This is a genomic window from Microbacterium sp. (assembly GCF_051953575.1).
Taxonomy (GTDB): domain Bacteria; phylum Actinomycetota; class Actinomycetes; order Actinomycetales; family Microbacteriaceae; genus Microbacterium.
On the sequence record NZ_JBQCIP010000154.1, the window covers coordinates 1 to 41,602 of the forward strand.

A 41,602-nucleotide genomic window follows, 5' to 3' on the forward strand; every position below is an offset into this window, starting at 1 on the left:
CATCATGGCCTGGAACATCTGGTAGCCCTCGCGCTGGTACTCGATGAGCGGGTCGCGCTGGGCCATCGCACGCAGGCCGATGCCGTCCTTGAGGTAGTCCATCTCGTAGAGGTGGTCGCGCCAGCGGCGGTCGAGCACCTGCAGCACGACGCGACGCTCCAGCTCGCGCGTCGCGGCCTCGCCGAGGGTCGCCTCACGCTTCTCGTAGGCGATGCGGGCATCCGAGAGGATCTCGCGCTTGAGGCCGTCCGCGGTGATGCCGCCCTTGCGTCCGGCCGCCTCGGCCACGACCTCATCGATGGTCACGCCCACCGGGTACAGGGTCTTCAGCTCCGTCCACAGCGCGTCGAAGTCCCAGCTCTCGTTGTGACCCGACCCGGTGTGGTCGTCGATCACGGCGCCGATCGCATCCTCGATGAAGTGCTGCACGCGGTCGGCGATGTCGTCGCCCTGCAGGATGTGGCGGCGGTCGGAGTAGATCGCCTCACGCTGGCGGTTCAGGACGTCGTCGTACTTGAGGACGTTCTTGCGGATCTCGGCGTTGCGCGCCTCGACCTGGCTCTGCGCGGACTTGATCGCGCGCGTGACCATGCCGGACTCGATCGCGACGTCGTCGGGGAAGTTGGTGCGGGCGATGATCGCCTCTGCCGCACCCGACTGGAACAGGCGCATGAGGTCGTCGGTGAGCGACAGGTAGAACCGGCTCTCACCGGGGTCGCCCTGACGGCCCGAGCGACCGCGCAGCTGGTTGTCGATGCGGCGCGACTCGTGACGCTCGGTGCCGAGCACGTAGAGGCCGCCGGCCTCGACGACCTGCGTGGCCTCACCCGCGACGCGGTTGCGCACGTCTTCGTAGACGGCGTCCCACTCGGCCTCGTACTCGTCGGGCGTCTCGACCGGGTCGAGGCCCTTGGCCTTCATCTCCTGCACGGCGAGGAACTCGGCGTTGCCGCCGAGCATGATGTCGGTGCCGCGGCCGGCCATGTTCGTGGCGACCGTGACGGCGCCGAGGCGACCGGCGCGGGCGACGATCTCGGCCTCGCGCGCGTGGTTCTTGGCGTTGAGGACCTCGTGCTTGATGCCCTTCTTGGCCAGCAGGCGCGAGAGGTACTCGCTCTTCTCGACGCTCACGGTGCCGACGAGGACGGGCTGGCCGCTCTCGTGCCGCTTCGCGATGTCTTCGACGACCTGCGCGAACTTCGCCGTCTCGTTCTTGTAGACGAGGTCGGCCTGGTCCTTGCGGATCATCGGCTTGTTCGTGGGGATGGGCACGACGCCCAGCTGGTACGTCGACATGAACTCGGCCGCCTCGGTCTCGGCGGTACCGGTCATGCCGGCGAGCTTGTCGTACAGGCGGAAGTAGTTCTGCAGCGTGACGGTGGCGAGGGTCTGGTTCTCGGCCTTGACCGGCACGGCCTCCTTGGCCTCGATGGCCTGGTGGATGCCCTCGTTGTAGCGACGGCCGACCAGGATGCGGCCGGTGTGCTCGTCGACGATCATCACCTCGTCGTTCATCACGACGTAGTCGGTGTCGCGCTTGAACAGCGCGAGCGCCTTGATCGAGTTGTTGAGGAACGAGATGAGGGGCGTGTTGGCCGACTCGTAGAGGTTGTCGATGCCGAGGTAGTCCTCGACCTTCTCGATGCCGGGCTCGAGCACGCCGATGGTGCGCTTCTTCTCGTCGACCTCGTAGTCGACGCCCGCTTCGAGCGTCTTGGCGATCTTGGCGAACTCGACGAACCAGCGGTTGGCCTCGCCCGACGACGGACCCGAGATGATGAGCGGCGTACGGGCCTCGTCGATGAGGATCGAGTCGACCTCGTCGACGATGGCGTAGAAGTGACCGCGCTGGACGAGGTCCTCCTTGCGCCAGGCCATGTTGTCGCGCAGGTAGTCGAAGCCGAACTCGTTGTTCGTGCCGTACGTGATGTCGGCGTTGTACTGCTCGCGGCGCACCTCGGGCGTCTGGCCGGCGACGATCGTGCCGGTCGTCATGCCGAGCGCGCGGTAGATGCGGCCCATGAGCTCGGACTGGTACGACGCCAGGAAGTCGTTGACGGTGACCACGTGCACGCCCTCGCCGGCGATGGCGTTGAGGTACACCGGGAAGGCGCCGGTCAGCGTCTTGCCCTCACCGGTCTTCATCTCGGCGATGTTGCCGAGGTGCAGCGCCGCTCCGCCCATGATCTGCACGTCGTAGGCGCGCTGACCGAGCGTGCGCTTGGCGGCCTCGCGCACCGCGGCGAACGCCTCGGGCATGAGCTGGTCGAGAGTCTCGCCCGCCTGGTAGCGGGCGCGCAGCTCGGCGGTCTCGCCGCGGAGCTCCTCGTCGGTGAGGTGCTCGTAGTCCTCTTCGAGGGCGCCGACGGCCTTGACGACCTGCTGGAGCCGGCGCAGGACGCGACCCTCACCGGCGCGAAGCAGTTTCTCGAGGGGGTTGGCCACGGAGTGTCTCCATCTTCAGGGAAGTCGGGTGCGGCGCTGGCGCCGCTGCCACCCGGACCCCCAGGGTCCAGGCATACCTGCCTATGTTATCCACCCGTGACCTTGGTGTGCGCTGGATGCGGGTGCAGGGGCCGGACGGGGTGAGACGATGCTCTTCCCGTGGATTCCCCCCGGATCCACCGACACGATGGAGTGTTCATGCGCGGGCTTCACCGTCCGATCGTCGCCGTGCTGGCGGCATCCGTTCTCGTGCTTCTGCAGGCGATCGCCGATCCGACAGGACTGCTCGCGCTGGTGGGCTGGCCCGGCGGCGCGCTGCAGGCAGGGCTGGTCTGGCCGCTGGCGCCGTTCGCGGTGTTCCTCCCTGTGCTGCTCGGGGTGGTGTGGTGGGCGGCGGTGCGTGCCGGCGAGCGGTTCTGGACGATGTTCGCGGGCGTCGTGCTGGCGGTGCTGCTCGCTCAGGCGGCTGCGGCCTTCGTGATGGTGTGGGATGCGGCCACCGCCGCGTGGGCGGCCGGCTATGTGACCGCGAAGGCGCTGCCGGCCGCCGCGGTCGTCGCGGCCGCGACCCGGTGGCTCGGCGGTCGGTCGACGCGGCCGGTGTTCGAGCGCGGCGGGCTGTGGCCCGCGGCGATCGCGTTCGGCGCCCTGGCCCCGATCGCCGCCGGGTCGTGGTGGACGGGCGCGGCCTACGCGCCCCTCGTGCCGGCGACCCGCCCTGAGCGCGGCGTCGTCTCGGTGGCCGCCGCGGTCATCCTCATGATCGCCGCGGCGTGGTTGTGCCTGCGCTGGATGCGCCGCCGTGCGCCCGGCGTCCTCGGCGCGTGGCTCGGGGTCCTCGCCGGCGGAGCACTGTTCGGTCTCGTGCAGGCGCTCGTCGCGTTCGTCGTCGACGACGGTCTGGCAGGAGACATGTGGCCGCTCATGGTGGCGTACGTGCACGTGGCCGACGGCTTGTCGTTCGGCGCGTGCCTCGGCTGGATCCCCGCGGTGCTGGCCGTGGTCGTCGACCGTGCGACGCGCACGCGCACGGCCTCCGGCGAGGGCGGTGAGGATGCCGCACCCCGGTCTTCCCGGCGGGTGCCGACGATCGCCGCGGCCGCGATCGTGGTCGCCGCGCTGGTCGTCGTGCCGGTCGTGCTCGCCGGCGGCGGCGTTGCCGAGGACCGCGCGCAGGAGCAGGGGGCGGCATCCGTCCCCGACGGGTTCCTGCGGGCCGACGGCGACCGCATCACCGACGGCGAGGGGCACGATGTGCTGCTGCGCGGTGTCAACGTCAACCAGCTCGTGGACTTCTACCAGCCACGTCCCGAGGTGCCGGCGACGCGCCCGCTCACCGAGGACGACTTCGCCGGGATGGCCGCGTACGGCTTCGACGTCGTGCGACTGGGCATCTCTTGGTCGACGCTCGAACCCGTGCGGGGCGAGCTCGATGCCGGCTACCTCGTGCAGATCGACCGAGCGGTGCGGTGGGCGAAGGAGCACGGCATCCGCACCGTGATCGACCTGCACCAGGACGGCTGGTCGAACGCCGCGACCGCCGAAGGGACCGTGTGCCGGCCGGGCACCGACCCGATGTGGGGATACGACGGCGCGCCGAGGTGGGCGACCATCACCGACGGTGCGCCGCGGTGCGCCTTCACGGGCCGCGACATCTCCCCTGCGGGCGACCGGGCGTTCCAGCACTTCTGGTTCGACACCGACGGCATCCAGTCGGCGCTCGTGCGCACCTGGGGCGAGCTCGCCGCGCGCTACGCGGACGAGCCGGCGGTGGCGGGCTTCGATCTCATGAACGAGCCGGGGTTCGGCGAGACCGCGCCGGTGACCACGTCGCTGCTGCTCGGCCGTTACTACGACCGCGCGATCCAGGCTATCCGCGATGCCGGCGCCCCGCAGATCGTCTTCATCGAGCCGAGCATCCTGTGGTCGGGGCTCGGGTTCGACAGCGGGCCGTCCCTCGCCTTCACCGACGACCCGAACATCGTGTTCTCGCCGCACCTGTACGCCGAATCGATCACGATGGACCACTCGCTGGGCCTTCCCACCATCGTCGGCATCGCACGGCAGCTCGACCTCGCTGCGCGCGTCGCCGACGAATACGGCGTGCCGCTGTGGTCGGGCGAGTACGGGTACTGGGGCGACGAGGAGTCCATCGCGAACCGCATCGGCCGCTACGCCGACGCGGAGGACGCCCACCTGCTCGGCAGCGCCTACTGGGTGTGGAAGCAGTCGTGCGGCGATCCGCAGAACGGCATCGGCGAGGTGGGCCTCGGCCTGGTTCCGGAGGACTGCGCGACCGGCGAGGACGGCCCGCGCAATGCGGAGCTGCTCGCGGTGCTGAGCCGGGCGTACCCGCAGGCCTCCCCCGGACGGCTCACCGGACTGGACGCCGATGGAGCGGCGATCGCCATGACGGGCACCGTGGATGAACAGACGTGCGGACTCGCTGTCTGGATTCCGGGCGAGCCCGAGCCCGCCCCCGTCACCGAGGGGCTCACGCGGGTCCGGGTCGACGCCATCGAGGGCGGATGGCGCGTCACGGCGTGCGCCGAGGGCGACTACTCGCTCAAGAACGGGTGAGCCTGCTCGGGGCCTCGTGAAACGCCGAGTGGCGGCATCCCTCGCATGCATTCCGGGTATGTATATACTCGGTCACTACATACTGGGTATGCCCCGACGGAGAGGTACGACATGGTGGTCTGGCGTCGATGGATCTTCCCGATCCTGATGGTGATCGTGGTGGGGGCAGTCGCCGTCGCCCTCGTGAAGATCGCATTCTTCCCCGACCAGGCGCCCGCCGCCGCGGTCGAGCCGAATGCGCAGATCGCCGATCCCGTCGTCGCCGTCCAGAAGGGCGAGGTCGTCAACGCGCTGAGTCTGGACGGGACGATCGCACGGGATGCCGCCTACCCGGTCCGCTCCGGCGTCGACGGCGTCGTCACCTCCGTCGATGTGGGCGATGGCCAGTCGGTGGCCGCCGGGCAGAAGCTCTTCACCATCAAGCAGACCGATCCGGTCAAGAACATCGACGTCGTCGCGCCGGAGGCCGGCGACGTCTCCGAGCTCGCGGTGGTCAAAGGCCAGCCGGCGAGCATCGGCGGCGAGCTCGTCACCCTCACGCCCGCCAGGTACCACGTGCAGGCGACGGTCGACCCCGTGCAGCTGTACCGGCTGCAGGGCGCGCCGACCGAGGCGTCCGTGACGATCCAGGGCGGTCCGGCGCCCTTCACCTGCACGGGCCTGAAGGTCGCGGTCGCCGAGGACGGCACCACGACGGTCACCTGCGCGGTGCCCGCGGGTCAGACCGTGTTCGCGGGCCTGCAGGCGCAGCTCGACATCGACCTGGGCACGGTGACGGACGTGCTCGTCGTGCCCACCACCGCGGTCAAGGGCGGCGCGGGCACCGGTGTGGTCTGGGTGGACCCCGGCACCGGCGACCTCGAGGAGCGCGACGTCACGCTCGGCGTCAGCGACGGCAAGACCGTCGAGGTCACCGCGGGCCTCGAAGAGGGCGACCAGGTGCGCCAGTACGTGCCGGGCGTGGCGGCAGGCGATGAGGAGACCTGCTACGACGACGGCATGGGCGGCCAGTACTGCGAGCCGGCGGGATGGAACTGGTGAGCCTCGTCCGCCTCGAAGGGGTCGCGAAACACGTGACCCTGCCCGACGACTCGCGCCTCGACATCCTGCGCGACATCGAGCTCGCCATCGCCGCCGGGGACCACGTCGCCATCGTCGGCCGCAGCGGCTCGGGCAAGTCGACGCTGCTGAACCTGATGGGCATGCTCGACCGGCCTTCCGAAGGCGCGGTGTGGTTCCGCGGCGAGCCCGTCCGCAAGATGCGCAAGGGCAGGCTCGACCGGCTGCGCGGACGCAACGTCGGCTTCGTGTTCCAGCAGTTCAACCTGCTGGCCGGGCGCACCGCGCTGGAGAATGTCGCCATGCCGCTCGGGTACGCGTCCGGCCGTGCGTTCTGGAACCGCCGCCGCACGGCCACCGCGATGCTGGAGCGCGTCGGCCTCGGTCATCGCATCGAGTCCACGCCCGAGCAGCTGTCGGGCGGCGAGCAGCAGCGCGTCGCGATCGCCCGGGCGCTGGTGCGTCGCCCCGCGCTGATCCTCGCCGACGAGCCCACTGGCGCCCTCGACGTCGAGACCGGCGGCAGCGTCATGCAGCTGCTCGACGAGATCGCCTCCGAAGCCGATGCGGCGCTCGTGACGATCACCCATGACCTCCACGTCGCCGCCCGCGCGCGGCGCCACTACCGGCTCGAGGCCGGGGTCCTCACCCCGTTCGAGCTGTCGGCCCCTGCCGCGGGCGCCGCGGCGGCAGCCGCGTACGAGCGCATCGAGCTTGCGCCCGAGCTCGCCGAGAGCGTCGCGGCAGGACCCGTGGATGCCGCCGCCCCTGTCGACGGAGCGTCGGAGGATGCGGCATCCACTTCGTCACGCGAGGACGCCGCGGACCAGGGCGAGATTCAGGCCGAGGGCGAGACCGTGGAGGTGGCCCGGTGACCGCGGTGATCGGTGCGCTCGGCGAGGCGTGGTCGGAGCTGCGACACCACAAGCTGCGCGTGCTGCTGAGCCTGATCGGCATCGCCGTGTCGGTCGGTGCCCTCACCGCCGTCGTCGCGCTCAGCGAGTACCAGCAGCAGCAGATGGCCGAGCAGTCCGATGTCAACGGCGGACGCCCGGCGACGGTGTCGATCTCGGCCGGCCGCACCGACGGCGCCCCCATGGACTGGCAGTCGTTCGACCAGCATGTGACGCAGGTGTCGGAGCGCTACTCGTTCACCTACCGGACCCGACTCGTGAACAACGCGTCCGTCGACATCCAGACGCCCGAGCAGGTGCGAGCGGTCGGTGCCTGGCTCGTCGACCCCGCGTACCCCGTCATCCACCGCACTCCCCTGCTCGAAGGGAGGTGGTTCCAGGATTCCGACGCCGAGCTGCTGGCGCCGCCCATCGTCATCACCGAAGCACTGTGGGACGTGTATGGCCGCCCCGCCCTCGGCCGCGGGTTCGCCGTGCAGCTGCAGGGAGACGTAGCCGGCTCGTACACCGTCGTCGGGGTGACGCCCAAGCAGTACGACGGCGACACCGAGAAGCGTGTGGTGATGCTGTTCGACTCGTATCAGTCGCGGGTCGATCAGCTCTCGCCTGACCAGCCGGTGATGTGGGAGGTGTGGATGCCGGAGGCCCAGGTCGCCGACATCGGCCCGGTGCTCGCCGCCGACCTGCGTGCGGGACTCGACAAGACCGTCGACGTGACCGTGACCCGCACCGACTGGGCGTCGCGCCCCGAGGCGAAGAGCTCGGCCGCGATGTTCGAGCTCATCACCGGTGCGATCGCCGGGCTCGTGCTGCTGCTCGGCGGCCTCGGCCTCGTCAACATCCAGCTCGTCGCGATGCGCCAGCGCATCCGTGAGATCGGGGTGCGGCGCAGCTTCGGAGCGACGGGCGGCCGCATCTTCACGTCGGTGCTGCTGGAGAGCGTCGTGGCGACCGCGGTGGCGGGGGTCATCGGCATCGCATTGGCCGTCGCCATCCTGAAGGCGCCGTTCGTGCTCGACATGTTCCAGGGGATGCAGGACATCCCCCCGTTCCCGATGCGCGCTGCCGTCGTCGGGCTCATCGCCGCCGTCGCGATCGGCGCGCTGGCCGGCTTCATCCCCGCACTCATGGCTGTGAGGTCCAACGTCATCGACGCACTGCGGTTCTAGCCCGACCGCGCTGTGCACCACCCTCCGTCCCGAAGGAGAATCCCATGTCCGTCCGCCAGAGCCTGCTGGCCATCCTCGATCAGGGCCCGTGCTACGGGTATCAGCTGCGCGCCGAGTTCGACCGGCGCACCGGCTCCACCTGGCCGCTCAATGTCGGCCAGATCTACAACACGCTCGATCGCCTGGAACGCGACGGCCTCGTCGAGAAGGGGGACGTCGATGAGCAGGGACACGTGTACTGGCAGATCACCGACGCCGGAGCGGCCGAGGTGCGGTCGTGGCTCGACTCCCCCGTCGAGCGCGGCCACGGCACGCGCGACGAGCTCGCGATCAAGCTGGCGGTCGCCGCGACCCTGCCCGGGGTCGAGGTGGCCGACATCATCCACGCGCAGCGGCGGTCGTCGCTCGCCCAGCTGGAGGCGCTCAACCGCGCCAGGTACGCCGGCGAGAACCCCGACGGCCCCGAGGAGCTGGCGTGGTCGCTGGTCGTGGACTCGATGATCTTCGCCGCCGAGGCCGAGGTGCGCTGGCTCGACCATTCCGAGCAGCGCCTGGCGGCGCATCCCGATCACGCGATGGCCCTCGCCCTGTCGACCGAGAAGCCCAAGCGCGGGCGGCCCGCCAAGGCCGGCGCGTCGTCTTTCACGGAGTCGATGCGGTGATCGAGACGGGCTGAGGGACGGATGCCGCGACCCCCGCACGGGCGGGCATGCGGCATCCTGTCGTCTCCCAGGCGCACCCCGCTACGCTTAACTGTGCACACGAACGCCGACCAGATCGAAGACGAGGCTCAGACCGAGCCCGCAGCGATGACCTTCTCCGACCTCGGGCTCAGCGCGCCCGTCCTCAAGGCGCTGAAGGACATCGGCTACGAGACGCCTTCGGCGATCCAGGCGGCGACCATCCCCACGCTCCTCGCAGGCCGCGATGTCGTCGGCATGGCGCAGACCGGAACCGGCAAGACCGCCGCGTTCGCGCTGCCCATCATCGACCGCCTCGATCTGTCGCAGAAGACCCCGCAGGCGCTCGTTCTCGCCCCCACGCGCGAGCTCGCGCTGCAGGTCTGCGAGGCGTTCGAGAAGTACGCGGCCCACCTGAAGGACGTGCACATCCTTCCCGTCTACGGCGGGCAGGGCTACGGCGTGCAGCTGTCGGCGCTGCGTCGCGGCGTGCACATCGTCGTCGGCACGCCCGGTCGCATCATCGACCACCTCGAGAAGGGCACGCTCGACCTGTCGGAGCTGCAGTACCTCGTGCTCGACGAGGCCGACGAGATGCTCAAGATGGGCTTCGCCGAGGACGTCGAGACGATCCTCGCCGACACCCCCGACACCAAGCAGGTCGCCCTGTTCTCGGCGACCATGCCGGCGACGATCCGCCGCATGTCGAAGCAGTACCTCAACGACCCCGAAGAGATCACCGTCAAGGCCAAGACGCAGACGTCGGCCAACATCTCGCAGCGCTACCTCATCAGCGCCTGGCAGCAGAAGATGGACGCCCTCACGCGCATCCTCGAGGTCGAGAACTTCGACGGCATGATCGTGTTCGGCCGCACCCGCAGCGTCACCGAAGAGATCGCCGAGAAGCTGCGCGCCCGCGGGTACTCCGCCGCCGCCATCAACGGCGACATCGCCCAGCCGCAGCGTGAGAAGACGGTCAACCAGCTGAAGTCGGGAAAGCTCGACATCCTGGTCGCGACCGACGTCGCCGCCCGCGGACTCGACGTCGAGCGCGTCTCGCACGTCGTCAACTACGACATCCCGACCGACGCCGAGTCGTACGTCCACCGCATCGGCCGCACCGGTCGCGCCGGCCGCTCGGGCGACGCCATCAGCTTCGTGACGCCCCGAGAGCGCGGCCTCGTCAAGATGATCGAGCGCGCCACCCGCCAGGAGCTGACCGAGATGTCGCTGCCGAGCGTCGACGAGGTCAATGTGACCCGTCTGTCGCGCTTCGACGACCGCATCACCGCGGCACTCGACGAGACGGCGCGCATCGACGCGTTCCGCGACATCGTCGCCCACTACGTGCGCAACCACGATGTGCCCGAGGCCGATGTCGCCGCCGCGCTGGCGGTCGTCGCGCAGGGCGACACCCCGCTGCTCCTCGAGCCCGACCCCGAGCCGGCGCCGCGTCGCGAGCGCACCGAGCGGCCCGATCGCGGCGACCGCTTCGACCGCGGCGACCGGGGCGACCGCCCTGAGCGGCGCACGCCGCGCGAAGGCTTCGCGACGTACCGCATCAACGTCGGCAAGCGTCAGCGCGTCGAGCCCCGTCAGATCGTCGGCGCGCTCGCCAACGAGGGCGGTCTGCGCCGCGACGACTTCGGCGCGATCAAGATCATGCCGGACTTCTCGCTCGTCGAGCTTCCCGCCGACCTGCCCCACGGCACACTCGACCGGCTCGCCGACACGCGCATCTCGGGTCAGCTCATCGAGCTGCGCCCCGACAGCGGACGCCCGCAGCGCCGCACGGACGCGACGTCCCGCGGCCGCCGCGACGACCGCGGCTCGGGCGACCGCGGCGGATACGGCGACCGCGGCTCGCGCGGCTCGTACCGCGACTCCGGCGACCGCAAGCCGCGTCACAAGCGCGACGCCGACTGAGGCATCCTTCCCGACGTCGCCCGCCGATTCTGGCGATTCGCCACGATCGGCGGCGACGCCCGGCTGTTCTGGCGAGTCCCGAGGAATCGGCGCTCCTGGCGCATCGCGCGACCCGCCAGAATCGGCGGCCACCGACGACTCGTGGCGACTGGCCAAGAACGGACCGACGACGCCGGGTGACGGCATCCGCTCCTCCCAGAGCCGGATCCCGACGCTCTGGGCGAACATTCCCCCGGCGGCGGGATCCGCTTCAGCCCCCTCCCAGGCGCGCCCGTAGGATCGATCCATGGCCGGATTCTGGGGCAGACGCAAGCGCGAGCAAGAAGAGCTGACCGCACAGGACGCCGATCTGGCGCGCCGTGCGCAGCAGGCGCTGGTGGCTGCGGACGAGCGGATCCGCCTGACGACCGACGAGCTCGCGTTCGCCGACGCGGAGCTCGGCCCCGGCGCCACCAAGGACCTCCGCGAGGCGCTCGACGCCGTGCGCACGCACCTGCAGGAGGCCTTCCAGCTCCACCAGCTGAACCACGACGAGATCCCTGACACGCCCGAAGAGCTGCGCACGCGCAACGCGCGCATCGTGCAGCTGTGCGAATGGGCCGAGGACCTCCTCGACGACCGCACCGAGGCGCTCGCGGCGCCGATCGAGCGGGCGCGTCGCGCTCCCGAGATCATCGCGAAGATCCGGGCGGATGCCGCACGCCTGCGCCTCGCGCTGCCCGATGCCCGTGCGACCGTCGACCGCCTCTCGGCACGGTATGCGACGGGCGCGCTCGCGCAGATCGCCGCGAACCCCGCCGAGGCGGAGCAGCTGCTGGGCTTCGCCGAGCACAGCGCCGGGGTCGCCGAGCGCCGACGCGAGGCCGGTCAGCGGGAGCAGGCGAGCATGGCGCTGGAGGCGTCGATCGAGTCGGTGCGCCGCGCCGAGAAGCTCATCGAGGCCGTCGAGACGTTCGAGGTCGAGGCGCTGCGGGCCGAGTCGACCCTCGCGGCGATCGTCGAGGACTCGCGCGGCGACCTCGTGGCCGCTCTCAAGGAGCCCGCGTCGCCCGCCGTGAGCGCGGCGATCGACGAACTGCAGACCGCTCTGGCGGCGCTGCCGGCCGCCGGTGTCAACACCGATCCGTTCGAGCAGCTGACCCGCCTGCGTGAGGCCAATGCCGGGCTCGACGCCGCGATCGCCGCCGCCCGCGAGCGCGCGGCCCGCCCGATCCCTCCGCTGGAGCACGTCCGGCACGCGATCGACGACGCCGACCGGCAGCTCGCCGTCACCCGCGACGTCATCGCGGGTCACCGCGGGTGGATCGGCGCCGACGCGCGCACACGCCTCGCCGAGGCCGAGCGCGTGCGCGCCGACCTCGACCGCTACCTCGGCACGTCGGCGTCCGCCGCCACCTCCATCGACGACGATCACCGTGAAGAGGCGTTCGCCATGGCGCGCCGCGCGGCATTCCTCGCGAGCGAGGCGCTGCAGCTCGCTCAGCGCGACATCGACAACGCCCGGCCGCAGCCCGACCAGTGGGGCGGCCCCGGCTACGGCCAGCGCGGCGGCTACGGCGGCCGAGGCAACGGCGGCTCGGACGTCATGGGCGGCATCCTCGGCGGCCTCGTCATCGGCAGCCTGCTCGACGGCTTCTTCGACTGACGCACGACTCGGCCGCCGGCATCCTTCGCCCGGCGCTGGGCAATCCCGGTGGCGCCGGACGCGGCCGGAGCGCGCAAGAGCGGATGCCCCGGCCCGCACGGGGCCGAGGCATCCCCTCTTCGCGTCGCGGTCAGCCGAGAAGGATCGTCGCGCACAGCAGCAGGATCGAGAGGCCGAGCAGCACCGCACGCAGCGGGATGATGGACTCCCAGCGTGCCTGAAGGGCGCGGGCGTCCGCGGGCACCTGGTCCGACAGCGCCGCGGCCGTGAGCTTCTTGTTGATGGGCGCCGATATGCGGGCGAACAGCGTCAGCCACACGAGGAGCAGCAGCAGGGCGAGTCCGCCGGCCACGGCGGTGACGGGCGTCCCCCACACGAACGAGAGCACAGCGGTGGCTGCCGTGAGGACGGTGCCGAGGATGCCGACGATCGGAAGCCGCCGGTCGCCGTAGTAGTGTCCGCGACCGGTGACCTGCACGAGGCTGCGGTCGTCGATCTCGGCGTAGACGGGCCGGAACACGACGGCGCTGACGACGTCGGTGCCGAAGATGACGGCGAGGGCGAGGATCGCGAGGGTGGCGGTGGCGCCGATGATGAGGTCCATGTCTGTCTCCATGTGTTATCACTGCTAACAGTTAGCGGTGCTAACATAGCGACATGGTACGCACCGCGCAAGAGGCAGAGCGATTCCGGGATCGCGAGGTCCGCATCGTCGCGACAGCTCGCGAGATCGCCGAACAGGACGGCTGGCCCGCGGTCACCGTCCGGCGCCTGTCGGACGCCATCGGGGTCAGCCAGCCGATCCTGTACCGCCACTTCCCGGGCGGCCGCGACGAGATCGTGGCGTCCGTCGTGGTGCAGGGCTATGCGGACCTCGCCGACGTCATGCGCTCCCCCGCGCCCGACGACGATCCGGCGTCCGCGCTCCCCCGGCTGATCACCGGCTACCTGCGCTTCGCGCGCGAGCACCCCGCGGTGTACGAGGCGATGTCGACCGCACGCACCAGCATCGTGTTCGCATCGGACGAGACCCCCGCGACCCTGCGCGAAGGCTTCGCGATGCTCGAGCGCGCCGTCGGCGGCCGCGACGACCGCGATCGCGCGGTGAGGGCCGAGCTGCTGTGGAGCCTGTTGCACGGTGCGAGCCAGTTCGCGGCGCATGACCGGCTCGACCCCGCGCTCGACGACGTACGCGAAGAGGCGATCGCGCGACTGTTCGCCGCACGCTGAGGCGGGGAGGCATCCCGCTCATCCCGGCGACGCCCGAGAGACGGATGCCGCAGCCCGGCGTCAGCGCGCGGTCACCGCATACTCAGAGCCCGAGCACCTGCAGACCGTCGGCCACGACCCGGCCGTCGTGGAGCACCGTGCGGTCGTCGCTGCGGTCCATGACGGCGCTCGTCGGCGTCTCGCCCGCGACGAGCACGAGGTCGGCGCGGTCGCCGACGGAGACACCGGGCCGGTCCCCGACGCCGGCGACCCGCGGCGAGGAGTGGCTCATGATCGATGCCCCGCCCATCGTGCCGACAGCCAGAGCGAGCTCGATGTGATCGTCGCGGCGGAAGCCGTTGACGAACGCCAGCTGCCACGTGCGGTCCAGCATGTCGCAGTTGCCGTAGGGGCTCCAGTAGTCGCGCTGTCCGTCCTCGCCGAGTCCGACACGGACGCCGGCTTCGACGAGGTCGACGAGTCGCAGGTGGTTCGAGGTCGACGGGGCGATCGTCGCCATCGCGATGTCGAGCTCGGCGAACTCGTCGATGAGGCGGCGGCTGACCGCCTCGGACACGGAGCCGAGGTCATATGCGTGCGACATCGTCACCTTGCCCTGCATGCCGAGGGCACGGGTGCGCTCGATCACGAGCTCGGTGCTGAAGACACCGAGCGCGCCGGGCTCGTGGAGGTGGATGTCGACCTCGACCTGGTACTTCTCGGCGAGCGCGAAGACGATGTCGAGGTGCTTGACCGGGTCGCGGTCGAGCTGACTGGGATCGATGCCGCCCATGACGTCGGCGCCCTGCTTGAGCGACTCCTCGAGGTACTCGACCGTGCCCTCCTCGCGCAGGATGCCGGCCTGCGGGAAAGTCATGACCTGCACGTCGGCGTGGCGGGCGAACTTCTCCTTCGCCGCCATGACCGAGTCGAACTTCTCGAGCTTGCAGTCGACGTCGACCTGCGCGTACGTCCGCACGCGCGTCGTGCCCTTGGCGATCATCTGCTCCAGCGTGCCGGCGACGATGTCGGCGTGGGGCACGTCGGTGTTGCGCCAGTTGTTGCGGTCGTTCAGCATCATGCCCCACACCCCGGGCGCTCCCGTGTGCGGACGGAACGGCAGGCCGATGCGTGACGAGTCGAGGTGCACGTGCACGTCGCTGAACGACGGCAGTGCGAGACGCCCACGCCCGTCGACATCGCCCGCACCGACAGCGTCCGCGGCATCGTGCGGACGGATCGCGGCGATGCGGTCGCCTTCGATCACGATGTCAGAGGCCTCTGCGCCCCACGGTCGCACGTTCCGGATGATCACGTCTGGTGCCTCTCGGTGATGAATGGATGCCGCAACCCGGCGCTGCTGGTCGCGTCGATGGTATACCAGAATGACAAGCGGAGCATTAGGCTGTGCCTGTTCAGCAACATTCTCCCATTCTGGGATACCAATGGAGCCACGTCATGCGCACCCTTCTCACCGCCGAGCCCGCGGAGGGCGCCGAGGCGCTGGCCGACAGCGTGTACGGCGCGCTGCTGCGGGACATCATCGCCGATGAGCTGAGTCCCGGGACGTGGCTCAAGGAGCGCGACCTGTCGGAGCGGTACGGCGTGTCCCGCGTGCCGGTGCGGCAGGCGCTGCACCGGCTCGAATCCGAGGGATTCGTCCAGGCGTCGCCCCGACGCGGCGCCGTCGTGACGCCGGTGACGACGGCCGACATCGAGGAGCTGTTCGACGCGCGACTGTGCATCGAGCCGTTCGCCGCCCGGCAGGCGGCCCTGCGCGTCGCCGCGGGCGCGTCCGCCGCGAGCCTCACCGCGGTGGTCGCGGCATCCGAGGCGAGCTTCGCCGAAGGGGCCGACCTCGACGGCATCGCCCTCAACCTGCGCTTCCACGCCGAGGTGGTGCAGCTGTCGGGCAACTCGCTGCTCGCACGCAGCCTGCAGCCCATGCTCGGACGCATGGAGTGGATCTTCCGGCGCACCACCCGCACCGGCGAACCCGACCAGCTCCGCGAGCACCGCGCGCTGCATGACGCGATCGTGTCGGGTGGCGGCGACCTGGCGGCAGCGATCGCGTACGCACACATCGAACGCGGCCGGGTGCCGGCCCTCGAGGCGCTGGGGCCGCTGCTCGCGTCGTGAGCGGCGCGTATGCCGGCGGCATCCCACCTCCCGGCATACGCGTCGGGCGCGACCCGAAGGCCGCGCCCGACGCCACGGTTGTCAGGAAGCCAGCTCTTCGGGCTGCGCCTGCGTGGTCAGCGAGATGACGCCGTAGTCCCACCCCTTGCGGCGATAGACGACGCTCGGGTGGTCGGTGCGCGCATCGATGAACAGGAAGAAGTCGTGGCCGACCAGCTCCATCCGGTCGACGGCCTCTTCGACGGCCATCCACTCGGGCTGGAACTCCTTCGTGCGGATGACGACGGGCGAGTAGCCCTCTTCCTCCTCGTTCCCGGTGATGATCGGGATCTCGCCGGTCGCGACGGCACGGAGCACCTCGACGGAAGCCGGCTGCAGATCGATCCCCTGGATCGCTCCGCTGCCCTTCTCGTACTTGGCGCCGCGCGGGTGGTTGCGCGCATCGACCCGCTTGTCCTTGGCGCGCCGCAGCTGCTCGCACAGCTTGTCGACCGCGAGGTCCAACGCGGTGAACTTGTCGCCGTCGGTGGCCTCGGCCCGGACGACGGGACCCTTGCCGTCGACCGTGAGTTCGACGGTCTCGTCCTCCACACGACCGTTGTGATAGGCGCGGTGGGTGACCTTCACGTCCACGCGTTGCGCACGCGGGGCGAGGGTACCGATACGGGTGGCCTTCTCTTCGACGACCGAGCGGAAGCGATCCGAAATGCCCACTCCCACGCCGACGATGCTGGTTTCCATCCCCTGACCTCCTTGTTCCGGTCCACCCGGTCAAGGGCGGACCTTCAGTCGCCTTGTGCCCCCCACCGTAGTCGGGCGTTCCGGGTCTGTCACCTGTGAGTTTCGAACGTGTCCGGTCGACGTTCACCCTGTGTCGGGAAGTTCCTCGGCGTGGCTGCGACGGTCACCGCCCCGAGCACGTCAGCGCCTGCGGCGCGCAGCGCGCGGGCCGCCTCGGCGAGGGTCGCACCCGTCGTGACGACGTCGTCGACGAGCACCACGCGCGCGCCCCGCGCCACCCCCGGACGCGCCACGAGGCTCCCGTCGACGTTGCTGCGGCGGGCCTCGCGACCGAGTCCGCGCTGGTCGCCGGTGCGACGTGCGTGGCGCAGCAGGCGCGTCGGCGGCCGGCCGGCGCGGCGCACCAGCAGGTCCGGCACGCGGAACCCGCGCCGGCGGAAGGCGGCGCGGGATGTGGGCAAGGGCACGAGCACGACGTCCCCGCCGATCCCTGCGTGCGCCAGCGCCGCCTCGAGCGCCGGCGTCAGAGCGCGCGCGAGTCCGGTGCGTCCCTCCTCCTTGATCGCCCGCAGCACCCGTGCGGCGACGCCTTCGAACGTCAGGCCGCTCCACACGGTGAGAGCACCGCCGGCCGCTCGAACGACCTGCTGCCGTGGAACGGGCACGAGGGCGAGCACGCAGCGCTCGCAGAGCGAGATATCCGGTTCGTCGCATCCCGCGCACGACACCGGCAGCAGCAGTGCGAGCGCCTCGGCGCACGCCGCTCGCACGGCGTGGACGAGGCTGGTCGGCATGTGCCCAGCCTGCGCGGCGGGGAGGCGGCATCCGCCCGTCCTGTCCGGATCTGTAGACGGATGCCGCCCGCACCGCGCTGGGGAGGAGCGGCTACTGCGGGGCGCCCTGCTGCGTCGCGAGCACGAGCACGCCGGTGGCAGTCGGCTGCCAGGCCGTGCCGCGCTTGACGAACAGCGTCCCGTCGTCGGCGCGCAGCCGGAGGCTTGAGACCCCGGTGCCGCCCGCGATGGACGCCATGCCGCTCGTCGCCGTCGATGTGACCGTGGGCCCACCCACCGGCTGCTCGAGGACGATGGACGCGTCTTCACCCGCGGCCAGCACGCCGATCGTGGCGTCGTCGATCCAGGTCACGCCGGCGGCGGGCCCCCCGACGATCGCCAGCTGCAGCGCGGGCTGCGCCAGCCGCACCGGCACGCCGTCGCCGTCGCGCACGACCCCAGCCACCGTCAGGACGGTGCGACCGCCCAGCGTCACGGTCGCCGCGATGCGCGTGCCGTCGCGCGACAGCGCGATGGCGCTGATCGCCGTCGCATCGCCCCACGCATCGGCGATGTCGACCGCGTCCGTGCTCTGCGGCGCATAGGCGTGCAGTGCTCCCGGCTGGTCCTTCGGCACGCTCCACACGAAGCCGGAGCCGTCGACCGTGGGGTCGACGAGGCCCGCGCGCGTGTCGAGCACCTCCGCCCCCGTCGACGTGGAGGTGAGCCGGGCCACCTCCCCGCCGGGCAGCCTCGCGGCGGCGATGTCGCGCTCGGGACCGACCTGCACCGCCGTCGGCGCGGCGGCGACGACCGCGGCCGAGAGCCCAGGTATCTGATCGATCTCGTCGCCCGACAGGAACCCGAAGCCGTCGGCGGTGAGCACGAGGGGCGCGGCGGGAACGCGCGTCGAGCGCACCGCGACCGGGGATGCCTCGACCGGTGTCGAGCCGACCCGCATCACGACGTCCGAGACGCCCGCCGCGCGCAGGCTCTCGGTGAGCTGCGTCGCCATGCGGTCGAGGGCGGTCGAGCTCGCGCTGAGCAGCGAGTCGTCCTCGAAGTCCACGACCGCGGCGCCGGCCTCGTCCACCGGCACCGAAGCGACGGCCGTCGCCCCGTCGGGGAACGCGGTCTTGACCGACTCGGCGAGCCACTCGCTGGGCGGCTCGTTGACGAGGCTGTCGGTGATCCAGGTCGCCGCCTTCACCACCGGGAACCAGCGCACATCGGGCACGAGGTACTGCCAGTTCGGGTCGAAGTACATCAGCGGGTACTTGTGGAACACCTGCGGGAACTGGCCCTCGTCGAGCCAGATGCCGTCGGGGGCCTCGGTGATGCGCCACTCGCCGTCCGCCTGCTTCGCCAGCCGGAAGTCCTGCGAGTTCGAGGCAAGCTCCGCGCGGCGGTACGAGCCGATGTCGTCGACATCGGCGACCATCTCGTACGAGAACCCGACGGTCCCCTCGCCGGCACCGGACTCGCTGTACTCGCGCTCGCTGCGGTCGTCGATGCGCACCGTGGCCTTCGGGTCCCACACGTCCCGCAGATCCGGGGCGAGGAACTCCTTGGCGACGGCCCATGCGCCGTCGACGCCGGGACCTGATCCCGCGTCGATGAAGCCCTCGACGATCTGCTCCGGCGTCGCGCCGGGCTGCGGCCGGTTGGGGATGAACGTGACATTCTGCGACCCGCCGGTATCCTCGCCGGTCGCGAGCCCGTAGCGGATCGAGCCGCTCTCGGGAAAGCCCGCACAGCCGGTGACGAGCATGGCGCACAGCGCGAGGACGACGGCCAGGATGCCGCGACTGCGAATCATGACGTGCCTCCTCGGCCGCCGGCATCCACATCTCCGCTCCCCGCGCGAGGAAGCTCGATGGGCTGGGTCAGACCCAGCTCTTCGAGGGCCGGACCGGCGTCGTCGCCCGGATCGACGGGAATGGGCGGCTGCCCGCTCAGGGTCGTGTCAGAACGCCGCGGCAGCGTCAGCACGAAGTTCGTGCCCCGCCCGACCTCGGACCACACCGCGAGCTCGCCGCCATGCAGCTTCGCATCGCCGAGGGCGATCGACAGGCCGAGGCCCGTGCCACCGATCGTCCGCTTGCGCGACGGGTCGGCGCGCCAGAACCGGTCGAACACGTGCTCGACGTCCTCGGGCTTCATGCCCATGCCGTAGTCGCGCACGCCGATCGCGACCGCCTGCTGGTTGCTGTCGACCGTCACGACGATGGGCCGCGCCTCGCCGTGCTCGATCGCGTTGCCGAGCAGGTTGCGCACGATGCGGCGCACGCGGCGGGGATCCATGTCGACCGGCGAGTAGCCGCCCGGGGCGACCAGGCGCACGTCCGAGCCATGCTGCTCGGCCAGCTGCTGCATCGAGCCGATGACGTCCTCGGCGAGGTGCGCGAGGCTCGTGGGCTCGCGCTCGAGCTGCACCGAGCCGGCGTCGTACCGGCTGATCTCGAGCAGGTCGGTGAGGAGCACCTCGAACCGCTGCACCTGGGCGTTCAGCAGCTCCGCCGCACGCGCCGTCGCGGGGTCGAACTCCTCCCGCTGGTCGTTGATCATGTCCGCCGCGAGGCGGATCGTGGTCAGCGGGGTGCGCAGCTCGTGCGAGACGTCCGAAACGAATCGCTGCTGCACGAGCGACAGGTCGGCGAGCTCCTTGATCTGGGACTCCATGCTGTCGGCCATCGCGTTGAACGACCGGCCGAGAGTCGCCAGCTCGTCCTCGCCGTGCACCTCCAGCCGCACGTCGAGCTGCCCGGCCGCCAGACGCGCGCTCGTGTCGGCCGCCTCGCTGATCGGCGCGGTCACCGAGCGCAGCACGAACCACGCGATGCCGCTGATGAGCAGCACCAGTCCGATGCCGACGATCCACAGCGTCCCCTGCACGAATCCGAGCGTCTGCGGAGCGTTGGCGAGGTCGTACGCGAGGTACAGCTCGTAGGAGGCGACCCCCTGGATCTCCAGCTGCTGGCCGACCATGATGCCGGGGGTCGTGCCGCCGTCGCCGTCGGGCAGCGCGATCGGCTGCCAGATCTGCCGCTGCGGGTTGTTGCGCACCTGCTCGCGCATCGCCGGGGTGAGGAGCGGATCGATGACGCCCTCGGCGGTCGAGAAGTCCTGAGGGGCGTTGGCCACGGGCGGGCCGATGCGGTACGCCGCGAACATCTGCGCCGACGACTGGTCGCGCAGCGCGGTGAAGGCGAGCGTCATGACGCTCTGCAGCTGCACCGCCTCGGACTGCACCGCGGCGTCGAGGGTGCGCTGGGCGGCCGCGCGCGCCTGCTCGGCGTCGGTGAGCACCTGCTCCTGGCGGGACGTGTACAGGTCGTTCTGGATCTGCAGCGCCATCCACACGCACGCCACGGCCACCGCCAGCAGCGTCAGCCCGATCGTCACGAGGAGGGTCCGGAACCGGAGCGACCGTCGCCACAGAGCCGCGATGTTGCCCGGCCACGCGCGCCACAGCCGCCAGCCGGTGAGGGGCGTGCGGGTCGCGTTCACCCCCGTGATCGGGGCCGTCATGGTGCGCTCAGACGACGGCGCCGGCGCGGTACCCCACGCCGCGCACGGTCGTCACGATCTTGGGGTTGTCGGGATCCTTCTCGACCTTGGCGCGCAGACGCTGCACGTGCACGTTCACCAGACGCGTGTCGGCCTTGTAGTGGTAGCCCCACACCTGCTCGAGCAGCATCTCGCGTGAGAACACCTGCTGCGGCTTGGATGCCAGGGCCACCAGCAGCTCGAACTCCAGCGGGGTCAGTGCGATCGGCGCATCTCCGCGGCGCACCTCGTGCGCGGCGACGTCGACCGTCAGGTCGCCGATGCGCAGGGTGTCGCCGGCCGGCTGCGCGGCCGGGCGCAGCCGTGTGCGGATCCGCGCCACGAGCTCCTTCGGGTTGAAGGGCTTGACGATGTAGTCGTCGGCGCCGGACTCGAGTCCCTTGACCACGTCGGCGGTGTCGGTGCGCGCGGTCAGCATGATGATCGGGATGCCGGACTCCGCGCGGATGCGGGTGCAGATCTCGATCCCGTCCATGCCGGGGAGCATGAGGTCGAGCAGGATCAGGTCGGGGCGCTCCGATCGCCAGGCCTCGACGGCTTGGGCGCCGTCCGCGCAGAACACCGTCTCGAATCCCTCGGTGCGCAGCACGATGCCGATCATCTCGGCCAGGGCGGTGTCGTCGTCGACCACCAGGATGCGTGAAGTCATCGCGCGCGTTCGTTCCTTCTCTCCAGGCACGGGGAGAGTCGTCGCTTTCCCCATGCGCTCCCCACAGAGTAGTCGACACACCCTGGAGAGCGGCCGAACCGCACGCGCGGCCGGTGTCGCGGCATCCATTCTGCACCGGCCGCGATCCGGACAGCGGACTTTCGCACGGTTCCCGGATGCCGGCGGCCCCGGGAGTCCGAAAAGCCCAGGCTCCTCGGAATTCCGGATCGGCAGGTCCGGCGCGGCCTGCGGGTCGGGGCGGGCGGGCGATGTGGAACGATGGGACCCAAGCGACCCGCACCGCCGCGCACGACGCCGCGGCGGCCGACGGAAGGGGACTGCGTGACCGCGTATCCGGCCTGGACGCCGGCATCCCGCCCCGGGATCATCCCGCTGCACCCGCTCACGTTCGGCACGATCCTCGGCCGGTCCTTCGCGGCGCTGCGGCAGAACCCCCGCGTGCTGCTCGGATTCGCACTCGTCGTGCAGACGATCGCCTACATCCTCGTCGCGCTCGCGGTGGTGGGTGTGACGTGGGCCTCGTTCTCACGGCTGGACACGCTCGTCGTCGGCACCGAGGAGTACGACACCGTGATGGCGGGCTCGATCGGGCTCGTCGTGGTCACCGGGTTCGTCCTGGGCCTCGCGGCGGGCGCGCTGAGCGTCATCGTGCAGGGCATCGTCGTGCTCGAGGTCACTCACGCCGCCGTTGCCGAGAAGCTCACGCTCGGCGCGCTGTGGCGTCAGCTCAAGCCCGTCGCGTGGCGCCTCATCGGATACTCGCTGCTCGTGATCCTCGCCGTGATGGCGGTCGTGGCGCTGGTCGTGCTCGGCGTCGTCGGGGTGGCGTTCGTCGCCCCGCCCGCGGCCATCGGGCTCTCGATCCTCATCATCGTCGCCGCGATCCCGCTGACGTGGTGGCTCATGATCAAGCTGCTGCTCGCGCCGTCGGCGATCATCGTGGAGCACGCGACGATCCTGCAGGCGCTGTCGCGCTCGTGGACGCTCACGCGTGGTCGGTTCTGGCCGGCGCTCGGCGTCATCCTCGTGATCAGCGTGATCTTCGGCGCCGTCGCGCAGGTGGTCAGCCTGCCGTTCAGCTTCGTGTCGGCCGGTCTCACCACGATCATCGCGCCGACGGGTGCGCCCGAGCCCTCCGCGATCGTCGGCGTGGTCGTCACGGTGGTCCTCGTGCAGATGGTCACGCTGCTGCTACAGGCGGTCGCCGTCGTCGTCCAGTCGACCGCGACCGCCCTGATCTACATCGACTGCCGCATGCGTCGTGAAGGTCTCGATCTCGACCTGCTCGCGTACGTGGAACGACGGGATGCCGGGGCCGGCGGACTCGCAGACCCCTACCGCGAGCACGTCGGCCGCGCGATGGCGCCCCGAGGCTGGGCGGGAGCGGGATACACCGGGTATCCCGCGGCGCCCGGTGCACCGGTGTACGGCGCCCCCGCGGGGCAGCCGGTCTTCTCGACACAGGGGGTGTACCCGCCGGCGTCGGGCGCTTCCGCGGATGGCGCCGGGGCGTACCCCGGACAGCCCGGTGCGTACCCGGGGCAGGCCGGTGCGTACTCCGGACAGGCCGGTGCGTACTCCGGACAGCCGGGTGCGTACCCGGGGCAAGCCGGTGCGTACGGTTCGTACCCGGCGCAGCCCGGTGCCTACGCGGGGCAGACGGGCGCCTACCCTGTCGCAGCACCTTCGGCATACCCGCCGGCGGCGCAGGCCGGTGCGGCACCGCAGCCCGCCCCCGCACCTTCACCGGACGCGCCCGTCGAGCCGGAGGCATCCGTCGAGCCGGAGGCATCCGCTTCCCCGTCGCCGACGGACTGGGCCGCTCCAGGCGCAGCCCGCGACGCCGGGCGCGAGTCGCCGTGGTCCTGACCCCCGTGCTGCGTGCCGTCGTGGCGGCGGACGACGTGCCGCCGCTCACGCCCGACGGCGACGAGGCGCGTCGCTGGGCCGAGGACGAGCTGTCGAAGCCCGCGTACGACATCGCCGAGCCGACCCCGTTCGACCGGATCGCGCGCGCGATCGGCGACTTCATCGCGTCGCTGTTCGATCCGCAGGTGTCTGACGGCTGGGGGTCCGTCCTGGCGATCGTCGCGACCGTGGCGGTCGTGGTCGTCATCGTGACCGCGTTCGTGGTGTGGGGCGTGCCACGGGTGTCACGGCGCGCGGCCGCACGGACGCCGATGCTCTTCGGCGCGGTGGAGCACCGTTCGGCGTCCGCCCTGCGCGCGGCCGCCGTCGAGCGTGCCCAGGCGTCCGACTGGGAGGCGGCGATCGTGCTGCGCTTCCGCGCACTGGCCCGCGGCTGCTACGAGCGTGGGGTCGTCGACCCGCCGCCGGGCGCGACCGTGCACGGGTTCGCGCGAGCGGCGGCGCGCGTCTTCCCCGCCCTCGGCGCGCGGCTCGAAGACGCGGCCGCCGCGTTCGACGACGTGCGCTACCTGCGACGCCCCGGCACGGCCGAGCTCTACCGCCTCGTCGCCGCGGTCGACGACGACATCGTGGCGGCGCGGCCGCTCGCCGAGGTGCCCGCATGAGCGCACCGTCCGCGCAGGGCACGGCCGGAGCCCGACGCCCCTCCGATGCGCGACAGCAGGAGCCCGCCGTCGCTGCACCGCCCCGCCGGCGCCGGGTGGCGGCGTGGATCGCGATCGGCGTGGTGCTGCTGGTCGTCGGCGGCATCGGCGGCGCGATCGCGGCGACAGGCCAGTGGGCCGCACGTGACGCCCTGGATCCCGACTCGGCAGGGCCCGCCGGCACCCGGGCGCTGGCCGAGGTGCTGCGCACCCACGGCGTCGAGGTCGAGGTGACCCGCAGCCGCGCCGACGCCGTCGCCGCGCTCGAGGGCGCCCCAGCCACTCTCGTGCTGCCCGACCCCTCCGCCCTCTCCGACGACGCCGTGTCGCAGCTGGCCGACGCCGCCGACGACGTCGTGCTGATCGAGCCGCGCTCGCGCACGCTCGACCTGCTGCTGCCGGGGTCGGCAGCGGCCGGCTTCGGCGGGGAGGATGCCGTCGCCCCGGGATGCGACCTGCCCGAGGCCGGCCGGGCGGGCGCCGTCGCCCCGGGCGCCCTGTACGCGCCCGGCGCGGGCACGACCGCCTGCTACCCCGTCGACGGCGGCTTCGGGCTCCTCGTTCGCGATGCCGACGGGCGTCGCGTCTCGGCGGTCGACGGCCGCGTGCTCTTCACGAACGAGCACCTCGCCGACGACGGGAACGCCGCGCTGGCCGCCAACCTGACGGGGCGGCATCCGCTCGTCGTCTGGTACATGCCGAACGCGGGCGACACCGACCTCACCGACACCGACCCGTCGCTCGGCCAGCTCACCCCTCCATGGGTGAGCCCCGTCATGGTGCTGCTGCTGATCGCCGGGGTCGCCGCAGGGATCTGGCGCGGACGCCGCTTCGGCCCGCTCGTCGCCGAGCGGCTGCCGGTGACCGTGCGCGCATCCGAGACGACCGAGGGCCGCGCCCGCCTTTACGCCCGGGCGCGCGACCCTCTGCACGCCGGTGACCGCCTGCGCGTCGGCACGCTCCGCCGCCTCGCGGGACTGCTCGGCCTCGGCGCGCACGCCTCGGCGGGCGACATCGCCGACGCCGCGGCCGGCCGCATCCGAGCCGACCGTGCCGCCGTGCGCGGCATCCTGCTCGACGACATCCCCCGCAGCGACGCCGACCTCGTCGCCCTGAGCACCCGCCTGAGAGACCTGGAGGAGGCCGTGCACGCGGCCGTCCGCCCCGAGAGGAGCACCCGATGACGGACACCCCCGACACCCCGACGCCCGACGGCGCCGCGGTCGACGCACCCGCGTTCGGCGAGCCCGGCGCCCTGCCTTACGGCACGGCGCTCACCCCGGAGGCGCCGCTGGACGATGCGGCGCTGCGGGAGGCGATGAACCGGGTGCGGATCGAGGTCGGCAAGGCGGTGATCGGCCAGGACGGCACCGTCACGGGCCTGCTCATCGCGTTGCTCGCGCGCGGGCACGTGCTGCTGGAGGGTGTGCCCGGCGTCGCCAAGACCCTCCTGGTGCGCGCGTTCTCGACGGCCCTCGGCCTCGACACCAAGCGCATCCAGTTCACCCCCGATCTCATGCCCGGCGACGTGTCGGGGTCGCTCGTGTACGACGCCCGCGCGGGAGAGTTCGAGTTCCGCGAGGGCCCCGTGTTCACGAACGTCGTGCTCGCCGACGAGATCAACCGCACGCCGCCCAAGACGCAGGCGGCGCTCCTGGAGGCCATGGAGGAGCGCCAGGTGTCGACCGACGGCGTCACGCGGCCGCTCCCCGACCCGTTCCTCGTCGCGGCGACGCAGAACCCCATCGAGCACGAGGGGACGTACACGCTCCCCGAGGCCCAGCTCGATCGGTTCCTGCTGAAGCTCATCGTCGAGGTGCCCGCGCGAGACGCCGAGCTCGCGGTGCTGCGCCGGCACGCGAGCGGATTCGACCCGCGCGACCTTGCCGCGGCGGGACTGCGCCGCGCGGCCACCCCGGACGAGATCCGGGCCGCCCAGCGGGCCGCCGCCTCCGTCACCGTCTCGGACGACGTGCTGGGCTACGTCGTGGACCTCGCCCAGGCGACGCGCCACAGCCCCTCGGTGCAGCTGGGTGTCAGCCCCCGCGCGACCACGGCGCTGCTCGCCGCGGCCAAGGCGTGGGCGTGGCTGGGCGGCTACCCGGCGATCACGCCCGACCACGTGCAGACGATGCTCGTGCCGACGTGGCGGCATCGCATCCGGCTGCGTCCCGACGCCGAGCTCGAAGGGGTCTCGGTCGACGCCGTGCTGGGCTCGGTGCTGCAGCAGACGCGCGTTCCCATCTGACCCGCATGTACCTCACCGGTCGTCTTCCGCTCCTCGTCGCCCTCGGCGCCGTGCCCGTCGTACTGCTCTCGCTCGCCGGAGTGAACGCCTGGCTGGCCGCCGCCGGATGGGTGGTGCTGTGCGTGGCCGCCGCCCTGGGCGACGCGGCCGCGGCGGCGGACCCGCGCCGGGTGACGGTGACCCGCCGGATGCCGCAGCGGGTGTTGCTCGGGCAGCAGGTGCGGTCGGAGCTCGTGCTGCGCAACGTGGGCCCCCGGACGATCCGCGGCCGCGTCCGCGATGCGTGGCAGCCGACCGCGGGCGCCCCGGCGGAGCGTCAGGCGCTCGACCTGCCGGCCGGCGAGGCCCGGGTGCTCGGCATCCCCCTCCTCCCCCGCCGCCGCGGCGAACTGCGGTCCGAGTTCGTCGTGGTGCGCTCGGACGGGCCGCTGCGCCTGGCCGGGCGGCAGGCGCGGATCGACGCTCCGGGCGCCATCCGCGTGCTGCCGCCGTTCACGGCCCGCCGTCACCTGCCCTCGCGCCTGGCGCGGCTGCGCGAGCTCGACGGCTCCACCAGCGTGCAGGTGCGCGGCCAGGGCACCGAGTTCGACAGTCTGCGCGAGTACGTCCGCGGCGACGACGTCCGCTCGATCGACAGGCGGGCGACGGCTCGTTCGACCACGACCATGCTGCGCACGTGGCGGCCCGAACGAGACCGCCACGTCGTGATCGTCATCGACACGGGTCGCACGGCGGCCGCGCGTGTGGGCGACGGCGTGCGGATGGATGCCGCGATGGAGGCCGCCCTGCTGCTGGGTGCGCTCGCCACCCGAGCCGGCGACCACGTGCACCTGCTCATGTTCGACCGGGTGATCCGTGCCCGGGTGACGCGGGTGGACGGCCCGGGGCTGCTCCCCGCCCTCGTGGACGCCATGGCGCCCGTCGAACCGCAGCTCATCGACACCGACTGGGATGCCGCGTTCGCCCAGGTGCGCGCGCTCACGTCGCGGCCCTCTCTGGTGGTGCTGCTCACCGCGCAGGATGCGGCCGAGGCCGCCCGCGGTTTCCTCGGGTCGCTGCCGGCGCTGGCGCGCTCCGCGCACGTGCTGGTGGGCACCGTCACCGATGACCCCGCGCCCCTGCCCGAGCGACCGGACGCCACCGACGTCTATCGGGCCGCAGCGATCGAACAGGCCGCGCAGGACGCGGGGGTGGTCGCGGCCGCGATCGGCCGCGCGGGGGGCGAGGCCATCGCCGACACCCCCGACGGCCTGCCCCCGCGGATCGCGGACCGCTACCTCGCGCTCAAGGCCGCCGGGCGGCTCTGAGCGCGGACGCTTCCTGGCCCCTCCGGGAACGACGAAGCCGGCCCGCACACGAGGTGCGGGCCGGCTTCGTGTGACGGCTTACTTGTCGGTGGCCGGCAGCTTGTCGTGCGCGTTCAGCACGCGGAAGATCACCGCGGCCACGGCACCGCCCACGATCGGGGCGATGAAGTAGAGCCAGTAGGCGCTCCAGTCGAAGTGCCCCGTGATCGACAGGCCCAGCGCCACAGCGGGGTTGAAGCCGCCGCCCGAGATGCCGCCCAGACCAACGGCGCCGACGAACACCGTGGTGCCGATGGCGAGGCCGTAGAACGAGTTGTTCGGGTGGTCCTTCGAGGTGGCGACATTGAGGACGACGTACACCAGCACGAGAGTCCACAGCGCCTCCACGAGGAACGCCGGGCCGACCTCGATCTTCTGCGGCTCGGCGGCGGCCGGCCACAGCGCGAAGCTGACGGCGGCGGCCAGCGCCGCGGCGACCAGCTGCGCCACGATGTAGGCGACGAGATCGACGACGCCGATGGCGCCGCGCAGCCACACGCCGACCGAGACGGCGGGGTTCAGGTGCGCGCCCGAGATGTGCCCCGTGGCGTAGACCATGATCATCAGCGCGAACCCGATGGCGAGCGGCGTGAGGTCGCTTCCGCTGTTGACCGCGCCGACGATGGCGAAGACGAAGATGAATGTGCCGACCAGTTCGGCGAGTGCACTGCGAAGTGTGCCCGTCATGAGGCTCTCCTCCTTTGAGAACGAGACACGACGATCACGCGCCCCGACGTACACCGACAGTAGCGGACCATCAGCACATTCCCAGGTAACGCACGCCGTCGCGGGCGGGGTCCGGTGCCCGCGGGTTACCGCGCCCGCAGGCGATCCACTACCGTCGATCCGGGGTCCCCCGAACCTCCCCCACCCGGAATGGAGCGCCGATGAGCGATTCGAAGACAACGCCGTCCACCGGAACGATCCTCGCGGCCGAGGCGCTCGGCACGTTCCTGCTGGTGATCGGGGTGATCGGCACCGCGCTGTTCGCCTCCGGGTTCGGCGAGGGGACGGATGCCGCGAACCAGGGAGTCGGCTTCCTCGGTGTCGCTCTCGCCGCGGGCCTGGCGGTCCTGGCGGGCATGTACGCCTTCGGCCCGATCTCGGGCGGCCATTTCAACCCCGCCGTCACGCTGGGGCTCGCGGCGGCCGGCAGATTCCCGTGGAGCAGGACGCTCGGGTACATCGTCGCCCAGGTCATCGGCGGCGCGGTCGCCACCACCGTCATCGTGCTGATCACCCTGTACGGACCCGACTCGTGGCTCGCCGCCGCGCAGGACGCCGGCTTCGCCAGCAACGGGTGGGACGACCGGTCCCCTGCGGGCTTCGCCATCGGCGGCGCCATCGTCGCCGAGGTGGTCTTCACCGCGCTGCTCGTCCTCGTCTTCCTGGGGGTGACGCACCCGACGCGGGGCAACCCGGCGCTCGCGGGTGTCGCGATCGGCCTGACCCTGACGCTCGTCCACCTCGCGACGATCCCGATCGACAACACCTCGGTCAACCCCGCCCGCTCCATCGCGAGCGCGATCTACGGCGGCCCCGAGGCGCTCGCGCAGCTGTGGGTGTTCCTCGTGTTCCCGATCGTCGGCGCGCTGCTGGCGGGGCTCATCCACCGCGCGCTGTTCGAGGGCCGCGCGACCCAGCCGTGACCGCGGTGCTGCGCCGTGCGCGGCATCCGTCGCCGTCGACATGCGAACGGCCCGCCCCCGATCGGGGACGGGCCGTTCGTCGTGAGGGTCAGACGAGGTCGAACCGGTCGAGCTCAGTGACCTTGCCCCACGCCGCCGCGAAATCGCGCACGAACTTCTCGGTGGCGTCGTCCGAGGCGTAGACCTCGGCGAGGGCGCGCAGCTCCGAGTTCGAGCCGAACACCAGGTCGGCGCGCGTGCCGATGCCCACGGTCTCGCCCGAGCCGTCCTTCGTGCCACGGAACGCGTGCGATCCCGGGTCGAGAGGCCTCCAGGTCGTGCCGAGATCGAGGAGGTTCACGAACACGTCGTTCGAGAGCACACCGACCCGATCGGTGAAGACACCGTGGCTCGAGCCGTCCCAGTTCGCACCGAGGGCGCGCAGGCCGCCGACGAGCACCGTCATCTCGGGCGCCGACAGCGTCAGTAGATTCGCCTTGTCGACCAGCAGATACTCGGCCGGAAGCTCCGCGAGGGGGCCGTAGTAGTTGCGGAACCCGTCCGCCGCCGGCTCCAGGTACGCGAACGAGTCCGCGTCGGTCTGCTCGGCGGTCGCATCGGTGCGGCCGGGGTGGAAGACCACCTCGACATCCACACCGGCATCCTTCGCGGCCTTCTCGACCGCGGCGTTGCCGGCGAGCACGATGAGGTCGGCGAGCGACACCCGCTTGCCGTCCGTGCGGTCCGCGTCGAACGACGCCTTGACGCCCTCGAGCACACCGAGCACCTTGGCCAGCTGCGGCGGGTTGTTGACGGCCCAGTCCTTCTGCGGTGCGAGGCGGATGCGCGCGCCGTTGACACCGCCGCGCTTGTCGCTGCCGCGGAAGGAGGATGCCGCAGCCCACGTGGTCGCGACGAGCTCCGACACCGTGAGGCCCGAGTCGAGGATCTGCGCCTTGAGCGCCGCCGCGTCGGCCGCGCCGATCAGGACGTGGTCGACCGGGGGCACCGGGTCCTGCCAGATGAGCCGCTCCGCCGGCACCTCGGGACCGAGGTAGCGCTCGATGGGGCCCATGTCGCGGTGCGTCAGCTTGAACCAGGCGCGCGCGAACGCGTCGGCGAAGGCGTCGGGGTCCTCGGCGAACCTCTTCGAGATCGGCCCGTACACCGGGTCCACGCGCAGCGCCAGGTCGGTGGTGAGCATGCGCGGCTCGCGACGCCCGTCAGAGTGCGCGAGGGGCACCATGTCGGCGCCGCCGCCGTTCTTCGGCCGCCACTGGTGCGCACCCGCGGGGCTCTGGAACAGCTCCCACTCGTACGCGAACAGGATGTGGAAGAACTCGTTGTCCCAGCGCGTCGGGTGGTAGGTCCACGTCACCTCGAGACCGGAGGTGATGGTGTCGTCACCCTTGCCCGACCCGTGCGAGTTCGCCCAGCCGAGGCCCTGCTGCTCCAGGCCCGCGGCCTCGGGGTCGTCCCCGACGTGGCTGTCAGCGGCGGCGCCGTGGGTCTTGCCGAAGGTGTGGCCGCCCGCGATGAGCGCCACCGTCTCTTCGTCGTCCATCGCCATGCGCGAGAACGTCTCGCGGATGTCGCGCGCGGCCAGCAGCGGGTCGGGGTTGCCGTTCGGCCCCTCGGGATTGACGTAGATGAGGCCCATCTGCACCGCCGCGAGCGGCTTCTCGAGCTCACGGTCGCCGGCGTAGCGCTCGTCGCCGAGCCACGTCGTCTCGGGACCCCAGTACACGTCGTCGTCGGGCTCCCACACGTCGGGCCGGCCGCCGGCGAAGCCGAAGGTCTGGAAGCCCATCGACTCGAGCGCCACGTTGCCGGCGAGGATCATGAGGTCCGCCCACGACAGCGACTGGCCGTACTTCTTCTTCACCGGCCACAGCAGCCGGCGCGCCTTGTCGAGGTTGACGTTGTCGGGCCAGCTGTTGAGCGGCGCGAAGCGCTGCTGCCCCGCTCCCCCGCCGCCGCGTCCGTCGGTGACCCGGTAGGTGCCGGCCGAGTGCCACGCCATGCGCACGACGAGCGGGCCGTAGTGGCCGAAGTCGGCCGGCCACCAGTCCTGCGACGTGGTGAGCGTCTCGGCGATGTCGCGCTTGACCGCGGCGAGGTCGAGCGCCTCGAACGCCGCCTTGTAGTCGAAGTCCTGCCCGAGCGGGTTGGCGACGGCGGGGTTCTTGGCCAGCACCTTGAGGTTCAGCCGGTTCGGCCACCACACGCGGTTGCCCGAGCCCGCCGTCGGGTGAGGCTGGGCGCCGTGCACGACGGGGCAGCCGGCGGCCTCGGGGGTGTCGGTGACGGTGACGGCGTGGTCGGGCTCGGTCGCAGGCGCGACGCCCCCGGCTGTGGTGGCCGGTGCGAGGTTTTCGGTCATCGTGTTTCCTTCCTGGGTCAGGCGGTTGTGGGGGTGGACGAGGGGACGGGATGCCGCGCCGACCGCGCGGCGGGCAGCACCGATCACCGGCCGGAGCGGACTCCGTTCGGGGTGGGCGGGGCGAGAGCTAGGCGGGTTGCGCCCCGGCGGCCGCGGCACACGCGGGGCAGAGGCCCCAGAACGTGACCTCGGCGGTCTGCACGGCGTAGCCGTGGGGGTCGGACGGCGTGAGACACGGCGCGGCGCCCACGACGCAGTCGACGTCCTGGACGGCGCCGCACGTCGTGCACACGAGGTGATGGTGATTGTCGCCGACGCGGAGCTCGAACAGACCGGGACGACCGGCCGGCTCGATGCGCCGCACCAGTCCGGCGTCGACGAAGTCGCCCAGCACGTTGTACACGGATTGCGTGCTCGTGCCGGGGAGCGTGCGGGTCACGACGTCGAGCAGCTCGTCAGCGCTCGCGTGCGGCCTGCCGACGAGCGCGTCCAGGACGGCCCGCCGGGAATCGGTGACACGCAGCCCCGCTTCGCGCAGCCGCGCGGCGGCGTCGACGGGCGCGTCGACGTGATGGTGCGTGCTCATGGCTCCGAGCCTAGCCTTCTTTTGATTGACTCAAAACAACACGCCGCGGCATCCGCAGATCGGCGTCAGCCCGCGACGAGGGTGGGCGTGCCGGACTCGAACTCGGTGAGATCGCCGGTCTCGCCCAGCCGGGTCGCCCGCCGGCCCACCACCAGCATGTAGACGAGGAACAGCGCCAGCGCGACCGCGCCGATGCCGATCTTCAGCGGCCACGGCCATGGCTGCCTCGTCACGAACCCCTCGATCAGCCCCGAGACGCCGAGCGCGAAGACGAGGCCGATGGCGATCGTGGCGAGCGAGCGCCCGGCCGCGGCGAGCGCGGCACCCCGCGAGCGCGGCCCGGGCGCCACCCACGCCCAGAAGATGTGAAGACCTGCCGCCCCCGCGACGAAGATGCTCGTGAGCTCGAGCAGTCCGTGCGGAAGGATGAACAGCACGAACACGTCCGCCCGGTCGAACGCGGCCAGCACGGCGGCCGCGGTGCCGACGCCCACGGCGTTCTGCACGAGCACCATGAGCGGCCAGATCCCGGTGATGCCGAACAGCACGCACTGCGCGGCGATCCATGCGTTGTTGGTCCACACCGTACCGGCGAACACCGCGGCGGGATTCTCGCTGTAGTAGTCGGTGAACCGGTTCTCGGCGTAGTCCTCGAGCTGTGCGCGACTGCCGAGGCTCGCCACGAGCGCCGGATCGCCCGACACCCACAGCGCCACGGTCGTCACCACGATGACGAAGCCCACGGCGATCGCCAGCGTGGTCCAGCGCACGCGGTACAGGGCCGCGGGCAGTTGCAGCGCGAAGAACCGCGGGATCTGCCGCATCACGTTCTCGGGTGTGCCGGTGAGCCGCAGACGCGCCCTGGCCAGCATCGTCGAGATGTGGTCGCTCTGCGCGCTGCGTCCGGCCGAGGTCTTGGCCTCGGCGAGATCCGCGGATGCCGCACGGTAGCGGGTGACGAGCTCATCGACCTCCGGGCCCGAGAGCCGACGGGTCCGGCTCAGCGCGTCCAGGCGCGCCCACTCCTCTCGGCGAGCGGCCGTGAGGGCGTCGAGGTCCATGCGCTTTACTGTAGCCATGCCCGCCGACCGCCCCGCCATCGTCGACATCCATCAGGACGAGGTGCTGACCGGCGAGGCGGTCGTCCTCGATGTCCAGCCGGTCGGCTTCTTCCTGCGGGCGCTCGGCGTCATCATCGACATGGCGCTCGGTCTCGCCGCGCTGCTGCTCTTCGCGCTGGGTGTCGGCTGGCTCGTTACCAGCGGCGCACTGGACGGCGCGGTCGTCCCCATCCTCACCATCGTGATGCTCGTGCTCGTCATGGTCGTCATGCCGACCGTCGTCGAGACCGCGAGCCACGGCCGCAGTCTCGGCCGCCTCGCCGTCGGCGCCCGCATCGTGCGCACCGACGGCGGAGCCGCAGGCTTCCGGCAGGCTTTCATCCGCGCACTCGTCGGGGTGTTCGAGCTGTGGTTCACCCTCGGAGCCGTCGCCGCGTTGGTCGGCGCGTTCACGCCCCGCTCGCAGCGCCTCGGCGACCTGCTCGCCGGAACCTACTCCGAGCGCACGCGCACGCCGCGGCTGCCCGACCCCGGGCTGGGCGTCCCGCCGGTGCTCACGGACTGGGCGGGGATCGCCGACGTGGCGCGGCTGCCCGAGCCGCTGTCGCGCCGCTTGGCCCAGTTCGCGCGCTCGGCCACGCGCATGGAGCCGACGGCGCGCGCCCGGACCGCGGCCTCCCTCGCCCGTGAGACCGCCGAGCACGTGTCGCCGGTGCCCGCAGTCGACCCCGAGACGTTCCTCATCGGTGTCGTCGCGCTGCGCCGCGGACGGGAACTGCGCGCGCTGCAGCTGGAGACCGCACGCGTCGACGCGCTGACGGCGCCGGTGTCGGCGCCGCCGCGCGGCTTTCCGGAGCGCTGAGGCCCCCGTTCAGTACCGGTAGTGCTCCAGCTTGTACGGGCCGTCGACCGGGACGCCGATGTACGCGGCCTGCTCGTCCGACAGCGTCGTCAGCTGCACGCCGAGCGCGTCGAGATGCAGGCGGGCGACCTTCTCGTCGAGGTGCTTCGGCAGCACGTAGACCGCGGTCGGGTACTCGTCGCGCTTCGTGAACAGCTCGATCTGGGCGAGCACCTGGTTGGTGAACGACGCACTCATCACGAACGACGGGTGTCCGGTCGCGTTGCCGAGGTTCAGCAGGCGCCCCTCGCTGAGGACGAGCACGCTGCGCCCGTTCGGCAGCCGCCACTCGTGGACCTGCGGCTTGATCTCGATGCGCTCGGCGCCTTCGAGCGACTCCAGGCCGGCCATGTCGATCTCGTTGTCGAAGTGGCCGACGTTGCCGACGATCGCGAGGTGCTTGAGCTTCAGCAGGTCCTCGACGGTCACGACGTCCTTGTTGCCCGTGCCCGTGATGACGATGTCGACGAGACCGGCCACGTCCGCCAGGCGTGCGACCTGGTAGCCGTCCATGGCGGCCTGCAGCGCGCAGATCGGGTCGACCTCGCTGACGATGACCCGCGCGCCCTGCCCGCGCAGCGCCTCCGCCGCTCCCTTGCCGACGTCGCCGTAGCCGCAGACGAAGGCGACCTTGCCGCCCATCAGCACGTCGGTGGCGCGATTGATGCCGTCGGGCAGCGAGTGGCGGATGCCGTACTTGTTGTCGAACTTCGACTTGGTGACCGAGTCGTTGACGTTGATCGCCGGGAACAGCAGCTCCCCGGCCGCCGCCAGCTCGTACAGACGGTGGACGCCGGTCGTGGTCTCCTCGGTCACGCCGAGGAGGTCGGCGGCCATGCGGGTGAAGCGCTGCGGGTCGCGAGCCAGGCTCGCGCGCAGCGTGTCGAGGACGATGCGATACTCGGCGGAGTCGTCGGCGGCGGCTTCCGGCACCGCGCCCGCCTTCTCGAACTCGACGCCCTTGTGCACGAGCAGCGTCGCGTCGCCGCCGTCGTCGAGGATCATGTTCGGGCCGTCGAAGCCCTCCGCCGTCCAGTCGAAGATGCGGTCGGCGAGGCGCCAGTACTCCTCGAGCGTCTCGCCCTTCCACGCGAACACGGGCACGCCGGCCGGCGCCTCGACGGTGCCGGTGGGGCCGACGACGACGGCCGCGGCCGCCTCGTCCTGCGTCGAGAAGATGTTGCAGCTGGCCCATCGCACCTGCGCGCCGAGGGCGACGAGGGTCTCGATGAGCACGGCCGTCTGCACCGTCATGTGCAGCGAGCCGGCGATGCGCGCGCCCTTGAGGGGCTGCGACGGGCCGAACTCCTCGCGCAGGGCCATGAGCCCGGGCATCTCGTTCTCAGCGAGACGCAGCTGATGGCGCCCCGCCTCGGCGAGCGACAGGTCGGCGACCTCGTACTCGAAGACGGCGGCGGATGCCTCGACGGGCGTGGCGACGGCGGTGTGGGTCGGCATCCCGCCATTCTCCCACGGAGGACGGGGCGCCGCGGCGTCAGGTGCGCAGCGTCTCGTGCCGCACGACCACCCAGCCGCGGGGCACCGAGAGCCGTTCGGTGTGCTGCGCGCAGAGGTCGTGGGCGTGCGGGTCCCCCGCCGCCCCGAGCGGACCGATCGCCGCCATCTGGTCGGCGTAGTCGTAAGTGAGGGTCGACACCGCCTCGCGGGCGCAGCCGACCTTGGAGCAGACTCTCTGGCGCATCACGGTGACGGTACCGCGAACCGGCGACACCGTCCGCGCGCCGCGCCGCCCGCTCCCCCGTGGCCACCGCCCCGACCGGAGCTCTCCCGCCTACGATGGACGCATGGCATGGCGTCGGACCCGGAGCAGCGATCGCGCGGCGGTGCGTCGCCCGGCGCGGCACGGCCGCCACGGCCGCGAAGGCCGCAGCTCGGTCGTCCGGCCGCCGCTCCCACCGCTGGACACGCGGGTCGACCGCTTCGATCTGTCCGTCGGCACAGCGGCGGAGTTCCTGCGCTCGGCGTGGTCCGAGCTGCGCGACGTGCGATTCGAGGTCGCCGACATGCCGGGCGCGACCGACGAGGACGGCATCCCCCGCTGGACGGTGCTCCGTGACGAGCGCCGCATCATCCTGTACCGGCTGCCGATCGAGCGTCTGAGTCACCTGCACCGCGACGACGAGCTGCACCACCGCATGCTGGTGGAGGGTTCCGTCTTCCGCGCCGCGGCCGAGTACCTCGACCGCGACCCGTGGGACCTCGGTCCCGAGCGCTTCCGCTACTTCTGACGCTCGCCGCACCCTACGGGTAAACGATGATCCGCTGCGCCGCGATGTCGGCCGGCCACACCGGGATGCCGGCGAGCGCGCCGTCGGCGGTGAACGACAGGGCCGCGCGCACCGCGTCCTCGGGGTCGATGACGTAGACCGTGCGCGGCGACAGCCGCACGGTCGTCGATCCGCCCGCAGGCACGCTCAGGTCGACCTGGAACCCGCCGCCCTGCGCCGCGACGCTCACCTCGGCGGGCTCACTGCCCGGGTTCGCGACCGTGAGGGTCGGGACCGGGCCCCCCGGGGTGACGAACAGCGTGGATGCCGTCACCTCCGGCGAGGGGGTGTACCAGGCGAAGTCGTCGCCTTCGCCGACCCCCGTGGTCTGCCACACCGCCGCCACCACCGGCGACTGCGCCTCGACCGTCACCGTGTACGAGCCCGCGGGCAGACCGTCCAGCTCCAGCTCGAGCGGCTGACCCGGCTCGAGCGTGACGTCCTGTGCCGCACGGGCGGGGTCCGTACGGCCTGCGGCGGTCACGGTGACCCGGGCCGTGGTCGCGACCGACGGCGACAGCATCCGCAGCATCGTCGCCCCTGCGGAGCCGTCCTCCCCCGGGCTGCGCGTGACCGCGACGCCCGCGATCACCTGCCGCGTCTCCGGAGCTGCGATCGGACCCACCTGATCGACGCCGCCCGGTGTCAGCGTACGCGTGATGCTCGCCTGCAGCGACGCGTGCACGGGCGCTCCGACCGCCGACACGCGCACCACGGGGGCCGCTTCGCCGAGGGCGATGCCGGCCAGCGGCACCACCCGCTGCGTCCCCGGTGCGACCACCAGGTCGGCGCCGCCCGGCGGCGTCTGCGGGCCGCCGACGCCGTACACCGTGAGCTGCACAGTGGCCGCGACGGTGCCGGGGTTCGACAGGAGCACGAGGTCGGCCGCGCCGGTCGCGCCGGATCCGCCGACGAGCCACGACTCCAGGAGGGGCGGACGGCAGGCCGACGCCGCGAAACCGGCGAGGTCGTCGGCGCGCGCGGTCGCGGCTCCGGCGGCCGCCACATCCACGGCGGCTCCGGCCTCGGGCGGTGCCGTGTAGCTCAGGGGCCCCTCGCCGACGGCATCGTTGCGCAGCTTCTGCTCCTGTGGAGCGGCGGCCCCGTCCTGGACGCCCGCGAGCACCGTCTGACGCGCAGCGAGCGCGAGGGACGAGGCATCCTCGGAATCGCGTCCGATCGACAGGAGCGCGCCGTCGCACGTGATGATCGATGCCGCCGGCGCGGGGGTCGCCGCGATCCGCACCGGCTCGCGCAGCAGCGTCGGCCACGGGAGCGAGACGGCGGTGACGACGGCGACGACCGCGACGATCGAGACGGCGGTGCCGACGAGCAGACGGGCGCTGGTGGTCGCCCAGCGGAACACACGGCGATCGCTCATCGGCCCTCCTGCCAGTGGGGTCCGACGATGCGCGGCGTGCGCCGGGCCGCCCGCCGCGTCGCGGCGGTGGGCACGGCCAGCAGCAGCGCGATGCCGAACACGGCGAGCTGCGCCAAGGCGGTCCAGCGCGCGGTCATGGTCTCGGACGCCGTCTCGGCCGGTCGTGCGGCGACGTCGTCCACGACGCGCCACAGCTGACCCTTGGCGGTGTCGCCCACGACGACGAGCGTGTCGCGCTGACTGAGGGCGGTGGTCGCCGACAGTCGCATCGTGCGGGCGGCGTCCGACTCGGGCATCGTCGATGGGGCGAGCAGGATGAAGCCGATGCCCTGGCGTGCGAGATCGCCGACGACGTCGTCCGCCGAGGGGGTCACGAGGTCGGCGGCCAGTGCGGCGACCTGCTCGTCCTGCGAGGTGGGATGGGTGCGGGTGGACTGCAGGGTCGTCTGCCCGCCGATGGTCTCGCTGCCGCCCCACACGATCTGCGCCGCGACGCCGGCCTCGGACTGCGGAGTGAGGACGATGGTGCCGACGTCCGGACTCTCACGCCCTTCGGCGGCGACGAAGGCGGGCAGTGTGCTCGCGGGCCCGTTCGCGATGGTCGCGGTTCCCCGCGCGAACGCGGTGAGGGACGGGACGGCGAGGGTCACGGCGCCGGCCAGGACGAGCGCCGCCGCCACGCCGCGCACGAGCGCGACGCGGGGCGCCAGCCCGGCATCGAGCGAGACCAGCGCGCCGCCGAGCGCACCGAGCCAGGCGAGGCTGAGACCCGCACCGGGCCAGAGCGGCACCGACACCGACTGCGTGAAGGCGACCGAGACGCCGACCGCGGCGAAGGCGGTGCCGAGACCGAGCGCCGTGACGACGAGGAGCACGACGCCGGCGGCCCACCGCTGGGTGAGCGGCGCGAGCAGGGCGAGGAGCGCGAGCGGCACGCTCAGCAGCGGCACCCACCAGGTCGGTCCGTCCGGCAGCAGCGTCGTCCAGCCCGCGAGATCGGAGGTGGGGATGCCGGCGGCCAGCAGCGCGCGCCCCGCGGCGTCAGCCGCAACCTGGGGGCCGGCCCACGGAACGCCCGGATCGGCGAGGAGTCCCCAGACGCGCGCGTTCGCCAGCGCGTTCCACACGAGCGGGATCGCCAGCACCGCCGACGGCACGAGCAGCCAGATCACGCGGGTCACGCCGCGGCCCGCACGCACCACGATCGCGATCACGATCATGCCGAACCACACCACGACGACAGCAGGGGCCAGCGACGGCGCGCACGCGAGCACCCCGGCCAGCAGGATCGACGCGGCGCCGGCGCCCGCCCAGGAGCGGTGCGCGACCGACCCGGCGAAGAACAGCCATGGCAGCAGCAGGTGCACGATGACCCCGGTCGGCCGCCCCTGCGTGAGGGCCACGAGCAGCGTCGGCGACAGCGCCCACACCGCGCCGCCCAGCAGGCGCAGCTCCGACCGCTCCGTCACACGCGTCGCGGCGAACCATCCGCCGAGCGCCGCGAGCGGCAGCGCGGCGATCCACAGCAGCACGAGGGCGCGCGACGGCGCCCACGGCGACAACGAGCCGATCACCGCGACGACGGCGGCGAAGGGGTCCGCGGGTCCGACCGTGTCGAGCCCGAGGATGCGCTGACCGTAGGCGGCGTCGTTCCACAGCTGCCCAACGGTCGTCGCCAGCGGCTGCAGCGCACCGCCGCCCAGCACCGGCCACGCGAGGAGCGCCGGGAACGCCGCGATCGAGGCGGCGAGCGCCGCCAGCACGAGCCACGCGCCGCCGCCCGAGAAGAAGCGCAGGTCTCGGCGCCGCACGCCGCCCAGTGCGATCTCGGGGTCGTCGTCGAGCCGCTCGCGCAGCTCTGCGCGGGTCGTACGCAGCGGCGCGAGCTGTGCCCAGGTGCCGGTGCGGTCCGAGCCTTCTCTGGTCCTGGCGATCTGGCGACGTGACCGCCACACAGAGCGCACCGCGACCAGGGCGACCGCGGCCGCGGCCCACTCGGAGGCGATGCGCCCGGGCAGCTTGCGGATCAGGTCGACGAGGGTGCGCCACAGGGCGAGGGGAAGGATCGTCAGCCAGTGCAGCGGCACGGCGAACGCCGGCGCGTACACGAGCCGGCGGTGCAGCTGCGCCACGCGTTCGGCGTAGACGGCACGGCGACGCCGCTGCGGGGTGAGCGGGATCGGGATGCCGGCGACGCCGTCGCCCGCCACGGCGACACGCGCACCGGGAACGAGCGAGACGCGTGCACCGGCGAGCCGGGCGCGCACGCCGAGGTCGAGGCCTTCGTCGGCGCCTGCGAGCCCGGAGTCGAGACCGCCGAGGGACGCCCACGCCTCGGCGCGGATCAGGATGCCGCGCACGTCGGCGCCGAGCACATCCTCCAGCGCGTCGTGCTGGCCCTGGTCGAGTTCGCCGTCGGCGAGGCCGACGCTCCGGCCGAAGCGCGTCATGCTGACGCCGAGCGAGACGATGTCGGCGCGGTCGTCCCAGCGCACGAGCTTCGGCGCGACGAAGGCGACCGAGGGCGACACCTCCAGCGCGCCGAGCAACTGGGCGAGGGCATCGGGCTCGGGGGCGGTGTCCTGCGCCAGCAGCCACCGGACGTCGGCTTCGTCATCGACGCCGTCGAAGGCGAGGACGGCGGCGGCGGCGTAGCCGGTCGAGGCGGGCGCGGTGATGACCGATGTCGCCGAGGACGCCGCGGCCACCTCGTGGAGGCGATCGTCTCCGCCGCAGACGACGACGGTCAGCGCGTCGACCGGCCGCGCCTGCTCGTCGAGCGCCGCGAGCGTGCGCCGCAGGTGGAACGCGGCCGGCGTGCGACCATCGGGACGCACGACGACGAGGGCGTGAACTCGAGCGGGCATGTCCTGGTCAGCCTAGGCGCGCAGGCCCGTCCCCCTCGTTGAACGCGCCGGGGGCGACGAACGCGCCGGTCGCCGGATCGTCCGGTCGACCGGCGCCGTTCAGCTCGCGCGGCGCTTGAGCTTGCGCCGCTCGCGCTCGCTCAGGCCACCCCAGATGCCGAAGCGCTCATCATTCTGCAGTGCGTATTCGAGGCACTCGCCCCGGACATCGCACGACCCGCAGATGCGCTTGGCATCTCGCGTGGAGCCGCCCTTCTCAGGGAAGAACGCCTCTGGGTCGGTCTGCGAACACAGCGCATCGGTCTGCCAGGCGAGCGGATTGTCGTCTTCCGCATCGATGTTGCGGCGAACCCCCGGAACCCCCAGTTGAACCGGATCGACGAACCAGTCGTCGGGAACGCCGGAACGGAATTGCGAAACCGTCATGTCGTTCTCACCCCCGTGATCCTGCTCCACGCTGGTGCGTGTACGGCTAATTACACCCGTGTAGTTCACCGAGGTCAAGTCGCGGATACTAAATCCTCAACCGCCTCTTGAACCTTTACGACGCGCCGACGGCGTGTCGCACTGTGATAACGGTCCGCGGGATCGGGCGGTGCGCGGTGGTCAGCGACCGGGCTGGGCGATGAACAGCTCGCCGCTGCCGGCCACTCGCAGGCCTTCCTCGTCGGGGGTGACGAGGACGGCTCCGCCGGGCGCGAGCAGCGAGCGCGAGAGGGATGCCGCCGCCTCGACTTCGGGGGCACCGGACGTGGCCAGCGCGATGGCGGGGCCGCCGAGTGGCACGGTCACAGGGGACGCCCCGGGGGTGACGGCGTAG

Annotated in this window: 34 protein-coding genes and 1 pseudogene; 17 read left to right on the forward strand and 18 right to left on the reverse strand. The window is 72.0% G+C overall.

Features of this window, described 5'->3' with window-relative positions; genetic code table 11:
* A partial coding sequence (gene secA, locus ACTHNQ_RS09670) for a preprotein translocase subunit SecA (RefSeq protein WP_440333176.1) occupies nucleotides 1-2,445 on the reverse strand: 2,445 nt, incomplete at its 3' end.
* A 198-nt stretch (nucleotides 2,446-2,643) separates the two neighbouring features.
* On the opposite strand from secA, the gene ACTHNQ_RS09675 reads away from it, so the two are divergent.
* From ACTHNQ_RS09675 to ACTHNQ_RS09705, 7 genes are all read left to right on the forward strand, one after another.
* The gene (locus tag ACTHNQ_RS09675; protein WP_440333177.1) at nucleotides 2,644-5,025 is read left to right on the forward strand and encodes a cellulase family glycosylhydrolase; all 2,382 of its coding nucleotides are present in this window, start codon (nucleotides 2,644-2,646) and stop codon (nucleotides 5,023-5,025) included.
* Between the two features lie 111 nt (nucleotides 5,026-5,136).
* The gene (locus ACTHNQ_RS09680) at nucleotides 5,137-6,066 is read left to right on the forward strand and encodes an efflux RND transporter periplasmic adaptor subunit (RefSeq protein WP_440333178.1); all 930 of its coding nucleotides are present in this window, start codon (nucleotides 5,137-5,139) and stop codon (nucleotides 6,064-6,066) included.
* A complete protein-coding gene (locus ACTHNQ_RS09685; RefSeq protein ID WP_440333179.1) occupies nucleotides 6,054-6,959 on the forward strand; it encodes an ABC transporter ATP-binding protein in 906 nt (301 codons plus the stop codon). The genes ACTHNQ_RS09680 and ACTHNQ_RS09685 overlap by 13 nt, the downstream gene beginning before the upstream one ends.
* Nucleotides 6,956-8,167, forward strand: coding sequence for an ABC transporter permease (locus ACTHNQ_RS09690; RefSeq protein WP_440333180.1), 1,212 nt, complete (start codon nucleotides 6,956-6,958; stop codon nucleotides 8,165-8,167). Before ACTHNQ_RS09685 ends, ACTHNQ_RS09690 begins: the two co-directional genes overlap by 4 nt.
* 44 nt (nucleotides 8,168-8,211) lie before the next feature.
* A complete protein-coding gene (locus tag ACTHNQ_RS09695) occupies nucleotides 8,212-8,829 on the forward strand; it encodes a PadR family transcriptional regulator (RefSeq protein WP_440333181.1) in 618 nt (205 codons plus the stop codon).
* A 147-nt stretch (nucleotides 8,830-8,976) separates the two neighbouring features.
* A complete protein-coding gene (locus ACTHNQ_RS09700; protein ID WP_440333204.1) occupies nucleotides 8,977-10,773 on the forward strand; it encodes a DEAD/DEAH box helicase in 1,797 nt (598 codons plus the stop codon).
* A gap of 286 nt (nucleotides 10,774-11,059) precedes the next feature.
* Entirely contained in the window at nucleotides 11,060-12,418 is a 1,359-nt protein-coding gene (locus tag ACTHNQ_RS09705) for a hypothetical protein (RefSeq protein WP_440333182.1), read from the forward strand.
* Nucleotides 12,419-12,548: 130 nt separating this feature from the next.
* Here the strand turns inward: ACTHNQ_RS09705 and ACTHNQ_RS09710 are convergent, their stop codons facing one another.
* Complete coding sequence (locus ACTHNQ_RS09710; RefSeq protein ID WP_018171978.1) at nucleotides 12,549-13,022, reverse strand: hypothetical protein; 474 nt, start codon at nucleotides 13,020-13,022, stop codon at nucleotides 12,549-12,551.
* 53 nt (nucleotides 13,023-13,075) lie between these two features.
* Here ACTHNQ_RS09710 and ACTHNQ_RS09715 point away from each other — a divergent pair, with 53 nt between their 5' ends.
* Nucleotides 13,076-13,648 carry a TetR/AcrR family transcriptional regulator gene (locus ACTHNQ_RS09715; protein WP_440333183.1) on the forward strand — a complete coding sequence of 191 codons (573 nt, stop codon included), beginning with the start codon at nucleotides 13,076-13,078 and terminating at the stop codon, nucleotides 13,646-13,648.
* Between the two features lie 82 nt (nucleotides 13,649-13,730).
* Here ACTHNQ_RS09715 and ACTHNQ_RS09720 read toward each other — a convergent pair whose 3' ends face one another.
* Complete coding sequence (locus ACTHNQ_RS09720) at nucleotides 13,731-14,942, reverse strand: amidohydrolase family protein (RefSeq protein ID WP_440333184.1); 1,212 nt, start codon at nucleotides 14,940-14,942, stop codon at nucleotides 13,731-13,733.
* Between the two features lie 143 nt (nucleotides 14,943-15,085).
* Here ACTHNQ_RS09720 and ACTHNQ_RS09725 point away from each other — a divergent pair, with 143 nt between their 5' ends.
* Nucleotides 15,086-15,766 (forward strand): GntR family transcriptional regulator, encoded by a 681-nt coding sequence (locus ACTHNQ_RS09725; RefSeq protein ID WP_440333185.1) that lies wholly within the window; start codon nucleotides 15,086-15,088, stop codon nucleotides 15,764-15,766.
* Between the two features lie 81 nt (nucleotides 15,767-15,847).
* Here ACTHNQ_RS09725 and hpf read toward each other — a convergent pair whose 3' ends face one another.
* The 5 genes from hpf to mtrA all read right to left on the reverse strand — a co-directional run bounded on the left by hpf (nucleotide 15,848) and on the right by mtrA (nucleotide 21,499).
* Nucleotides 15,848-16,507: a ribosome hibernation-promoting factor, HPF/YfiA family gene (gene hpf, locus ACTHNQ_RS09730; RefSeq protein ID WP_018171973.1), complete on the reverse strand. Its 660-nt coding sequence runs from the start codon at nucleotides 16,505-16,507 to the stop codon at nucleotides 15,848-15,850.
* Between the two features lie 89 nt (nucleotides 16,508-16,596).
* Nucleotides 16,597-17,301 (reverse strand): phosphoribosyltransferase family protein, encoded by a 705-nt coding sequence (locus ACTHNQ_RS09735; protein ID WP_440333186.1) that lies wholly within the window; start codon nucleotides 17,299-17,301, stop codon nucleotides 16,597-16,599.
* 91 nt (nucleotides 17,302-17,392) lie between these two features.
* A complete protein-coding gene (locus ACTHNQ_RS09740) occupies nucleotides 17,393-19,099 on the reverse strand; it encodes an LpqB family beta-propeller domain-containing protein (protein ID WP_440333187.1) in 1,707 nt (568 codons plus the stop codon).
* Nucleotides 19,096-20,811 (reverse strand): MtrAB system histidine kinase MtrB, encoded by a 1,716-nt coding sequence (gene mtrB, locus ACTHNQ_RS09745; protein WP_440333188.1) that lies wholly within the window; start codon nucleotides 20,809-20,811, stop codon nucleotides 19,096-19,098. The genes ACTHNQ_RS09740 and mtrB overlap by 4 nt, the downstream gene beginning before the upstream one ends.
* Before the next feature lie 7 nt (nucleotides 20,812-20,818).
* A complete protein-coding gene (gene mtrA / locus ACTHNQ_RS09750; protein WP_018171969.1) occupies nucleotides 20,819-21,499 on the reverse strand; it encodes an MtrAB system response regulator MtrA in 681 nt (226 codons plus the stop codon).
* 342 nt (nucleotides 21,500-21,841) lie between these two features.
* Between mtrA and ACTHNQ_RS09755 the strand changes: the two genes are divergently transcribed.
* From ACTHNQ_RS09755 to ACTHNQ_RS09775, 5 genes are read left to right on the forward strand one after another with little or no spacing between them, the layout of a single operon-like run.
* Entirely contained in the window at nucleotides 21,842-23,389 is a 1,548-nt protein-coding gene (locus ACTHNQ_RS09755) for a glycerophosphoryl diester phosphodiesterase membrane domain-containing protein (RefSeq protein WP_440333189.1), read from the forward strand.
* Nucleotides 23,380-24,054 (forward strand): DUF4129 domain-containing protein, encoded by a 675-nt coding sequence (locus tag ACTHNQ_RS09760; protein ID WP_440333190.1) that lies wholly within the window; start codon nucleotides 23,380-23,382, stop codon nucleotides 24,052-24,054. Before ACTHNQ_RS09755 ends, ACTHNQ_RS09760 begins: the two co-directional genes overlap by 10 nt.
* Nucleotides 24,051-25,277 (forward strand): DUF4350 domain-containing protein, encoded by a 1,227-nt coding sequence (locus ACTHNQ_RS09765; protein WP_440333191.1) that lies wholly within the window; start codon nucleotides 24,051-24,053, stop codon nucleotides 25,275-25,277. Before ACTHNQ_RS09760 ends, ACTHNQ_RS09765 begins: the two co-directional genes overlap by 4 nt.
* Nucleotides 25,274-26,341, forward strand: a complete 1,068-nt coding sequence (locus ACTHNQ_RS09770) for an AAA family ATPase (protein ID WP_440333192.1) — start codon at nucleotides 25,274-25,276, stop codon at nucleotides 26,339-26,341. The genes ACTHNQ_RS09765 and ACTHNQ_RS09770 overlap by 4 nt, the downstream gene beginning before the upstream one ends.
* A 5-nt stretch (nucleotides 26,342-26,346) precedes the next feature.
* A complete protein-coding gene (locus tag ACTHNQ_RS09775; protein ID WP_440333193.1) occupies nucleotides 26,347-27,648 on the forward strand; it encodes a DUF58 domain-containing protein in 1,302 nt (433 codons plus the stop codon).
* A 78-nt stretch (nucleotides 27,649-27,726) separates the two neighbouring features.
* On the opposite strand, the gene ACTHNQ_RS09780 is transcribed toward ACTHNQ_RS09775, so the two are convergent.
* Nucleotides 27,727-28,374 (reverse strand): MIP/aquaporin family protein, encoded by a 648-nt coding sequence (locus ACTHNQ_RS09780; RefSeq protein WP_440333194.1) that lies wholly within the window; start codon nucleotides 28,372-28,374, stop codon nucleotides 27,727-27,729.
* 200 nt (nucleotides 28,375-28,574) lie between these two features.
* Between ACTHNQ_RS09780 and ACTHNQ_RS09785 the strand changes: the two genes are divergently transcribed.
* Nucleotides 28,575-29,336, forward strand: coding sequence for an aquaporin (locus ACTHNQ_RS09785; protein WP_440333195.1), 762 nt, complete (start codon nucleotides 28,575-28,577; stop codon nucleotides 29,334-29,336).
* A gap of 88 nt (nucleotides 29,337-29,424) precedes the next feature.
* On the opposite strand, the gene katG is transcribed toward ACTHNQ_RS09785, so the two are convergent.
* The 3 genes from katG to ACTHNQ_RS09800 all read right to left on the reverse strand — a co-directional run bounded on the left by katG (nucleotide 29,425) and on the right by ACTHNQ_RS09800 (nucleotide 33,345).
* Nucleotides 29,425-31,698, reverse strand: a complete 2,274-nt coding sequence (katG, locus tag ACTHNQ_RS09790) for a catalase/peroxidase HPI (RefSeq protein WP_440333196.1) — start codon at nucleotides 31,696-31,698, stop codon at nucleotides 29,425-29,427.
* Nucleotides 31,699-31,825: 127 nt separating this feature from the next.
* Nucleotides 31,826-32,284, reverse strand: a complete 459-nt coding sequence (locus tag ACTHNQ_RS09795) for a Fur family transcriptional regulator (RefSeq protein WP_440333197.1) — start codon at nucleotides 32,282-32,284, stop codon at nucleotides 31,826-31,828.
* A gap of 65 nt (nucleotides 32,285-32,349) precedes the next feature.
* Entirely contained in the window at nucleotides 32,350-33,345 is a 996-nt protein-coding gene (locus ACTHNQ_RS09800) for a stage II sporulation protein M (RefSeq protein ID WP_440333198.1), read from the reverse strand.
* Between the two features lie 16 nt (nucleotides 33,346-33,361).
* On the opposite strand from ACTHNQ_RS09800, the gene ACTHNQ_RS09805 reads away from it, so the two are divergent.
* The gene (locus ACTHNQ_RS09805; RefSeq protein WP_440333199.1) at nucleotides 33,362-34,207 is read left to right on the forward strand and encodes an RDD family protein; all 846 of its coding nucleotides are present in this window, start codon (nucleotides 33,362-33,364) and stop codon (nucleotides 34,205-34,207) included.
* 9 nt (nucleotides 34,208-34,216) lie between these two features.
* Here ACTHNQ_RS09805 and ahcY read toward each other — a convergent pair whose 3' ends face one another.
* Entirely contained in the window at nucleotides 34,217-35,704 is a 1,488-nt protein-coding gene (gene ahcY, locus ACTHNQ_RS09810; protein WP_440333200.1) for an adenosylhomocysteinase, read from the reverse strand.
* Between the two features lie 37 nt (nucleotides 35,705-35,741).
* The gene (locus ACTHNQ_RS09815; RefSeq protein WP_026305609.1) at nucleotides 35,742-35,948 is read right to left on the reverse strand and encodes a DUF3499 family protein; all 207 of its coding nucleotides are present in this window, start codon (nucleotides 35,946-35,948) and stop codon (nucleotides 35,742-35,744) included.
* A 103-nt stretch (nucleotides 35,949-36,051) separates the two neighbouring features.
* Here ACTHNQ_RS09815 and ACTHNQ_RS09820 point away from each other — a divergent pair, with 103 nt between their 5' ends.
* On the forward strand, nucleotides 36,052-36,495 hold the full coding sequence (locus tag ACTHNQ_RS09820; protein ID WP_440333201.1) for a metallopeptidase family protein: 444 nt from the start codon (nucleotides 36,052-36,054) through the stop codon (nucleotides 36,493-36,495).
* Nucleotides 36,496-36,508: 13 nt separating this feature from the next.
* Here the strand turns inward: ACTHNQ_RS09820 and ACTHNQ_RS09825 are convergent, their stop codons facing one another.
* The 4 genes and pseudogenes from ACTHNQ_RS09825 to ACTHNQ_RS09840 all read right to left on the reverse strand — a co-directional run.
* Nucleotides 36,509-37,915: a DUF5719 family protein gene (locus ACTHNQ_RS09825; protein WP_440333202.1), complete on the reverse strand. Its 1,407-nt coding sequence runs from the start codon at nucleotides 37,913-37,915 to the stop codon at nucleotides 36,509-36,511.
* Nucleotides 37,912-40,782 (reverse strand): glycosyltransferase, encoded by a 2,871-nt coding sequence (locus ACTHNQ_RS09830; protein WP_440333203.1) that lies wholly within the window; start codon nucleotides 40,780-40,782, stop codon nucleotides 37,912-37,914. Before ACTHNQ_RS09830 ends, ACTHNQ_RS09825 begins: the two co-directional genes overlap by 4 nt.
* Nucleotides 40,783-40,881: 99 nt before the next feature.
* Nucleotides 40,882-41,208: a WhiB family transcriptional regulator gene (locus ACTHNQ_RS09835; protein WP_440333205.1), complete on the reverse strand. Its 327-nt coding sequence runs from the start codon at nucleotides 41,206-41,208 to the stop codon at nucleotides 40,882-40,884.
* Between the two features lie 180 nt (nucleotides 41,209-41,388).
* Nucleotides 41,389-41,602: pseudogene (locus ACTHNQ_RS09840) on the reverse strand (mannose-6-phosphate isomerase, class I); the annotation flags it as partial.

Excerpts from the sequence above, each read along its gene's own strand:
- ACTHNQ_RS09800 (WP_440333198.1), bottom strand. The coding sequence starts at position 33,345 with ATGGACCTCGACGCCCTCACGGCCGCTCGCCGAGAGGAGTGGGCGCGC.
- ACTHNQ_RS09680 (WP_440333178.1), top strand. The coding sequence starts at position 5,137 with ATGGTGGTCTGGCGTCGATGGATCTTCCCGATCCTGATGGTGATCGTG.
- mtrA (WP_018171969.1), bottom strand. The coding sequence starts at position 21,499 with ATGACTTCACGCATCCTGGTGGTCGACGACGACACCGCCCTGGCCGAG.
- ACTHNQ_RS09685 (WP_440333179.1), top strand. The coding sequence starts at position 6,054 with ATGGAACTGGTGAGCCTCGTCCGCCTCGAAGGGGTCGCGAAACACGTG.
- ACTHNQ_RS09740 (WP_440333187.1), bottom strand. The coding sequence starts at position 19,099 with ATGATTCGCAGTCGCGGCATCCTGGCCGTCGTCCTCGCGCTGTGCGCC.
- ACTHNQ_RS09785 (WP_440333195.1), top strand. The coding sequence starts at position 28,575 with ATGAGCGATTCGAAGACAACGCCGTCCACCGGAACGATCCTCGCGGCC.
- ACTHNQ_RS09705 (WP_440333182.1), top strand. The coding sequence starts at position 11,060 with ATGGCCGGATTCTGGGGCAGACGCAAGCGCGAGCAAGAAGAGCTGACC.
- ACTHNQ_RS09825 (WP_440333202.1), bottom strand. The coding sequence starts at position 37,915 with ATGAGCGATCGCCGTGTGTTCCGCTGGGCGACCACCAGCGCCCGTCTG.
- ACTHNQ_RS09820 (WP_440333201.1), top strand. The coding sequence starts at position 36,052 with ATGGCATGGCGTCGGACCCGGAGCAGCGATCGCGCGGCGGTGCGTCGC.
- ACTHNQ_RS09765 (WP_440333191.1), top strand. The coding sequence starts at position 24,051 with ATGAGCGCACCGTCCGCGCAGGGCACGGCCGGAGCCCGACGCCCCTCC.
- ACTHNQ_RS09780 (WP_440333194.1), bottom strand. The coding sequence starts at position 28,374 with ATGACGGGCACACTTCGCAGTGCACTCGCCGAACTGGTCGGCACATTC.
- ACTHNQ_RS09710 (WP_018171978.1), bottom strand. The coding sequence starts at position 13,022 with ATGGACCTCATCATCGGCGCCACCGCCACCCTCGCGATCCTCGCCCTC.
- ACTHNQ_RS09715 (WP_440333183.1), top strand. The coding sequence starts at position 13,076 with ATGGTACGCACCGCGCAAGAGGCAGAGCGATTCCGGGATCGCGAGGTC.
- ACTHNQ_RS09835 (WP_440333205.1), bottom strand. The coding sequence starts at position 41,208 with ATGACGGTTTCGCAATTCCGTTCCGGCGTTCCCGACGACTGGTTCGTC.
- ACTHNQ_RS09725 (WP_440333185.1), top strand. The coding sequence starts at position 15,086 with ATGCGCACCCTTCTCACCGCCGAGCCCGCGGAGGGCGCCGAGGCGCTG.
- mtrB (WP_440333188.1), bottom strand. The coding sequence starts at position 20,811 with ATGACGGCCCCGATCACGGGGGTGAACGCGACCCGCACGCCCCTCACC.
- ACTHNQ_RS09770 (WP_440333192.1), top strand. The coding sequence starts at position 25,274 with ATGACGGACACCCCCGACACCCCGACGCCCGACGGCGCCGCGGTCGAC.
- ACTHNQ_RS09675 (WP_440333177.1), top strand. The coding sequence starts at position 2,644 with ATGCGCGGGCTTCACCGTCCGATCGTCGCCGTGCTGGCGGCATCCGTT.
- ACTHNQ_RS09815 (WP_026305609.1), bottom strand. The coding sequence starts at position 35,948 with ATGCGCCAGAGAGTCTGCTCCAAGGTCGGCTGCGCCCGCGAGGCGGTG.
- ACTHNQ_RS09830 (WP_440333203.1), bottom strand. The coding sequence starts at position 40,782 with ATGCCCGCTCGAGTTCACGCCCTCGTCGTCGTGCGTCCCGATGGTCGC.
- katG (WP_440333196.1), bottom strand. The coding sequence starts at position 31,698 with ATGACCGAAAACCTCGCACCGGCCACCACAGCCGGGGGCGTCGCGCCT.
- ACTHNQ_RS09775 (WP_440333193.1), top strand. The coding sequence starts at position 26,347 with ATGTACCTCACCGGTCGTCTTCCGCTCCTCGTCGCCCTCGGCGCCGTG.
- ACTHNQ_RS09735 (WP_440333186.1), bottom strand. The coding sequence starts at position 17,301 with ATGCCGACCAGCCTCGTCCACGCCGTGCGAGCGGCGTGCGCCGAGGCG.
- ACTHNQ_RS09795 (WP_440333197.1), bottom strand. The coding sequence starts at position 32,284 with ATGAGCACGCACCATCACGTCGACGCGCCCGTCGACGCCGCCGCGCGG.
- ACTHNQ_RS09700 (WP_440333204.1), top strand. The coding sequence starts at position 8,977 with ATGACCTTCTCCGACCTCGGGCTCAGCGCGCCCGTCCTCAAGGCGCTG.
- hpf (WP_018171973.1), bottom strand. The coding sequence starts at position 16,507 with ATGGAAACCAGCATCGTCGGCGTGGGAGTGGGCATTTCGGATCGCTTC.
- ACTHNQ_RS09695 (WP_440333181.1), top strand. The coding sequence starts at position 8,212 with ATGTCCGTCCGCCAGAGCCTGCTGGCCATCCTCGATCAGGGCCCGTGC.
- ACTHNQ_RS09805 (WP_440333199.1), top strand. The coding sequence starts at position 33,362 with ATGCCCGCCGACCGCCCCGCCATCGTCGACATCCATCAGGACGAGGTG.
- ahcY (WP_440333200.1), bottom strand. The coding sequence starts at position 35,704 with ATGCCGACCCACACCGCCGTCGCCACGCCCGTCGAGGCATCCGCCGCC.